Raw genomic sequence first — 57,319 nt, 5'->3', positions numbered from 1 at the left:
AGCTGTCCCCAGGGTGTGCGCGACGACGTCAGGACCGGTTGGACACCCACCCGGAGGCGGGACGCAACCACGCGCCCCACGGAGGGCGAGAAATATCACCCGCCCGGCCGTGGTGCCCGGTGGTCACCTCGCCGACGGGTCCACCGCCGAGACCGCCGGCAGGACGTGCGTCGTGCAGAGCGTGCGATACCAGTGCGCGGAGTCCTTCCAGGTGCGCTCCTGCGTCGTGTAGTCCACACGGATGATCCCGAAGCGGCGGTCATATCCGAACGACCACTCGAAGTTGTCCAGGAGCGACCACGCGAAGTAGCCCCGGACGTCGGCTCCCGCATCGAGGGCACGCCCCACGGCCTCGACGTGGTCGTGCAGGTAGGCCACCCGCCGCGGGTCGTGGACACGCCCGTCCGCGGAGACCTCGTCCTCGAAGGCCGCACCGTTCTCCGTGACCATCATCGGCTGGTCCGGGTAGGTGGCCGCGACCGACTCGAGGAGCTCGGTCAGCCCGCCGGGCTCGATGTTCCAGCCCATCGCCGTCGTCGGCCCGGGCTGCTCCACGAACTCGACGTCGTCGACACCGATCCACGGGCTCGCCTCGGCCGCGCCGTGGCCGTCGTTCTCGGAACGTTCCCCGTCACCCCGGTACCGGCGGACCTTGACGGTCGAGTAGTAGTTGACTCCCAGGACGTCGAGGGGCTGGTTGATCAGGGCCAGGTCGCCGTCGGCGACGAAGCTCCAGTCCGTGACGTGCGCCGTGTCGGCGAAGAGGTCGGCCGGGTAGACGCCGTCCAGCATCGGGGCGAGGAACGCGCGGTTCGCCAGCGCGTCGATCCGGCGCACCGCGTCCTGATCCTCCGCGGAGGAGGGGTCTTCGGGGCGGATGACGTGCAGGTTCAGCGTCACCGAGAGCCGGGCCTGCTGCCCCAGCACGTCGCGGATCTCCCGGCACGCGAGTCCATGAGCCAGGTTGAGGTGGTGGACCGCCTCGAGAGCCGCGACCGGCTCCGTGCGTCCCGGGGCGTGCACACCCGAGCCGTAGCCGAGGTACGCGGCGCACCAGGGCTCGTTGAGCGTCGTCCAAACGTCGACACGGTCACCGAGCTCCTCGGCCATGCGGCGCGCGTACGCGGCGAAGGCGAAGGCCGTCTCGCGGTTCGCCCAACCCCCGCGGTCCTCGAGCTCCTGCGGCAGGTCCCAGTGGTAGAGCGTCGCGACCGGCTTGACCCCCGCCTCGACGAGCGCGTCGATCAGCGTCGAGTAGAAGGCGATGCCCTCGGGGTTGAAGTCACCGGTCCCGCCGGGCTGGACGCGGGGCCACGCGATCGAGAGACGGTACGCGTCGAGCCCGAGGTCGACGACGTGCTGCACGTCCTCGGCCCAGCGGTGATAGTGGTCGTCCGCGACGTCACCGGTGTCCCCGTTCAGGGTCTTGCCGGGCGTGTGCGAGAAGGTGTCCCAGATGGACGGCCCACGGCCGCCCTCGTCGGCCGCCCCCTCGATCTGGTACGACGCCGTGGCCGACCCCCAGACGAAGGAGTCGGGGAACGTGCGGGTCGTTTCACTCATGGCTGGTCCTCGTCGTCGAAGGTCGGAACGCCCTACACCGGGGGTGTGGGAGCGTTTCCACGAATCGATTCGATCCTACCGGCGGGCGGACACACGGTCGACCCCGGCCCGCCTCCACCGAGGCCTGGACACGCGATCGACCGGTGCGCACGAGGCGGGCGCCCCGGGATCAGGCGGTCGGCACGTCCAGCACGTCGACACCGCTGCGCAGAACCCGCACCGGGTGCAGATCGGCGTCGGTCACGACGACGTCCGCGCGCCGTCCGACCTCGAGCGCGCCGATGTCTGCTCGCCCGATCACACCTGCCGGGGTGGTCGAGGCCGATCGCACCGCGTCGACGAGAGGAACCCCGGCGCCCACGACCGTCTCTCGCACGACGTCGAGCAGGTGGTAGGTGCCACCGGCGATCGAGCCGCCGTCGGCCAGTCGCGCGACGCCGTCGGCGACCGTCACCGCCATCGGCCCGAGCTCGTACGTCCCGTCCGCCATGCCGGCAGCAGCCATCGCGTCGGTGACCAGGACGATGTTGTCCGACCCCACCATGTCGAACACGCTGCGCGCGGTACCGTGCGCGACGTGCGTCCCGTCGCTGATCAGCTCCACGACCAGCTCCCCGCGAGCGGCGGCGGCGAGACAGGCGGCGATCGGGCCCGGCGCCCGGTGGTGGAGCGGACGCATGCCGTTGAAGAGGTGTGTCGCCGTCGGGCGGCACCCTGCCTCGGCGAGGGGGGACCGTGCGATCGCGGCGAGTGCCGTCCGGATCGCCTCCTCCGTCTGCTCCGTGGTCGCGTCGGTGTGCCCGACCGACGGCAGCACACCACTGTCCACCAGCGCCTCGATCGCGCCGCCGGGGCCGTCGACGCCGGGCACCTCCGGCGCGACGGTCATCGTCCGGACGTACCCGCGACCGGCCGCGGCGATCGCCCGCACGAGCTCGGCGTCACCGTCGAGCATGTCGTGCGGGTTCTGCGCGCCACAGCGCACCTCGGACAGGAACGGCCCCTCGAGGTGGATCCCGACGACGTCCCCCGCGTCGGCGAGGTCCGCGAGGTTCGCGACCCGCTGGAGAAGGGTGTCGCGGTCCGCGGTCACGAGCGAGGCGACGAGGCTCGTGGTCCCGTGTCGCAGGTGCTCGGTGCTGGCGACGCGCGCCTGGTCGACCGACGTCGCGTCCGGGAAGCTCGCGCCTCCGCCGCCGTGGTCGTGCAGGTCCACGAGACCCGGAAGAACGGTCGCACCCTCGGCCGGAGCCTCGGGCATCACGGCGGAGTACCCGGACGAGACCGCCTCACCGTGGCTCCCGACGAAGACGAGGAGACCGTCGGCGCTCACGACGACGCCGTCGTCGATCACCGCGTCCGGGGTGACGACCCGTCCACGGACGGCGTGCAGGTCGACGGGTGAGTCAGCGGGCGCGGTGTGCGAGGTCATACCCCCATTGTGCCCACTTCGCACGCACTCCGCACTAACCCGTCCCGCGGTGTGATCACATCACGTGGCCCGGACTGGACACTCAGAAGAGGCGCGAGTCCACGTCGTCGACCCCGCGCATCGCGTCATAGTCCAGGACCAGGCAGGAGATTCCGCGATCGGTGGCCAGGACGCGTGCCTGGGGCTTGATCTCCTGGGCGGCAAAGACACCGCGCACGGGAGCAAGCAGCGGGTCGCGGTTCATCAGCTCGAGGTAGCGGGTCAGCTGCTCGACCCCGTCGATGTCGCCTCGTCGCTTGATCTCCACCGCGACCGATCCACCGTCACCGTCCTTGGCCAGGATGTCGACCGGTCCGATCGCCGTCATGTACTCGCGACGGACGAGCGTGTGCCCGTCGCCGAGAAGTTCGATCTGCGCGGCGAGCATCTCCTGCAGATGAGCCTCCACGCCGTCCTTGATCAGGCCGGGGTCGACGCCGAGGTCGTGCGCGGAGTCGTGATGGGTGGCGTGCAGCTCGATCTCGAGCCGGTCGTCGCTCTTGCGGTGCTGGACCGTCCAGACCTCGACGACACCGCGCGATCGCGCCTCGTCGTCGGGCTCGCCCACGGACATGGTGCAGGGCGGACTCATCCAGTTCAGCGGCTTGTAGGACCCGCCGTCCGAGTGCAGCAGCACCGAGCCGTCGGCCTTGACGACGAGGAGCCGTGTCGCGAGCGGGAGATGGGCCGTCAGACGGCCGGAATAGCGGGCAGAACACTCAGCGACGACGAGACGCACGGACGCTCCTGACGATTCGTCCCGACCGCTGCAGCGCCGGGACCTAGACGACGACACCCCGGAGGCTGGGCGGGGCCGCCTCCATCCAGGAGGCGAACCCGGTGTACGCGTCCGGGGCCATGAAAAGTTCGAGCTCCTCGCCGCGGCAGGAGCAGGTGACACGGTAGTCGCTCGCGGGGTCCGACGCATCGACGAGCTCGCGTCCACGGACGACGATCTCGTCGCGCCGCCAGGACCTGCCCGGGCGGAACGAGACCGACCAGCAGCGCCACCAGTCGATGCGACCGGCACCGTAGACGGCCACCCCCGCGCGGGGGCGCCCACCGGTGGCGACGCCCATCTGCACGGCGCAGGAGAACGACCCGACCCGGTGGTTGAGACCACGAAGACGGACCACCGCGAGGACGATCAGCAGGATCACCGCACAGACGATCCCGACACCGATCCACGCGAGGCCCGTCATCAGGTGGACCTCAGCGAACCTTCTCGCCGCGGTGGACCTCGACCTGGTCGGCCACGATCGTCACCTGGTCCGCGTCGACGGAGAGGAATCCGCCGGTCACCGTGCCCGACACCGGCGCGCCCTCGACCGGCGTGATGACGACGCGACCCGCACGCAGGCTGGCCAGGAGCGGTGCGTGACCGACACGGATGCCGACCTCACCCTCGGAAGCGGGCGCGGTGACGCCCCGCGCGACGCCGGACCAGATCTTGCGGTCGGTGGCGACGATGTCGACGTTTAGATGTGCCACAGCGAACTCCTTGTTCCTGGACTCGAGAGGATGGGACTACGGTGCCCACGCGGCATGCGCGTGAGCACCGTCGGGATCAGTTCCCGTACTCCTTCTGGATCTTGGCCCAGTTGCGCTCGAGGTCCTCGAGGCCACCGATGTTGTAGAACGCCTGCTCGGCGATGTGGTCGAACTCGCCGTCCGCGATCTTCGTGAACGCCTCGATGGTCTCCGAGAGCGGAACCGTCGAGCCGACGACACCGGTGAACTTCTCGGCCATGTAGGTGTTCTGCGAGAGGAACTGCTGGATGCGGCGTGCACGCGCCACGACCGTCTTGTCCTCCTCCGACAGCTCGTCGACACCGAGGATCGCGATGATGTCCTGCAGCTCCTTGTTGCGCTGCAGGATCGACTTCACGCGGGTCGCGGTCTCGTAGTGCGCCTGGCCCACGTACCGCGGGTCGAGGATGCGCGAGCTCGACGTGAGCGGGTCGACGGCCGGGTAGAGGCCCTTCGACGCGATCTCACGGGAGAGCTCGGTGGTCGCGTCGAGGTGGGCGAACGTCGTCGCCGGCGCGGGGTCGGTGTAGTCGTCGGCCGGCACGTAGATCGCCTGCAGGGAGGTGATCGAGTGACCACGCGTCGACGTGATGCGCTCCTGGAGGAGACCCATCTCGTCGGCGAGGTTCGGCTGGTAGCCCACCGCGGACGGCATGCGCCCGAGCAGCGTCGACACCTCGGAGCCCGCCTGCGTGAAGCGGAAGATGTTGTCGATGAAGAGCAGGACGTCCTGCTTCTTCACGTCGCGGAAGTACTCCGCCATCGTCAGTGCCGAGAGAGCGACGCGAAGACGCGTGCCCGGCGGCTCGTCCATCTGGCCGAAGACGAGGGCCGTCTTGTCGAAGACACCTGCCTCCTCCATCTCGACGATGAGGTCGTTGCCCTCACGGGTACGCTCCCCGACACCGGCGAACACGGAGACACCGCCGTGGTTCTGGGCGACGCGCTGGATCATCTCCTGGATGAGGACCGTCTTGCCGACGCCCGCACCACCGAAGAGGCCGATCTTTCCACCCTGGACGTAGGGCGTCAGCAGGTCGATGACCTTGATGCCGGTCTCGAACATCTGCGTCTTCGACTCGAGCTGGTCGAATGCCGGCGGCTTGCGGTGGATGGGCCAACGCTCTTCGATCTCGAGCTTCTCGCCCTCCTTGAGGTTCAGCACCTCCCCCGTGACGTCGAAGACGTGGCCGCGCGTGACGTCGCCGACCGGCACGGTGATCTGCTCACCGGTGTCGGTGACGACGGCGCCGCGGACGAGTCCGTCGGTCGGCTTCAGAGCGATCGCACGCACGAGCGAGTCACCCAGGTGCTGGGCGACCTCGAGCTTGAGGGTGAACGGCGCTGCGTCCGCACCCTCGCCCGACAGGTCGATCTCGACGGTCAGTGCGTTGTAGATGTCGGGAATCGCGTCCTCGGGGAACTCGATGTCGACGACAGGGCCGATCACACGTGCGACACGGCCCGTTCCGGGGCCGCTCGTGTGCTCGACCTGGGCTTCCGCGGTGATGGCGGTCATTTCTGGCCTCGCTTCACAGGGCCGGAGATGACTCCGGCACGTTCGATGCTTGTCTGGGTGGTCATGATGCGAGCGCGTCCGCGCCCGAGACGATCTCGGAGATCTCCTGGGTGATCTCACTCTGTCGAGCCTGGTTGGCAAGGCGCGTGTAGTTGCGCACCAGGTCCTCCGCGTTGTCGACGGCCGTGTGCATCGCCCGCTGACGTGCGGCGAGCTCCGACGCGGCGGCCTCAAGGAGGAACGAGAAGATCCTGCTCCGGACGTAGCGCGGCAGGAGCGCGTCGAGGACGGACTCCGCCGACGGTTCGAAGTCGTAGAGCGGCAGCACGTCGTCGTCTCCCGGCTCGACGACGCCCTCGACGACCTCCAGAGGAAGCATCCGGACGACGCGCGGAACCTGCGACACCATGCTGACGAACTGCGTGTACACGACGTGCATCTCGGCGACGCCGCCCTCCTCCGCCGGAGCGAGGAAGGCGTTGAGGAGCGTCGACGAGATCTCCCCGGCCGTCTCGGACGACGGTGAGTCGGAACCCTCGGTCCACGTCCCGGCGAGCTCACGCCCACGGAACCGGAAGTACGACTCCGCACGTCGGCCTGCGACGTACAGAGAGACCTCCTTGCCGGCCTCCTGGAGACGAGCGATCAGACGCTCGGCCTCGCGGATGATCGACGCCGAGTAGGCGCCGGCCATTCCACGGTCCGAGGCCACGACGAGGACGGCGACCCGCTGGGTGTCCGTCCGCTCCGACGTCAGCGGGTGGGAGTCCGACGTGTGCGTCGCCACGGCCGAGACGGCCGTGGTGATCGCGGTCGCGTACGGTTCGGCCGCAGCCGTCCGCTCACGAGCCTTGCCGATCCGAGACGCGGCGATCAGCTCCTGCGCACGGAACATCTTCTTCAGCGACTGCGTCGACTTGATCCGCTGCTTGTAGACGCGTTGTGCCCCGGCCATCGTCAGGCCTTCTTCTGGCGAACGATCTGCTCCTGCTCGACCTGGACCGACTCGTCGTCGGCGTCTCCACCGATCAGAGGTGAGCCGTCAGCCTTCAGGAAGCCCTGGCGGAACTCGTCGATCGAGGCGACGAGCGCCTCCGTGGTCGAGTCCTCGAGCTTTCCGGTGCTCGCGATGTCCGTGAGGACGCTGGTCGACCGGCGCAGGTGGTCGAGGTATTCCGACTCGAACCGGCGCACGTCCTCGACAGGCACGTCGTCCAGGTGGCCGTTGGTGCCGGCCCAGATCGAGACGACCTGGTCCTCGACGGGGTACGGCGTGTACTGCCCCTGCTTGAGGAGCTCCATCAGCACGGCACCACGTGCCAGCTGACCACGCGAGGACGCGTCCAGGTCCGAGGCGAACATCGCGAACGCCTCGAGCGACCGGAACTGCGCGAGCTCGAGCTTGAGCGTTCCCGAGACCTTCTTCATGGCCTTGACCTGTGCGGCACCACCGACACGCGAGACCGAGATACCCACGTCGACCGCGGGACGCTGGTCGGCGTTGAAGAGGTCGGACTGCAAGAAGATCTGACCGTCGGTGATCGAGATGACGTTGGTCGGGATGAACGCCGAGACGTCGTTGGCCTTCGTCTCGATGATCGGCAGACCGGTCATCGAACCGCCGCCCAGCGCGTCCGACAGCTTTGCACAACGCTCGAGCAGACGGGAGTGCAGGTAGAAGACGTCACCGGGGTACGCCTCGCGGCCCGGCGGGCGACGCAGGAGCAGCGACACGGCGCGGTACGCGTCGGCCTGCTTCGACAGGTCGTCGAAGATGACCAGGACGTGCTTGCCGGCGTACATCCAGTGCTGCCCGATGGCCGAACCGGTGTACGGGGCGAGGTACTTGAAGCCCGCCGGGTCGGAGGCCGGAGCAGCGACGATCGTCGTGTACTCCAGCGCGCCGGCCTCTTCGAGCGCCCCACGCACCGAGGCGATGGTCGAGCCCTTCTGGCCCACGGCGACGTAGATGCAGCGAACCTGCTTGTCGGGGTCGCCCGAGTCCCAGTTGGCCTTCTGGTTGATGATCGTGTCGATCGCGATCGCCGTCTTGCCGGTCTGGCGGTCACCGATGATGAGCTGACGCTGGCCACGGCCGACGGGGATCATCGAGTCGATCGCCTTGATGCCGGTCTGCAGCGGCTCGTCGACCGACTTGCGGTCCATGACGCCGGGCGCCTGGAGCTCGAGGGCGCGACGGCCCTCCGCCTCGATCTCGCCGAGCCCGTCGATCGGGTCGCCGAGCGGGTCGACCACACGGCCGAGGTAGTTGTCACCGACGGGGACCGAGAGGACCTCGCCCGTCCGGCGAACCTCCTGCCCCTCCTCGATCCCGGTGAACTCACCGAGGATGACGACACCGATCTGGCGTACGTCGAGGTTCAGTGCGAGGCCGAGAGTCCCGTCCTCGAACTTGAGCAGTTCGTTCGCCATAGCGCCCGGAAGGCCCTCAACCTGGGCGATGCCGTCGGCGGCCATGGCGACACGGCCCACCTCTTCTGCAACGGCACCTTCCGGCTCGTAAGACTTTACGAAGCTGTCCAGCGCGGACCGGATCTCCTCCGGCCGGATCGTCAGCTCAGCCATTCTCTATCTCCTGTCGTGGCCGCTTCTCGCGGTCGAAGTTCATGGTCGTGCACCGGCCGGAGCCAATGCCCTGGTCAGCCGGCGAGCCGACGGCGTGCGTCGGCAAGGCGGGCGACGATCGTCGAATCGATGACATCGGCACCGACCTGAACCCGGAGGCCGCCGAGGACCTCCGGATCGATGGACACATTGATCTGGACGGCGCGCCCGTACGCGCTCTCCAGTGCGGCCGAAATTCGTTCCTGCTGCTCCGTCGTCAACGGGACCGCCGCGGTCACGCTGGCGACGAGCCGGCCACGACGTTCGGCCGCGACCTCTCCGAGCCAGCGCAGCACCTGCGGGTAGCGGCGACCACGCAGGGCACGCGTGCCCTGCTCTGCGAGGAATGCCGTCACCTCGTCCGCGGTGCCGTGCAGCACCTCGGCGACGAGGGCGACACGACGCTCCGGCGCGACACTGTCGTCAGACAAGGCCTGCCGTGCCTCGCGGGAACCGTCCAGACCGCGTCCGAGCGTGAACAACTCGTCCTCGACGGTCTCGAGCGCACCGCGCGACTCGGCCGAGGCGAGAACCGCGTCCACCGCCAGCCGCTCCAGAGCGTCCGCCAGGTCGACCGCCTCGGACCAGCGCGAACGCGCCAGACCGGAGACGAGGTCGACGACGCGTCCGTCGAAGCCGCCGAGGACGCCGGCGACGAGCGCCGCCTTGTCCTCGCCGGAACGCGAAGGGTCAGTGAGGGACCGACGGAGCGTCGCGGAACCGTCGAGCGCGCCGACGACCGTGTAGAGCTGCCGTCCGAGCTCGAGCGCCTCGGCGCCCGCGTCCCGCAGGATCGGCTCGAAGAGCTCCCGTGCCTGCTCCAGCGATGCTCCGCTCGTCCCGCGCATCAGCCCTCCTGACCGTTGCTGCCGACGCCTGCCGTGTTCTCCGACTCGAGGTCGGCGAGGAAACGGTCGACGACACGCGACTGACGCGCGTGGTCCTCCAGAGACTCCCCGACGATCTTGGACGCGAGCTCCGTGGCGAGCGATCCGACGTCCGCGCGGAGCGAGATCGACGCCTGCTGGCGCTCGGCCTCGACCTGTCGGTGAGCCGTCTCGAGGATGCGCGTGGCGTCGTCCTGAGCCTTGGTGCGCAGCTCCGCGACGATGGCCGAGCCCTCGGCCCGTGCCTCCTCGCGGATCTTCGCGGCCTCGGTCCGAGCCTCCTGCAGCTGCTGGTGGTACTCCTCCAGCGCCGCAGCGGCCTCGGCCTGGGCCGTCTCTGCCTGGGCGAGCCCGCCCTCGATCTTCTCGGTCCGCTCGTCGAGTACCGCCTGGAACTTCGGCAGGATGTACTTGTAGAAGACGATCGCGATGATGACCAGCACGACGGACGACCAGATGATGTCGTACCACGCTGGGATCAGCAGATCGATACCTTCGACTGCGGAGTCCTCCGCCGCGAGAACGGCGCTGTGCACCGTCGGCATCAGACGAAGAGGAAGCCGGCGACGATGCCGAGCAGCGCGAGGAGCTCGACGAACGCGACGCCGAGGAACATCGTCGCGCGAAGCTGACCGGCAGCCTCGGGCTGACGAGCCATACCCTCGATCGTCTTGCCGATGAGGATGCCGAGGCCGATGCCCGGGCCGATTGCTGCGAGGCCGTAGCCCACAGTCCCGATGTTGCCGGTGACCTCAGCGAGAGTGGTGACGTCCACGATCGTTCCTTCCGTTGGGCGACAGACCGGGCGGTCCGTCGTCTCGTGTTTTCAGCGGGGGTGCGAGGGCCTCGTCGAGGCCCCTGTGTCAGTGTTCTTCGTCGAGCGACAGGTTGATGTACACCGAGGCCAGGAGGCCGAAGATGTACGCCTGCAGTGCGGCGACGAGGAGCTCGAAGAGTGTGAAGGCGAAGCCGCCGGCGAACGTGAGGACGCCGAAGGCCTTCAGTGCCGGAGCGGCCTCGAACAAGAAGTAGCTGGTGGCCGAGAAGCAGAGCACGAGCATGATGTGCCCGGCGACCATGTTCGCCATGAGTCGGATCGCGAGCGACGCGGGCCGGATGATGAGGATCTGCAGGAGCTCGATCGGCGCCACGATGACGTAGATCGGCTTCGGCACACCCGGGGGGAACAGGTTGGCCTTGAGGTACCCGCCGAAACCGTGCTTCCGGATTCCCGCGACCCAGTAGGTCACGAAGACCCAGAGCGCCAGCATGACCGGGAGCCCGATCAGCGCCGTTCCCGCGAGGTTCATGAACGGGATCACACCCGAGATGTTGAACGTGAGCACGGTCAGGAAGATCACCGTGATCATCGGGACGTAGCGACGCCCGCGCTCCTCACCCATGATCTCGCCGACGATGTTGATCCGGACGAAGTCCAGGATCATCTCGATCGCGTTCTGGAACCGTCCGGGGACTAGCTTGGCGCGCCGTGCCGCGATGACGAAGATCGCGAGCAGCAGGATCGTCATGATGACCCGGATCAGCATGACCCGGTTGAACTCGAAGATCGTGCCCTCGAAGAAGATCGCGGGCGGGAAGAAGTCGGTAATCGACGGGGCGTGGAAGCCGCCGCCTTCGCCCTCAGCGGACGCGACGACGGTCAGGGGGGCCGCAAGCGTAAACAGGGGGGACTCCCAGGGGTCTGGGTCTGGCGTACCACTCTTGAGGGGGCACACCGATGGACCTTGCCGTCATGGATTCGGGGTAAGCCTAACGCATCGTTCTTGTGAAAATGAACGCGCACCCGGAATCTGCGTCCCATGGCCCCGGGGCCACGGGTGCGGGGCGCCGGCCGGCATCAGCTCGCGCCCGTCGGTCCGGTTGTCCCGTCGCCCTCCGAGGGCTCCACGTAGGGCACACGGCCGCGCTCGACGGCGCGGTAGTCGACGTACGCCGAGGCGACCGCCCCGACCAGCAGCACGACCGCGAACACGTACTTGTCGTAGAACTCCGCCTGTCGCAGTGCGACGAGCGCGACGACGACCAGCACCATCTTGACGAGCCACCCGCCCATCACGACCGCCGCCATCGTGGTCGGCGTCGAGTCCGCCGTCCGATACATCGTCCAGACGGTCGTCACCGAGAAGATCACCGCGACACCGACGCCGAGCAGCGCACCCCAGACCCCGGGGAGCCCCGCGACGAGGGCTCCCACCGCGACTCCGAGCACGGTAAGGCCGGCGAGCATGACGAGGACGTCGCGGAGTGCTGCCCGGAAGACGCGGCGGGCAGAGCTCGGGGCGGAGGCCCCGGACGAGGGCGCTGGGGTCGTGTTCATCGGTGATCTCCGGCTGTGCTGGGCGAGGGTGCAGGGACTTCAGGGGCGTCGTCGAGGAATCGGCCACGGGTGCGGAGCGGGCCGAGCGTGACCACGAGCGCCCCGACGGCGGCGACGGCGGTGCCGAGCAGCACCCACCGCCAGGGCCACACCACGAGCGCCGCGGTCCCGAAGGCGAACACGGCCGTCCACACGTAGAGGATCAGCACCGCCCGCCGGTGCGAGTGCCCGAGGGCGAGCATGCGGTGGTGCAGGTGGAGACGGTCAGGGTGGAACGGGCTGTGCCCCTGGGCGAGACGACGCAGGACCGCCATCGTCATGTCCAGCAGGGGCAGCAGGAGCACCGCGACCGGCAGGAGGAGCGGGATGAAGGCCGGGAACGCCGCGGCGCTCGGGACGGCCGGGTCGATGTTGCCGGTCACGACGATGCCCGCGGCGGCGATGATGAGCCCGAGCACCATCGACCCGGAGTCGCCCATGAAGATCCGCGCGCGGTGGAAGTTGTGGGGCAGGAACCCGACGCAGATCCCGACGAGCGCCGCCATGATCAGCGTCGCGAGGTCGGAGTAGTCCGAGGCGCTCGACTGCACGGTCAAGAGGTAGGTGTAGAGGAAGAACGCGGAGCCGCCGATCGCGATCATCCCGGCCGCGAGGCCGTCGAGGCCGTCCACGAAGTTCACCGCGTTCATCGCGATCACGACGACGAGGACCGTGACGAAGAGCGAGACGGCGGGCGACGTCATCGTCAGTCCGCCGATCGGCAGGGTGATGAGCTGGACCCCCCCGAGGGCCATGAAGCAGGCGGCGAGCGCCTGCCCGGCGAGCTTGGCCATCCAGTCGAGGTCCCAGATGTCGTCCGCGATCCCGAGCGCGCACACCAGCAGCGCGCCACCGACCACCGCCCAGGCCTGCCGCTCCGCGAAGACGCCGTCGAGAAAGGGCATCGTGCTCGCGAAGATCACGGCGATCGCGAACCCGAGCGTCATGCCCAGGCCGCCGAGTCGTGGCGTGGGGACCGTGTGGACGTCGCGCTCACGCACTGCCGTCATCGCGCCGCTGCGCAGCGCGACCCACCGGGAGAACGGGGTCAGCAGGAAAGTGGCGGTGGCCGCCACCAGCATGATGAGGAGGTAGACCCTCACGGGCCGGCCTCCACCGGTGGTTCGATCTCCGTGACGGCCTCGAGCTGCTCCCGGCCGATGGCCCCCTGCCGGACGATCCGCAGGGTGGGTGCCGTCGCGTCCACGATGGTGGAGGCCACGCCGCCGGGGGCCTGCCCGCCGTCGAGGTAGACCGCGACCGCGTCGCCGAGCTGTTCGGCCGCGTCCGCGGCGGTCGAGGTGGCCGGGCTGCCCGTCCGGTTGGCGCTCGAGACGGCCAGCGGCCCGGTGCGGCGCAGCAGTGCGAGCGCGGCCGGGTGGTCGGGCATCCGCAGTGCGACCGTTCCCTGCGTCTCCCCGAGGTCCCACGCGAGCGAGGGCTGGGCGCGGCAGATGATCGTCAGTCCGCCGGGCCAGAACGCCTCGACCAGGTCACGGACACCGGGCGGGACGTCGACGGCCAGGCCGTCGAGCGTCCGGGCGTCCGGCACGAGGACGGGCGGCGGCATCTGCCGTCCTCGGCCCTTGGCGGCAAGGAGGGCGGCGACGGCGTCCGCGTCGAAGGCGTCGGCGCCGATCCCGTAGACCGTGTCCGTGGGCAGGACGACGAGGCCACCACGTCCGAGCGCGTTGACCGCCTCGTCGATCGCAGGGCCCCAGGAGTTCTCCGAGCGTGCATCGTGCAGTTTCACCACGCGCGTCAGTCTTTCACGTCCGGCTGTCGTGCTACGACAGCGCGCGGGCGGCCCGTGAGGTCGGCGAGCGTCCGGACGTCGACGAGTCCGGCGTCGGCAGCCGTCCGCCGCGCGAGGTCGGCCTGCACCTCGGCGTGCTCCATCACGAACACTCCCCCGGGCCGCAGCAGCCTGGCTGCCACGGCGGTGATCCCCCGCGGGACCTCGAAGCCGTCCGTACCGAGCCCGTACAACGCGACACCTGGGTCGTGCCGGGCCACCTCGGGATCCTTGGGGACGGCGTCGGACGGGACGTACGGCGGGTTGGAGACGACGACGTCGACGCTGCCGTCCAGGTCGGCGAACGCGGTCCGTGCGTCACCGCGGACGAGCCGGACGGAGTCGCCCTGCGCGGCGACGTTGCGTCGCGCGAACCCGTACGCCCCCTGGTCGAGCTCGACCGCGTGAACGGTGGCGGAGGGAACCTCGTCGGCCACAGCGAGGGCGATGGCACCCGAGCCCGTGCAGAGGTCGACGACGACGATCTCTGCGCGGCCGGTCACCCGCAGGGCGGCGTCGATCGCCTCGCCGGCGACGACCTCCGTCTCCGGTCGGGGCACGAAGACGCCGGCACCCACCTCGAGATCGACGTGCCGGAAGGCCGCCCGTCCCGTCAGGTGCTGCAGCGGGACACGCGCGGCACGGCGCACGACGAGCGCGTCCCACCGGCCCCGGAGCTCCTCGGGCACCTCGCTGCCGAGCAGCACGCGGCGCACCACCTCGGACCGCGGCACGTCGAGGAGGAAGGCGAGCAGCAGCTCGGCGTCCGCACGCGGCGACGCGATCCCGGCACGGTCGAAGCGGTCGACGGCGTCGCGGACGAGTACGTCCGCGCCCGTCATGAGCCCGCGCCTGCGAGCCGAGCGGCCTCGTCCGCCTCGATCGCCGACCGGACGACCGGCTCGAGATCTCCGTCGAGCACGTGGTCCAGGTTGTACGCCTTGTAGCCCGTCCGGTGGTCGGCGATCCGGTTCTCGGGGTAGTTGTAGGTGCGGATCCGCTCGGAGCGGTCGACCGTCCGGACCTGCGACCGGCGGATGTCGGCAGCCTCGGAGGCCGCGGCCTCCTGCTGCGCCGCGAGGAGCCGGGCGCGGAGGACGCGCATCGCCTGCTCCCTGTTCTGCAACTGCGACTTCTCGTTCTGCATCGAGACGACGATCCCCGTCGGGACGTGGGTGATGCGTACCGCGGAGTCGGTGGTGTTCACCGACTGCCCGCCGGGCCCCGAGGAGCGGTACACGTCGATCCGCAGGTCGTTCTGGTCGATCTCGACCTCGGTGACGTCCTCGACCTCCGGGAACACGAGCACTCCGACGGCCGAGGTGTGGATCCGTCCCTGTGACTCCGTGACCGGCACCCGCTGGACACGGTGCACCCCGCCCTCGTACTTGAGGTTCGCCCACGCACCGTCCTCGGGCGCCACGTTCCCGCGGGACTTCACCGCGACCTGGACGTCCTTGACGCCTCCGAGCTCGGCATCCGTCGACTCGATGATCTCCGTCGACCAGCCCCGCCGTTCCGCGTATCTCAGGTACATCCGCAGGAGGTCCCCCGCGAAGAGCGCCGACTCGGCGCCGCCCTCGCCGGCCTTGATCTCGAGGATGATGTCTCGCCCGTCGTCCGGGTCACGCGGCACGAGGACACGACGCAGGCGCTCGGACGCGGCGGCGGCGGCCTCCTGCAGCCCGGGCAGCTCGGCGGCGAAGGCCTCGTCCTCTGCGGCGAGCTCCTCGGCCGCCTCGGCGTCGTCGGAGGCCTCGCGCCATGCGCGGTAGGCACCGACGACCTGGTTGAGCTCGGCGTACCGGCGGCCCAGGGACCGGGCCCGCCCGGCGTCGGCGTGCACCGACGGGTCGGCGAGCTGCTGCTCGATCTCGGCGTGCTCGGCCAGCATCGGGTGGACGGCGGCAAACTGCTCGGTCACGGGGCGTGCCCTTCGAGAGCTATCGGTGGGTGGTCAGACAAAGACGACGCCGACGGCGCGGCCTGCAGACTGCCCCTAGAGAGGTTGTCGCGGCCGACGCCGCCGGCGTCGTCGGGAGAACTACTTGTTGCGCTTGCCGTAGCGCGCCTCGAACCGTGCCACACGGCCACCGGTGTCGAGGATCTTCTGCTTGCCCGTGTAGAACGGGTGGCACTCGCTGCAGACGTCGGCGTTGATCTTGCCGGACGTCTCGGTGCTGCGCGTGACAAAGGTGTTGCCACAGGTGCAGGACACCTCGGTCACCACGTACTCGGGGTGGATGTCAGCCTTCACGAATCTCTCCTTGTGTGGATGCTCCGGGTCGCCTGCGAATGCCGCAGCCGTGAACCGGAAGCCGGTTACATTGTGCCAGAACCGCGCGGGGGCCGGGAATCATCCCGTCCCCCGCGCGGACCGGTCAGACCGTGCGACCCGGCTGGTCGCCGTCGGCGAAGTTCGCCGGGGTGGTCTTCTGGACCTGCAGCAGGAACTCGACGTTCGAGCTGGTGTCCTTGAGCTTGCCCAGGAGCAGCTCGATGGCCTGCTGCTGGTCGAGCGCGCCCATGACGCGACGCAGCTTGTAGACGATGCCGAGCTCGTCGCGGCTGAGGAGGACCTCTTCACGCCGCGTGCCGGAGGCGTTGACGTCCACGGCGGGGAAGATCCGCTTGTCCGCGAGGTTGCGGGAGAGCCGCAGCTCCATGTTCCCGGTCCCCTTGAACTCCTCGAAGATGACCTCGTCCATCTTCGACCCCGTCTCGACCAGCGCCGAGGCCAGGATCGTCAGGGACCCGCCGTTCTCGATGTTCCGGGCCGCGCCGAAGAACCGCTTGGGCGGGTAGAGCGCCGAGGCGTCGACACCACCCGAGAGGATCCGGCCCGACGCCGGTGCCGCCAGGTTGTAGGCGCGCGACAGACGCGTCAACGAGTCGAGCAGCACGACGACGTCCTGGCCCAGCTCGACCAGGCGCTTCGCCCGCTCGATCGCCAGCTCGGCGACGATCGTGTGGTCCGACGCCGGACGGTCGAAGGTCGAGGCGATGACCTCGCCCTTGACGGTCCGCTCCATGTCGGTGACCTCTTCAGGCCGCTCGTCGACCAGGACGACCATGAGATGGACCTCAGGGTTGTTCGTCGTGATCGCGTTGGCGATCTGCTGCATGATGATCGTCTTGCCCGCCTTCGGCGGAGCCACGATGAGACCGCGCTGCCCCTTGCCGATCGGCGCGACGATGTCGATGATGCGCGGGGTCAGACGCGTGGCCTCGGTGTTCTCGAGGCGCAGACGCTCCTGCGGGTACAGCGGCGTGAGCTTGCCGAAGTCGGCGCGCTGGCGCGCCTGCTCCGGGGGCATGCCGTTGATCGTGTCGAGGCGTACCAGCGCGTTGAACTTGTTGATCCGCGAGTTGCCCTGGCTCGGGGTCTCACCGTCACGGGGCTGGCGGACCGCACCGGTCACCGCGTCACCGCGCCGCAGGCCCGACTTCTTCACCTGGCCGAGCGAGACGTAGACGTCGCTGTTGCCCGGCAGGTAGCCCGAGGTCCGGACGAACGCGTAGTTGTCCATGATGTCGAGGATTCCCGCGACCGGCAGCAGGACGTCGTCCTCCTGCAGCTCGACCTCGTCGAGACTGGCGATGTCCGCGCCCGGGCCCCGGGGACGGCTCCGCTTGCGGTCGCGACCACGGTCACGACCGCGGCGCCGACGGCTCCCCCGGCCCTCGTCCTGGTTGCGTCCGTCGCCCTGACGGTCTCCCTGGCGGTCGTTCTGGCGCTCTCCCTGACGGGAGCTCTGGCCGCCGCCCTGCTGACCGCCGTCGGACTTCTGGTCCTGCCCGCGGCCCGCGTCGCCACCGTGCTGCCTGTCGGTGCGCGCAGCGTCGTTCTTCGACTTCTCCGACTTCTGCGCGTCACCCTTGGCACGCGAGCCGTCCCGGTCGTCCTTCGCCGTCTTGCGACGCGATCCCTCGTCGCCGACCCCCTCGACCGAACGGGCCGCCTGAGCGGCACGCTGGGCGCGGTCGTCGGACTTCGAGACGCGCTCGTCCACGGCGCCGGCACGGGCACCGGTCGTCTCGGAGAGCGCTGCCGCCACGGCGCTCGCGGCGTCGCCGCGCGGCGCACGGGAGCGCTTCTGCGGTGCGTCCGCGGCCGGCGCGCCGCCCGTCTCGTCACCCACGGCAGGAGCCGCCGTGGGTGCCGACTTCGGTGCGCGCTTCGGAGCGCTCGGCGAGGAGCCGCCGTGCGAGGAGATGGCGGCGACCAGGTCGCTCTTGCGCATCTTGGAGGTCCCCTTCACGCCCATCTGCGACGCGATGGCCTGCAGCTCGGGGATGCGGAGGGACCCCAGCGCGCGGGAGTTCTGGCTGCCGCCGGTCGGCGCGGCCGTTTCGGTGGTGTCTGTCACGAAGGACCCTTCCCCCTCGGGTACGCCCGACCGATGACACGGCGGGGCGGTGGGTGGTCGCCCGGCGCTGGACGGCCGGGGTGGTGTGTCGAGCCACGCATCACGAGCCATGATCAGGCAAGGCGGTGCGGGCGGAAGCTGTCGGCCCGCGGAAGACGCTCCACGCCGAGCGCAGATGTCCCGAGATTCGGGCTCGGTAGACCACGAGATGGTCGACAACTTCGCTCATGCTATCACTGCGAGACGGCGGAACCCCGTCGTGTGACGCGCGTCGCGTGCACTCCCCCGTGGTCGATCCCGGGGGTCAGCACCCGCCAGGTCTGATCGTCGACGAGTTCTCGCAGGTCATGGGCGATCCTGGCGCCGTCCGACGCGGTCGCGAGGATCAGCACCGTCGGCCCGGCGCCCGAGATGGTCGCCGCGTGCCCGGCGTCGCGCAGGCCCCGGACCAGCTCGTACGACGCAGACATGACCTCGGCCCGATACTGCTGGTGGAGCCGGTCCTCCGTCGCCTCGAGCAGGAGGTCGGGCCGCACGGAGAGCGCTGCGGTGAGCAGCGCGGCACGCCCCGCGTTCAGCGCGGCGTCCGCGTGCGGGACCTGAGCCGGCAGGACCCCCCGTGCGCGCGAGGTGGCGAGACGGTGCGTCGGCACCACGACGGTCGGGACGACGTCGGCATGCACCGCGAGCGGGATCGCCCGGGGCCCTCGCGCGGCGCGCCACGCGACCGTGGCCCCACCCAGGACGGCGGGGGCAGCGTTGTCGGGGTGCCCCTCGAACTCCGTGGCCAGCTCGAGCGTCACCTCGTCCGAGAGGACGTCCGGGTCCTCGACGAGCGCTCGTGCCGCGGTGATCCCCGCGACGACGGCGGCCGCCGACGACCCCAGTCCGCGGCCGTGCGGGATGCGGTTGACGCAGCGCACGTGCAGGCCCGTCAGGGGCGCACCGGCGACCTCGACCGCGGCCTGGAGCGCACGGACGACGAGGTGCGTCTCGTCGGTCGGAACCTCTCCGGCCCCCTCGCCCTCGACCTCGACGACGACCTCAGGCCGGGCGATCGCCCGCACCTCGAGGTCGTCGTAGATCCCGAGGGCGAGCCCGAGCGCGTCGAACCCCGGGCCGAGGTTCGCGCTCGTCGCCGGGACCCTGACGCGTACGTGGTCGGAACCGAGACGCATGCTGTCCTCCGTCAGAGCCCGAGCGCGTCGGCGATGGACACGACGTCGGCCCCGACGCGGGTCGGCTCGACGTCCGCGCCGTCCGGGGTGCGCAGGGCCCACTGCGGGTCCTTCAGCCCGTGGCCGGTGACGGTCACGGTGACCGTCGCCCCGGCGGGCACGAGCCCACGCTCGGCACGCGAGAGGAGACCGGCGACGCTCGCGGCCGATCCCGGCTCCACGAACACGCCCGCCTCGGCGGACAGGACACGGTGCGCCGCGAGGATCTGCTCGTCCGTCACCGACTCGATGACACCGCCGGACTCGTCGCGCGCGGCCTCCGCCTGCGCCCAGGACGCCGGGTTGCCGATCCGGATGGCCGTCGCGACGGTCTCGGGCTCCGTCACCGGGTGCCCGAGCACGATCGGTGCCGCACCGGCGGCCTGGAAGCCCCACATCGCGGGTGTCCGCTTCGCGACCGCCGGCAGGTCCGCACCGGGAGCGCCCGGGTCACCCTGCCCCGCGTACTCACGGAAGCCCTTCCAGTACGCCGTGATGTTGCCGGCGTTGCCGACCGGCAGGACGTGGATGTCGGGGGCGTCGCCCAGCGCGTCGACGATCTCGAACGCAGCGGTCTTCTGCCCCTCGATCCGGTCCGGGTTCACCGAGTTCACGAGCTCGACGGCGTAGCTGTCGGCCAGCTTGCGCGCGGCGACCAGACAGTCGTCGAAGTTCCCGTCGACCTGGAGCAGCCTGGCCCCGTGCGCGATCGCCTGACTGAGCTTGCCCATGGCGATCTTGCCGTCGGGCACGAGCACCGCACAGACCATCCCGGCGCGCGTCGCGTACGCCGCCGCCGACGCGGAGGTGTTGCCGGTGGAGGCACAGACGACCGCCTCCGCGCCGCGCGCGGCCGCCGCCGACATCGCGGCCGTCATGCCACGGTCCTTGAACGACGCGGTGGGGTTCATCCCCTCGACCTTGAGGAACACGCGAGCACCGGTCCGCCCGGAGAGCACCGGCGCCTCGACGAGCGGTGTCCCGCCCTCGCCGAGCGTGACGGTGCGCTCGAGCAGGTGCGCGGGCAGACGATCGGCGTACTCGGCGATGACGCCGCGCCACTGGTGGGCCATCAGGCTCCCTCGACTCTCAGGACGGACGTGATCTCCCGGACGGGATCCAGCGCGGCGACAGCCTCGACCGTCCCCGCGAGGGCAGCCTCCGTCGCCGTGTGGGTGGTGATGATCAGGTGGGCGAGCCCGCTCGGCTCGTCGACGCCGGCCGGACGGTCCGACGGCGCCTGCCGCACGGCCTCGATGGAGACGCCCTGGTCGGCGAGCAGGTGCGCGACCTGTGCCAGGACCCCGGGACGGTCGACCACGAGCAGGCGGACCTGGTAGCGCGTGATCGCCGACGACGCCGGGACGACGGGAAGGGCGGCATAGGTCGACTCCTCGGGGCCCTTGCCCCCGAGGACACGGTGCCGCGCGGCGGAGACGACGTCGCCGAGGACCGCCGACGCCGTCGGCGCGCCCCCCGCCCCCTGGCCGTAGAACATGAGGTCGCCGGCGGCCTCGGCCTCGACGAACACCGCGTTGAACGCGCCCCGCACACCGGCCAGCGGGTGGTCGGCGGGCACGAGCGCCGGGTGCACGCGGGCCGAGACCCCGTCGGGGGTCCGTTCGGCGATCGCCAGGAGCTTGACGACGTGGCCCGTCTTCGCCGCCCAGGCCACGTCGTCGGCCGTGATCGACGTGATTCCCTCGCACGCGACGTCGTCGAGCGTCACCCGGGTGTGGAAGGCGAGGCTGGCAAGGATGGCGGCCTTCGCCGCGGCGTCGTGCCCGCCGACGTCAGCGGTCGGGTCGGCCTCCGCGTACCCCAGCTGCTGGGCCTGCGCGACAGCCTCGTCGAGGCCCAGGCCCGTCGTCGACATCTGGTCGAGGACGTAGTTCGTGGTCCCGTTGACGATCCCGAGCACCTTGCGCACGTGGTCCCCCGCGAGAGACTCCCGCACGGGCCGCACGATCGGAATCGCACCGGCGACGGCGGCCTCGAAGTAGATGTCGACACCGGCCTCGTCGGCGGCGGCGTAGAGCGCCGGACCGTCCGACGCGAGGAGCGCCTTGTTCGCCGTGACGACGGCAGCGCCGCCGGCGATCGCGCGGAGCATCAGCCCGCGCGCGGGCTCGTCCCCGCCCATCACCTCGACGACGATGTCGGCGGCGTCGACGAGCGGCCCCGCGTCCGTCGTGAGCAGCGCCGGGTCGACGCCCTCGCGCGGGACGGTCACGTCACGGACTGCCACGCCGACGAGCTCGAGCGGCGCGCCGGCGCGAGCCGCCAGGTCCGCGGCATGCTCGGTCAGCATCCGCGCTACCTGCGACCCCACGACCCCGCAGCCGAGCAGGGCCACGCGCAGTGGACGACGGTCGGTGGACGAGGGGGAAGACACGAAGTACCAGCTCTCGATCAGGGTTGGCGTCGGGCGGCGGTCACCGCGCACCCAGGATAGTGCTCGCCCCCACCGCGTCCAGATTCTGCCCGAACCGTGGTCACCCGCGCGAGGTCTGGCGTCAGCCGAGGTCGAGCGCGAGCAGGTCGTCCTCCGTCTCGCGGCGCACGAGCACACGCATCTCTCCGTCCTTCACGCCGATCACGGGCGGCCGGAGGACATGGTTGTAGTTGCTCGCCATCGACCGCCCGTAGGCGCCCGTCGCCGGGACCGCGATCAGGTCGCCCGGGGTCACGTCGGCCGGCAGCTCGACGTCGGGGAGCACGATGTCGCCGCTCTCGCAGTGCTTGCCGACGACGCGCGCACGCAGCGAGGCGTCGTCGCCCGGGCGGTTGGCGAGACGACCGAGGTAGCGCGCGCCGTAGAGGGCCGGCCGGATGTTGTCGCTCATGCCCCCGTCCACCGAGACGTACGTCCGGACGGCGGTCTCGTCGTCGGACGCGCCACCGACCGTGACCGCCTTGACGACACCCACGGAGTAGAGCGTGACGCCGGCAGGACCGACGATCGAACGACCGGGTTCGATGGAGATGCGCGGGACGCTCGTCCCGAGCTCGGCGCACGCGTCGCGCACCGTGGCGGCGAGCGCACGGGCCACCCCGTCGACGTCGATCGGCACGTCCTCAGGCGTGTACGCGATGCCGTAGCCGCCGCCGAGGTCGAGCTCGGGCACCAGGACCCCGCTCGACCGTGCGAGGTCGGCGCGCAGTCCGAGCATCGCCCGTGCGGCGGCCTCGAACGCAGCCGCGTCCTGGATCTGCGAGCCGATGTGGCTGTGGGCGCCCAGCAGCTCGAGCGCCGGGTGCGCGAGCACCGCCTCGAGCGTCGCGAGCGCCGCACCACCCGCGAGCGGGACGCCGAACTTCTGGTCCTCGTGGGCCGTCGAGATGAACTCGTGGCCGCCGGCGTGGATGCCGGTCGTCACGCGCACCATGACGGGGACCGGGTCGGTCTCGTCGCGCCCGGCGATCGCGGCGAGACGCGCCACCCGCTCGATCTCGGCCGGCGAGTCGAGGACGATGCGGCCGACCCGCGCCTCGATCGCCCGGGCGATCTCGTCGTCGGACTTGTTGTTGCCGTGCAGACCGATCTCCGCGCCGGGGACGTCGGCACGCAGCGCGACGGCGAGCTCGCCGCCCGTGCACGTGTCGACGCGAAGCCCTTCCTCGCGCGCCCACCGGGCGACGGCGACGGACAGGAACGACTTTCCGGCGTAGTAGACGTCGACACTGCTGCCGATCGCGCCGAACGCCTGCTCGAACGCACCGACGAACATACGCGCTCGCTGTCTGAACGTGAGCTCGTCGAGCACGAAGCAGGGGGTGCCGTGCACCTGGGCGATCTCGCGGACGTCGGCGCCCCCGAGCACGAGCGCGCCGTCGTCGGTCAGGCTCGTCCCGACCGGCCACACGTGGCCGGGCGCGGTCTCCCGCAGGACCGGGGTCCCGCCGAGCGCGCTCACATGCGCTCCGGGGCGCTGACGCCGAGCAGGCCGAGGCCGTTCGCGAGCACCTGGCGCGTCGCGTCGTTGAGCCACAGCCGGGTCCGGTGCGTGTCGGTGACGGGTTCCTCGCCGAGCGGGGTCACGCGGCACTCGCCGTACCACTTGTGGTAGTCGCCTGCGAGGGCCTCCAGGTAGCGGGCGACGCGGTGCGGCTCGCGCAGCTCCGCCGCCTGCGCGACGATCCGGGGGAACTCGGTCAGGCGCCCGAGCAGGGCGGCCTCGGTCGGCTGGTCCAGCAGCGACGGGTCGAACGCCTCGGCGCCGTCCTCCGTGAGGCGGGCCACCCCGTGCGACGCGGCGTTGCGCGCCACGTTGACGGTCCGGGCGTGGGCGTACTGGACGTAGTACACGGGGTTCTCGTTGGTGGACCGCGCCAGCAGGTCGAGGTCGAGGTCGATGCTCGAGTCCACCGAGGAGCGGGCCAGCGAGTACCGCGCGGCGTCGACCCCGACGGCCTCGACCAGGTCCTCGAGCGTCACGACCGTGCCGGCGCGCTTGGACATCCGCACGGCGTCCCCGTCCTTGACGAGGTTCACCATCTGCCCGATGAGGATCTGCAGGTTCTTCTCGGGGGTGTCGCCGAAGGCCGCGCAGACGGCCATCATGCGGGCGACGTACCCGTGGTGGTCGGCCCCCAGCATGATGATGACGTCGTCCGCGCCACGCTCGCGCTTGTCGAGGTAGTACGCGATGTCGCCCGCGATGTACGCGGCGTCACCGTCGGACTTGATGATCACCCGGTCCTTGTCGTCCCCGAACTCGGTGGTGCGCAGCCAGGTCGCGCCGTCGGCCTCGTAGACGTGGCCGGCCTCACGCAGCCGCGCGACCGCGCGGTCGACCGCCCCCGTCTCGTGCAGGTGGTCCTCGTGGAAGTAGACGTCGAAGTCGACACCGAAGTCGTGCAGCGACGCCTTGATCTCGCCGAACATCCGGTCGACCCCGCGCGACCGGAAGACCTCCTGCGCCGCGGCGTCGTCGAGCGTCCGCGGGTCGGGGTCGCCCGCCGCGACGCAGTCGGCGATCACGGCATCGGCGATGTCGGAGATGTACTGGCCGCCGTACCCGTCCTCGGGAGCCTCCTCCCCCTTGGCGCGGGCCAGGAGCGAGCGGGCGAAGCGGTCGATCTGCGCACCGTGGTCGTTGAAGTAGTACTCCCGCGTCACGTCGGCGCCCGACGCCTCGAGCACCCGCGCCAACGAGTCCCCGACGGCGGCCCAACGGACGCCTCCGATGTGGATGGGGCCCGTCGGGTTCGCGGAGACGAACTCGAGGTTCACCCGCTTGCCCGCCTCGGCGTCGCCGCGCCCGTAGGACGCCCCGGCGGCGACGACCGTCCGGGCGAGCTCGCCGGCGGCCGCTGCGTCCAGGGTGATGTTCAAGAAGCCGGGGCCCGCGACGTCGGCCGACCTGACCCCCTCGGTCTCGACCAGTCGCCGGGCCAGGTCCTCGGCGAGGGCACGTGGCGTCGTCCCCGCCTTCTTGCCGAGCTGGAGGGCGACGTTCGTCGCCCAGTCGCCGTGCTCACGCTGACGAGGTCGCTCGACGTGCACCGTGTCGGGCACCGCGTCGGCGGGGAGGTCGAGGGAACCGTCGGCGACGGCAGCATGCAGGGCGGCGCCGAGGGCGCGGGAGAGCTCGTCAGGTGTCACCTGCAAATCGTATCCGTCCCGAGCCCGTGGTCATGGGCGACCTCCAAGAACTGGTATCGTCATCCATCGCGTCCCCCGGGACGCAGGCCCTCGTAGCTCAGTGGATAGAGCGTCCGCCTCCGGAGCGGAAGGTCGTAGGTTCGAATCCTATCGAGGGCACCCGCAGCACAGCATCGTGCAGAGCACCGCACACCGAGCCGGCACCGGCCGGGCCGGCTCCCGAGCGCGAGGAGCCAGCGTGACGGACACCGGGTACGGCGACTTCGAGTTCGAGCGCAGATTCCTCCTCCGGCACGTACCCCGCGACCTCGTCGCCGACGTCACCCCCTCCCTCGTCGTCCAGAGCTACTTCCTCGCCGACGAGGGATACGCGCTCCGCGTCCGCGTCCAGGCGACCTCGACGGGAGCCGTCCTCGACAGCACGTCGGACCCGCTCGAGGTCCTGGCCGAGCACGCGGAGGCCATCGACTTCTGCACCCTCACCGCCAAGGGGCCGACCGCCGGCGGCACCCGGTACGAGGCGGAGCGCGAGCTCGACGTCCTCGTCGGCCTCGAGATGGTGCGCCGCAGGGGCCGCCGGATCGTCAAGAACCGCTACGCCGTCTGGCTCGGCGAGGACGGGTGGGTCGTCGACGAGTTCGGCGGCGCGAACCACCCGCTGGTGATCGCCGAGTGCGAGCGGTCGGGTCCCGTGACCGACCTCGAGATCCCGCAGTTCTGCACCACCGAGATCACCGACGACGTCCGGTTCGGCAACGAGTCGCTCGCCTGTCGCCCCTACGCGTCCTGGGCCGCCGACCATCTGCGGCAGCTCGACGCCGACGGACCTCAGTACCGCCAGGACTTCGGCGAGAACTCCACGCTCCGCGACGGGAGTAGCTAGCCGCCCATCTCCGCGACGCCGGCGGCGAACTCGAAGTGCCACGGCTCGTACGCCCCCGACCCGCCGGCCTGGGCCCAGTCCGGGTTCTCCCAGCCGTAGGTCTCCGAGTTCTCCCTGATCCAGCCGTAGATCTCGCTGTTCGAGGTCTCCTCGCCGCAGAGGTCGATCGCGAGCCCCCAGCCGTGCATCGACGTCCCCGGACGCGCGGCGAAGCCGGCGCGCGTGTAGGCGAGCGTGTACTGCTCGCTCAACGTCCGGTAGCTCGCGACGAGACAGATGTTCCGCCCGAACTTTGCCGTGAACGCCTCGTTCATCGCGGCGAGCGCCACGGCCGCGTCCGACCGGAGCCGGTCACCGTCGTCCCAGAGGTCGCAGAGGCCGTGATCGCTGAGGTTCCCGTTGGTCCCCGCCGGCCGGACGTCGGCGTCGCACCCGGGGAGGATCTCGCGCTCGACCGAACGGCTCGCGCTGGTCGACGCCGAACGGGGCGCGGCAGCCACGAACTGCGAGGTCCCGGCGGACGACGACCCCGCCTTGACGACGTCGAGCGTGCTCGGTCCTCGATCGCCGCTGAACGGTGCGGCGCTCGCGGAGCCCTCACCGCTCCCGCTCGTGAGCGGCATGGCAATGGTGGCGGCGGCGAGCGTCGAGAGCACGACGGCCCGTGACGCCCACCGGTGGTTCTGCGAGAGCGGGGCGCGCTGCGCGGTCCGGGACCGGGAAGGCTCCGTCGAGCGACGTGCCGGTGCTGCGGGGGCGGCCTGCGAGGCCGGCGCCCTCCGAGAACGGGTCGCTCCCTGCGCCTCACGCAGCTCGCGTCGGGTGGGAAGTGCGGTCCGTGAGTCCACGTTGGCGGTCACGCCTCACCTCCCCTCGCGACGGTGTCGCTCTCGACCTCGTTGGCGACCCTGCGGGCCCATCTGGCGGGAACACTAACCAATAGCCACGGGGAAGCCAAGTCTCGTCCACAGGCCGCCGACGAACCGCGCCAGAGACCTGCGTCACACCTTGTTCAACGGTGCGTCAGGCGCCCGCGACGTCTCGAAATGCGGTCACCACCGGGTCACTGCCGAGATCCGGACGACCCGTGACGACCCCGCTGCATCGCGTCGCGAACCTCGCCGACGAGCTCCTCGAGGATGTCCTCCAGGAACACCACGCCCTGGACCCCGCCGACCGCGTCGACCCGGGCCAGGTGGGCACCGGAGCGCTGCATCGCACGGAGCGTGTCCTCGACCTCGGCGTCCGGCGTCGAGGTGGCCAGCGCGCGGACGCGCCATCCCGGGATCGGGGCCAGCCGTGCGTCGTCGACCGCGTACAGGACGTCCTTGACGTGCAGATATCCGACGATCTCGCCGCGCGCGTCCTCGACCGGGAATCGCGAGTAGCCCGTCCTGGCGACCATGCGCTCGACATCCGCGGGGGTGCACCCCTCCGCGACCCGGACGAGCTCGTCCACGGGGACCATGACGTCGGCCGCGGTCCGCTCGGAGAACTCGATCGCCCCCGCGAGAAGACCCTGCTGGTCCTGGAGGACGCCCTCGTCCCGCGAGTGCTGCACGATCGACTGGACCTCCTCCGCGGTGAACGTGGAGGCGACCTCGTCCTTCGGCTCGACGCCGGCCAGCCGGACCACGTGGTTCGCGACCCAGTTCAGCGCGACGATGATCGGCGCGACGACGCGGCCGATCATCACGAGCGGCGGGCCGAACCAGAGCACGGCCTTCTCGGGCGAGGCGACGGCGAGGTTCTTCGGGACCATCTCGCCGAGCACCACGTGCAGGTAGACGACGATGCCCAGCGCGAGGACGAACGCGATCGGGTGCACCCAGGCCTCACCGACCCCGATCGCCGCGAGCGGCTTCTCGATCACATGTGCGAGAGCGGGCTCCGCCACGATGCCGAGACCGGTCGAGCAGACCGTGACGCCGAGCTGTGCGCAGGCCAGCATCAACGACACGTGCTCCATGGCCCACAGAACGGTCTTCGCCCGGCGGCTGCCGGCGGCGGCCAAGGGCTCGATCGAGGCACGGCGTGCGGAGAGGACCGCGAACTCGGCACCGACGAAGAAGGCGTTGCCCGCCAGCAGGAGGACCCCGATCGTGATCGCGACACCGGTGCTCATGATCCGTCCTCCTCAGGCACCGGTGCGGGGGTGACGCGCAGTCTCTCGACCCGTCGCCCGTCCATCGCCTCGACCCGCAGGAGCACTCCGGCCTCGTCGACCTCGTCGCCGACCCGCGGCACGCGTCCGAGCCTCTCCATGACGAGACCGCCCAGCGTCTCGTAGGCGTTCTCGTCGGGTACCACGACTCGGGTCGTCTCCTTCAGCTCGTCGGGGCGCAGGACCCCGGGGACGATCCAGGTCCCGTCGGTCGCACGGACGACGCCGGAGCGCCGTGCGTCGTGCTCGTCGGCGACGTCGCCGACAAGCTCTTCGACGACGTCCTCGAGAGTGACCACACCCGACGTTCCCCCGTACTCGTCGACCACCACGGCCATCTGCAGACCGAAGCCTCGGAGCTCGACGAGGAGCGGGCCGACGCCGACGGTGTCCGGGACCCGCGGCGCGTCGACCATCAGCGCGGCCGCCGGGACGTCGTCGCGACGCTCGTAGGGCACGGCGACGGCACGACGCAGGTGCACGAGCCCGACGACGTCGTCGCGGTCCTCGCCGATCACCGGGAAGCGCGAGTGGCCCGTCCGTCGGGCGGCGGCCACGACGTCGGCGGCCGTGTCGTCGCGGGTCATCACGACCATCCGCATGCGGTCGGTCATCACGTCCACGGCGGTCAGCTCGTCGAGGTCGATCGTGTTGGTCAGGAGCGTGGCGACCGACACGTCGAGCGTCCCCTCCTCCGCCGACCGGCGCACGAGCGCCGCCAGCTCGGTCGCGGACCGGGCGCCCGAGAGCTCCTCCCGCGGCTCGACGCCCACGCGTCGCAGGAGTGCGTTCGCCGAGCCGTTGAGCACCCCGATCAACGGCCGGAAGACCTTGGTGAACTGGCGCTGCGCCGGTACCGCGACCCGAGCCGTGGCGTAGGGCGTCGAGAGCGCGAAGTTCTTCGGGATCAGCTCGCCGAAGAGCATCGAGAAGGCGTTGACCAGGATGAGGGCGATCACGCCCGCGAGGACGCTGCCGACACCGACGCTCAGTGCCGTGCTCTCCAGCGGCCCGGAGACGAGGGCGGTGAGCGCCGGCTGGGCCGTGTAGCCGAGCAGGATCGTCGTGATCGTGATGCCGACCTGCGCGGAGGACAGCTCCGTGGACAGGTGCTTGAGCCCTGCGCGGACGGATCGGTCGCGGCGGTCGGGGCCGCCACCGTTGGCACCGTCGGCGTCGACGACGGCGGGGTCGAGGGTGACGAGGGAGAACTCGCTCGCGACGAACACGGCGGTCCCGGCGGTCAAGAGCACCCCGAGCGCGACCATCAGCCATTCGGTCAGCACGAGGTGCTCCGGAGATCTCGGTACTTTCGTTTCATGATGGGAGAGATCGTATCGGTCGACGCACGCGTCGTCCTCCACGCGCTCCCCGCACTGTTGTGCCACTCTAGTTTCCATGTCAGACACCACTGGGAGCCAGGCCAGCAAGCCGGCCACACTGCTCGTCGTCGAGGACGAACCGACGATCGCCTCAGCCATCGCGCAACGCCTGACCGCCGAGGGCTGGCGGGTCGAGGTCGCGAACGACGGACTCTCCGGTGTCGAGGCCGCGCTGCGGCTGCATCCTGACGCGATGATCCTGGACGTCATGCTCCCCGGGATCGACGGTCTCGAGGTCACGCGGCGCGTGCACGCGCAGCACCCGGTGCCGATCCTCATGCTCACCGCGCGCGACGACGAGACCGACATGCTGATCGGCCTCGGCGTCGGGGCGGACGACTACATGACGAAGCCGTTCTCGATGCGCGAGCTCGTGGCGAGGATCAAGGCGCTCCTGCGCCGCGTCGAACGCACGTCGCAGGCGGCCTCGGACCCGACCGACGAGCCGCCCCTGGTGATCGGCGACGTCACGATCGACCGCGCCCAGCGCCGCGTGTTCCGCGCCGGGGACGAGGTGCACCTGACGCCGACGGAGTTCGAGCTGCTGGTGATGCTGGCCAGCTCGCCCAAGACGGTGCTCACGCGCGAACGCCTGCTGGCCGAGGTCTGGGACTGGGCCGACGCGTCCGGCACGCGGACCGTCGACTCGCACATCAAGGCCCTGCGCCGCAAGCTCGGTGCAGACCTGATCCGTACGGTCCACGGCGTCGGCTACGCGTTCGAGCCTCCGGCCTGACGTGCCCGCCAACGGGACGCCCGGCGCCCGCCGTCACACCCTGCCCGACGTCCGACCGCTCGACCGGTTCGGGTCGATCAAGGTCAAGCTCGGCGTCGTCGTGGCGGCATCGGTGCTGCTCGGGGTCTTCATCACCTGGATCGGCCTGCGCAACGACCTGGGCCCCTCCCGGACGCTCCCCCTGGCCATCGGCGTCTCGCTGCTCCTGACCGGACTGCTCTCGCGCGGAATGACGTCGCCCCTGCGCGAGATGACGACCGCCGCCCAGGCGATGGCCGCCGGGGACTACTCGCGCGAGGTTCACGCGACCAGCCACGACGAGGTCGGCCAGCTCGCCGTCGCCTTCAACATGATGGCCGACGACCTCGCGTCCTCCGACCGGGTACGACGGGAGCTGATCGCGAACGTCTCGCACGAGCTGCGCACCCCGGTCGCGGCACTCCAGGCCCAGCTCGAGAACCTCGTCGACGGCGTCACGGAACCGACGCCGGCCACGCTCCAGGGCGCGCTCGACCAGACCGAGCGGCTCACGCGGCTCGTCTCGTACCTGCTCGACCTCTCTCGGATCGAGGCGGGCGCGGCCGAGCTCAACATCTCCCCGGTCCTGGTCGGCGACTTCCTCGAGGACAGCGCCAGCTCGCTCTCGATGACCGAGGCCGGCAAGGACCTTCGATACGTGGTCGACGTCTCGCCCGAGGACCTCGTCGTGGACGCGGACCGCGAGCGACTGCGCCAGGTCGTCACGAACCTCGTCCACAACGCGATCCGCCACTCCCCCCAGGACGGCGAGATCCGCCTCGAGGGCTATGCGGACCAGACCGCGGAGGGCGACGTCGTCGTCATCGAGGTCATCGACCAGGGCCCGGGCATCGCGGAGGCGGACCGCGAGCGGATCTTCGACCGGTTCGTCAGCGGGACCAACCAGATGCCCCGCCCCGGTCGCGCGAGCGGCGGGACCGGGATCGGCCTCGCGATCGTGCGGTGGGCGGTCGACCTGCACGGTGGGCAGGTCGAGGTCGCGGACAGCAGCGACGGTGCGACCATGCGGGTCACGCTGCCGGCGCACCGCCCCGCGGCAGGTCTCCCTGCCCACCTCGACGGGGGCGACACGAGAGAACCGCAATTGTGACCTTCGTCACAGTCCTTTACGTCATGGCGGCCGCCATACCCGGCCATGGCACCGGAGTGACCGATCGGGGATCACTCTCTATCGAGTCGCCACACCTCCGTTACCCGCTCTTGGCATGCGCCCGCGACGCCCGGATCGGAGCCACCGCGCGGATGGCCAGGGCCTGACGAGGGCCTAGGCTGGGAGGGTCCCGGCTCTGAGCCGGGCACCGTCAGGTTTAACCCGTTCGACCCGTGGTGAAGGTGGGCGATTTTCGCGTGTCCCCGAAGGCTGAGTCAGAGTCGATCAGCAGCGTCGGCTCCGTGTTCGGAGCGAACGAATGGCTGGTCGACGAGCTCTATGAGCAGTACCTCAAGGATAAGAACGCGGTCGACCCCGCGTGGTGGGACTTCTTCGCGGACTATCGGCCCACGGAGCGCCCCGAAGGCAAGGGAGCAGCGGTGAACGGGACCTCGGTCCAGTCGTCACAGGACGACGCGGCAACCAGCGAGTCGGACGCCGAGCAGGCACCGCAGGCCGTCCGGGACGGGTCGGCCGCCGCCGAGGCCGCGCAGAAGCCGGCAGCACCGGCCGTACCAGCGGACCCCGAGGTCAACGCCGCCGTGCACGCCGTGACGGAGTCACGCCCGGTCGCCACCGCACAGCCCGCGACCGCGCCGTACGCGCAGTCCGCGCGTTCGCGCTCGACGACGCCGGACGAGGACCTCAGCGACGACGTCACCAAGCTGCGCGGCCCCGCCGCCCGCGTCGTGACGAACATGGAGCAGAGCCTCGAGGTCCCGACCGCCACGTCGGTGCGCGCGATCCCGGCCAAGCTCATGGTCGACAACCGCATCGTCATCAACAACCACCTCGCCCGCGGTCGTGGCGGGAAGATCTCGTTCACCCACCTGATCGGGTACGCGCTCGTCGAGGCGCTGGCCGAGATGCCGGTCATGAACGCGTCCTACACCCAGCTCGACGGCAAGCCCGCGGTCAACCAGCCGGCCCACGTCGGGTTCGGGCTCGCGATCGACCTGGCCAAGCCGGACGGCTCGCGCCAGCTGCTCGTCCCGAGCATCAAGAAGGCCGAGACTCTCGACTTCGCGCAGTTCTGGACGGCGTACGAGGATCTCGTGCGCAAGGCTCGCGGGTCGAAGCTGACCGTCGCGGACTTCCAGGGCACGACGATCTCGCTCACCAACCCCGGCGGGATCGGCACGGTGCACTCGGTGCCGCGCCTGATGCCCGGGCAGGGCACCATCATCGGTGTCGGCGCGATGGACTACCCCGCCGAGTTCGCGGGCGCCTCGATCGAGCGCCTCTCCCGGCTCGCGATCTCGAAGGTCCTGACGATCACGTCGACCTACGACCACCGCATCATCCAGGGCGCCCAGTCCGGCGAGTTCCTGAAGATCATCGGCAACAAGCTCGTCGGGCTCGACGGCTTCTACGACCGGGTCTTCACCGCGCTGCGCATCCCCTACGAGCCGGTGCGCTGGGTCCGGGACAACACCGTCGACGCCGAGGTCGAGGCCGCCAAGCCCGCCCGCATCGCCGAGCTGATCCACTCCTACCGCTCGCGCGGCCACCTGATGGCCGACACGGACCCGCTGACCTACCGTCAGCGCAAGCACCCCGACCTGGACATCCAGAACCACGGGCTGACCCTCTGGGACCTCGAGCGCCGGTTCCCGACGGCAGGGTTCGGCGGGAAGTCCACGGACTCCCTGCGCGACATCCTCGGGCTGCTGCGCGACTCCTACTGCCGCTCGATCGGCACGGAGTACATGCACCTCGCCGACCGCGAGCAGCGCCGGTGGCTGCAGGAGCGGCTCGAGTCCGGCTACGCGCGGACACCGCGCGAGGACCAGCTCCGCGTCCTGCGCAAGCTCAACTCCGCCGAGGCGTTCGAGACGTTCCTGCAGACGAAGTTCGTCGGGCAGAAGCGCTTCTCGCTCGAGGGCGGCGAGTCCGTCATCCCGCTCCTCGACGCGGTGCTGTCAAAGGCCGCCGAGAGCGGGTTGGACGAGGCGTGCATCGGCATGGCGCACCGTGGACGACTCAACGTCCTGGCCAACATCGCCGGGAAGAGCTACGCCCAGATCTTCGCGGAGTTCGAGGGCAACCTCGACCCGAAGAGCGTCCAGGGCTCGGGCGACGTCAAGTACCACCTCGGTACCGAGGGCACCTTCACCGCCGAGTCCGGCGCGCAGACCCAGGTCTACCTCGCCGCGAACCCGTCGCACCTCGAGGCCGTCGACCCCGTGCTCGAGGGAATCGTGCGGGCGAAGCAGGACAAGATCGACCTCGGCGGCGACGGGTTCTCCGTCCTGCCGATCCTGATCCACGGTGACGCGGCGTTCGCCGGCCAGGGCGTGGTGCCCGAGGTCCTGAACCTCGCGCAGCTGCGCGGCTACCGCACCGGCGGGACGATCCACGTCATCATTAACAACCAGGTCGGGTTCACCACGGGCCCGTCCTCGGCGCGGTCGACGACGTACTCGACGGACGTGGCCAAGGGCTACCAGGTGCCGATCTTCCACGTGAACGGGGACGACCCCGAGGCGTGCGTCCGCGTTGCCGAGCTGGCCTTCGCGTTCCGCGAGCAGTTCGACACCGACGTGATCATCGACATGATCTGCTACCGCCGCCGTGGCCACAACGAGGGCGACGACCCGTCGATGACCCAGCCGCTGATGTACAACCTCATCGAGGCCAAGCGCTCGGTCCGCAAGATCTACACCGAGAACCTCGTCGCCCGCGGCGACATCACCGTCGAGGAGGCCGAGGCGGTCCTCAAGGACTACCAGGCACAGCTCGAGCGCGTCTTCTCGGAGACGAAGGAGGGTGGATACACCCCGCCCGCCAAGTCCGAGCCGATCGCCGGCCTCGAACGCCCCGAGTCGCAGCGCGAGGACGCCGGCACGATGGTCGGCTGGCAGACCGCCGTGCACCCGAGCGTGCTCGAGCGCGTCGGCGCGGTGCACGCGGCGCCCCCCGAGGGCTTCACGGTGCACCCGAAGCTGGCACAGCTGCTCGAGAAGCGGCACAAGATGTCGTCGGACGGCAACATCGACTGGGGCTTCGGCGAGCTCGTCGCGTTCGGCTCGCTCCTCATGGAGGGCACGCCGGTCCGGCTCGCCGGCCAGGACTCGCGCCGCGGGACCTTCGTCCAGCGCCACTCGGTGCTGCACGACCGCGAGACCGGCGCCGAGTGGACCCCGCTCCTGTACCTGTCCGGCGACCAGGCCAAGTTCTGGGTCTACGACTCGTCGCTGAGCGAGTACGCCGCCCTCGGCTTCGAGTACGGCTACTCGGTCGAGCGACCCGACGCCCTCGTCCTGTGGGAGGCGCAGTTCGGTGACTTCGTCAACGGGGCGCAGACCGTCATCGACGAGTTCATCTCCTCCGCCGAGCAGAAGTGGCGTCAGAACTCCTCGGTCGTCATGCTCCTGCCGCACGGCTACGAGGGCCAGGGCCCGGACCACTCGTCGGCCCGGATCGAGCGCTTCCTCCAGCTGGCGGCGCAGGACAACATGATCGTCGCGCAGCCGTCGACCCCGGCGTCGTACTTCCACCTGCTCCGCCGGCAGGCGTACGACCGGCCGCGTCGCCCGCTCGTGGTCTTCACGCCGAAGCAGCTCCTGCGTCTCAAGGCCGCCGCCTCCCAGGTCGACGACTTCACGTCGGGAACCTTCCGGCCGGTCATCACGGACGACGGCGTCACGCCCGCGAACGTGGACAGGGTCCTCCTCTGCTCGGGCCGTGTCTACTACGACCTGCTCGCGGAGCGCACCAAGCGCAAGGACGACAGGACCGCGATCGTCCGTCTCGAGCAGCTCTACCCGCTCGACGTCGACGCCATCCGCGCCGAGATCGAGAAGTTCGGTACGGACAACGTGGTCTGGGTGCAGGACGAGCCCCAGAACCAGGGGCCGTGGTCCTTCATCCACATCAGCCTCCCGGACGACCTCCCGCAGGTGCAGGTCGTCTCACGTCCCGCCTCCGCGTCGACGGCCGCGGGGACGGCGAAGAAGCACCAGGCCCAGCAGGCCGTGCTGATCGAGCAGGCCTTCGCCCGCTGACGCGCGTCACCACCTGAACGGGGCCCGGCCGAGAGTTCTCGGCCGGGCCCCGTCGGCGTTCGTGGGAACGTCGCCCGCCTCGGCGTCCGGGGCGGGCGCCGACGACGTGGCGCAGACTACGCCGCGGACTGCGCGAGTCTCGCCTCCTTGCGCCCGACGAACGACGAGACCGGCAGACCGACCACGATCTGGAACAGCAGGATCGCGGTGATCGCCCCGAGGATCTCCGGGTCGTTGTCGAACGCGATCGCCACCGCGGCGAAGGCAGGCCCGGAGTTGCTGCACGGCTCGATGAGTGCGGTGGACCACCGGGTCTCCCGCGATCCCGACGACAGGAACCAGCCGAGGGCGATCATGACCACGGATGCGACGATCGCCGCGAGAACGACTCCGGTCCCGAAGAGGTCGACGACGGCGTCCCAGCTGCCCAGGAGTGCGCCGGCGAGCACGACGAGGAACGTCTGGCTCGAGACCTTGCCGGTGAAGGCTCCGAACTCCGCAGCCTGGTCCGGGGTCCAGTGGCGGGTGAGCACGCCGATGACGAACGGCAGGAGCTGCAGCAGTGCCACGGTGAGGATGAGCTGTCCCACCGGGAGCGAGACGTCGTCCCCCAGGTCCGCCGCCCCGATGATCAGGTTCGCCGTCGGCGCGAACGTGAGCGAGCCGATCGCCGCCATCATCACCTGGAACACGGCACCGGTCTGGACGTCCGCCTTCGCGGTCATCACCAGCTTCGCGCCGAAGGGCGCGCCCGGACAGCTCCACAGCAGGACCATCGCCACGTAGGCCGGGACCGCCAGGGCGAACACCTCGGCCACACCCCAGCCGACCAGAGGTCGGAGGACGAAGGCCACGAGCAGCACGAAAACCACCAGACTGGTCTTGGACAGCGCTGCGCGCAGCTGCTCGAACGTCGTGTTGAAACCTGCCGTGAGCATCGTGGTGACGATAAAGATCGTCAGAACGATATTGAACAGACCTGCGATGACGTCCATATCTCTCCCTCGTCAACTCTCGCACCTCGGCATTTGTCGTTACAGTAGCGAACGACGGGCGATCGTGAGGGTCGACCGCACGAACGAGGGATTTTCGCCATGGCAAAGCGCCCAAATGTTCTCTATTTCCATGTCGACAACATCAGCACGGGTGACATCAGCTGCTACGGCGGCGGGGTCGGGATCGGCGCCCGGACACCGCGCGTCGACGCGTTCGCCGAGACCGGCCTGCGGCTGACCAACTACAACGTCGAGGCCCAGTGCACGCCCACCCGCTCGGCCCTGATGACCGGACGCCACTCGACGAGGACCGGCTGCACGTCGGCACTGCCCGGCAGCGGGCTCGTGGGGTGGGAGGTCACGGTGGCGAGCCAGCTCAAGACGCTGGGATACCGGAACGCGATCCTCGGAAAATGGCACTGCGGCGCCGAACCGGGCCGCTACGCGACCGACCACGGGTTCGACTACTGGTACGGCATCGAGGGCACCTGGGACGAGTCCATGTGGCCCGACGACAAGTTCTTCCGGGCGACGGACCTCGAGCCGTCCTACGTCATCGAGTCGCAGGCGCCCGGCCAGATGCGCAAGGTCAAGGTGCTGGACCGCGAGGTCCGGCGCGACATCGACCTCGACTTCCTCGAGAAGGGAAAGCAGTGGATGACCGACTCGGTCGACGCCGATGAGCCGTTCTTCCTCTACTTCAACCACTCGAACATGCATTTCCCGACACTTCCCCGGAAAGAGTTCATCGGGAGCTCGGACGGCGGCCAGGTCGCCGATTGCATGCAAATGCTGGACGCGGACTTCGGCACGCTTCTCGACCATCTCGACGAGCTCGGTATCCGCGACGACACGATTATCGTCTTCGCGGGCGACAACGGGCGCGACACGACGTTCCACGCACCGAACAACCGCAGCGCCGAGGGCACCTGGAAGGGCGGCTACTTCTCGACCTACGAGGGCAACAACCGCACAGCCTGCGTGGTGAGCTGGCCCGACCACCTGCGCACGGGTGCGACCGACGAGATGATGCACGTCGTCGACTGGTTCCCCACGCTGCTCTCGCTCATCGAGGCGGAAGACCTCGTCCCCGAGGACCGCGTCCTCGACGGGGTGGACCAGTCGGCGTTCCTCACGGGCCGGCAGGAGGAGTCGAACCGCGAGCACTTCCTGATGTTCTTCGACCAGCTCCAGGTCGGTCTGCGGTGGCGCAACTTCAAGGTGTTGACGCACCGCGTGGTCGACGGCACGGCACCGATCGAGCAGCTCGCGACGCCGCACATCTACAACCTGACCGTGAACCCGGACGAGGACACCCCGTACAACTACAGCGAGGTCCACAGCTGGGTGCTCTACAAGGTCTTCGGCAAGATCGCCAAGGAGTACCAGGAGTCCCTGGAGGGCGACGCGGTGCCGAAGGGTGCCCCGGTCGACTACGTGCCGGAGAGCGCGAGGCGCTGACGCAGCGCTACCACCGGTCGTGGACAGCCGCGCGGATGCGGCGGTCGTAGATGTCCCGGACGCCGCGCGTGAAGCCGGCGCCGAGCACCACGTCCCCACGACCGGCGGTCGCGTTCGCGCGGGCCTGGTCGACGTCCCGCGCCCCCGGGATCACCGTGGAGACACCTGGCTGCTGCCAGAGCCACATGATCGCGGCCTGCGCGGGGCTCAGGCGGTCGCCCACGGTGTCCTGCACCAGCGCGGTGAACTCGACGGCGGCCTCGACGCCCTCGTCGAAGGGCACGCCCGAGAACGTCTCCCCCACGTCGAACGCCTGGCCGTCCCGGTTGAACGTGCGGTGGTCGTTCTCGGCGAAGGTCGTCTCCCGGGTGTACTTGCCGGACAGCAGGCCCGAGGCCAGGGGCACGCGCGCGATGATGCCCACCCCGGCGGCGGAGGCTGCGGGCAGCACCTCCTCGAGCGGCTTGAGCCTGAACGCGTTGACGATGATCTGCACGCTCGCGACCCCGGGCCGCGCGATCGCCGCGAGCGCCTGGTCGACGGTCTCGACGCTGACGCCGTAGGCGGCGATCGCCCCCTCGTCGCGCAGGGTGTCCAGGGCGTCGTAGGTCGCGTCGCTCTCGATCGTGGCGCTCGGGGGGCAGTGCAGCTGCACGAGGTCGAGCCGGTCGACCCCGAGGTTCGTCCGCGAGCGGTCGGTCCAGGCCCGGAAGTTCGCCAGCGTGTAGTTCTCGGGCTCCTGGTCCACCCGGCGGCCCATCTTGGTCGCCACCGTCGCCGTCCCGGGGTGGTCGGCGAGCCATCCACCGATGATCTTCTCGCTGCGTCCGTCGCCGTAGACGTCCGCGGTGTCGAAGAACGTGACACCCTCCTCGGCCGACGCGTCGAGAACGGCGCGGGCGTCCTGCTCGCTCACGTCGCCCCAGTCGGCACCCAGCTGCCAGGTGCCGAGTCCGACGACGGAGACGGCGCGTCCGGTTCGTCCGAGGTTGTGGTGTTCCATCACGCGCTCCTTTGTTTGATGACTGCTCATATGCACGATACGACGTGACGGCGCGCTACCGTACTCAGTCGTGACCGTCTTCCTGCCGTCAGGCCTCCAGCTCCCGATCTCCTTCGGGGACCAGCACGCCGTCGTGACCGAGGTCGGCGCCGCGTTGCGCAGCTACACCTCGGCGGGTGCGGACGTCGTCGTGCCCTTCGCCGAGACCGAGCTGGCGCCGGCCTCGCACGGCGCGGTCCTGCTCCCCTGGCCGAACCGGTTGGGCGACGGCACGTACGAGTTCGACGGCGTGCGGCACCAGGCTCCCGTGAACGAGACCGCCCGGACGACGGCGCTGCACGGGCTCGCGTGCTGGGTCCGGTGGTCCGTGGCCGAGCACACGACGTCGTCGGTCACCCTGGCGCTCGACCTCGCCCCGCAGCCGGGCTACCCCTTCGGGCTGAGCGCGCAGATCTCCTACACGCTGGCCGACGACGGACTGACGGTCGAGCTCCTCGCGACGAACACGGGGACGGGTGACCTGCCGTACGGGTCCGGGTTCCACCCGTGGCTCTCGCCGCAGGGCGCGGACCTCGACGAATGCACGCTGCGGCTCGACGCCGCCACGCACGTCACGGTGGACGAGCGGCTGCTCCCGACCGGGTCCGAGCCGGTCGCGGGAGACTTCGACCTGCGCACACCCCGTGTGCTGGCCGACCTCGACCTCGACGACGCCTGGTTGGACCCGGCGAGGGACTCGACGGGTCGCTCGCGCGCAGTGCTGACGCGGCCCGACGGCTCCGGCGCGACCGTCTGGGCCGCCGCATGGGCTCAGGCGTGGCAGGTCTGCACCGGCGACCACGTCGGCGACACGTGGAGCCGCACGGGCGTCGCCGTCGAACCGATGAGCTGCATCGCCGACGCCTTCCGCACCGGCGACCTCCTCGTCCGGCTCGCGCCCGGCGAGTCCCACGTCTCGACGTGGGGAATCACGCCGCACTGACGGCGGTCCGCGCGCCCTGCGCGCGCGAGTCGACGCGATGGCGGAGAATGTGGCCGGAGCGACGGAGGAGAACACGTGGGTGGACAGGAACTACGGATCTGCGTCGTCGGCGACGAACTGAGCGTCGGCGTCGGCGACCCCAAGGGCCTGGGGTGGACCGGGCGAGTCATGGCACGGACCCGGTTCGAGGGCACCGCCATGTCGTTCCCGCTCGCCGTCCCGGGAGAGACGACCACCGGACTCAGCCAGCGCTGGGAGGTCGAGTGCGCACCCCGGTTCGGCCCCGAGGCCGAGACCGACAACCGTCTCGTCGTCGCCCTGGGTCGGCACGACGCCAGCTCTGTCCTCTCCGTGGCGCGTTCGCGACTCAACCTCGCCAACATCCTCGACGTGGCCGACTCCCGTCGGATCCCGGCCTTCGTCGTCGGGCCGCCCCCGGGTCTGTCCGAGGACGCGGACCGGCTCGCCGAGCTCAGCAGCGCGTACGGTGACGTCGCCGCACGGCGTCGCGTGCCGTACGTCGACACGTTCACCCCCCTGGCCTCGCACGAGCAGTGGCACGCCGACCTCGCGCAGAACGGCAACCTCCACCCGGGCCAGGCGGGCTACGGGCTGATGGCGTGGCTCGTCCTGCACACCGGATGGCACGAGTGGCTCGGCCTCCCCGAGGACACCCCGAGCTGAGCGACCGCGCCCCGTGCCCGACCTGCGTGACACGACCGCGGACAGATGTGGGACCATAGGGTGATCAGATCCCAGACATGCGTGATGGGGTCGCCCTGCCCGCGGTGAATGTCGCCGCGGAACGATCCCTGAAGGAGAACGACATGAGCAAGCGTGGACGCAAGCGTCGCAGCCGTCGCGGGAACGCCGCCAACCACGGCAAGCGCCCCAACGCCTGAGGCATCCGCCGCTGCGCGGCGAACGACGAAGGGTCCGGACCGTCTGGTCCGGACCCTTCGTCGTTCGCGGCTCGGTCAGCCCTCGTCGACCACGTACGTCGTCGTGACCGACAGCTGAGCCCGGATCCTCAGGTGCAGGCTCTCCGGGGCCTGCTCGCTGCACGAGCGGCGGACGAGGCTCTTGACGAGTTCCTCGGCGCTGAGCTCGGCCAGGCACGGGGCGCAGTGCGCCATGTGAGCGCGCATCCTCGCCTCGTCGTCGGCCGTCATCTCCGAGTCGAGGAACTCGTACAGGTGCCCGATCGCGTGCTCGCAGTCCGACTCGCTGCCCGTGGCATGAGGGATCGGCGTGACGACACGGATGTCGTCGCCCCCGACCCGACGCTCGGTCTTGTCCATCACAGCTCTCCTCCGGATTCCTTCGGACTCACCAGTCCGCGCTCGACGGCGTAGTCGGCGAGCAGCTCGCGCAGCTGGCGACGCCCGCGGTGCAGCCGGGACATCACGGTGCCGATCGGCGTGCCCATGATCTCGGCGATCTCCTTGTACGGGAACCCCTCGACGTCGGCGTAGTAGACGACCATCCGTCGGTCCTCGGCGAGCTCCTGGAGCGCGCGCTTGACGTCGGAGTCCGGGAGCCCGTCGAGCGCCTCGGCCTCCGCCGAGCGCAGGCCCTGCGAGGTGTGCGACGCGGCGCGGGCGATCTGCCAGTCCTCGATCTCGTCCGCCTGGGACTTCTGCGGCTCGCGCTGCTTCTTGCGATACGTGTTGATGAACGTGTTCGTCAGGATGCGGTAGAGCCACGCCTTGAGGTTCGTGTGCGGCTTGTACTGGTGGAACGCCGCGAACGCCTTGGTGTAGGTCTCCTGCACCAGGTCCTCCGCGTCGGTCGGGTTGCGGGTCATCCGCATCGCCGCCGAGTAGAGCTGGTCGACGTACTGCATGGCGTCACGCTCGAAGCGCACGGCACGCGCCGCGGCGTCCTCCGCCTCGGGTGCCCGGTTCGGGTCGTCGCCGAGCTCGATCTGCGTAGCGCCCTCAGGGCGGTCGTCGTCCGTCATCAGCAACGAGCCTAGCCCGAGGACGGGCCGGGCGTGCTCCGAGGCGCCCCGGCGTGCGGGCAGCGTCACGACGACCGCCGGATCCGCGTTCGGGTCGACGAGGGCCGGCGGCCGCGCTGGGTTCTTCGTCGTCTGTCTCACGTCGGGTCTAACGGCAGGGCATCCGTGCATATTCCGTGGGCGCGCCAGGATGTGAGTGCCGGACGGCGTCGCTACCGTGGGGGCATGAGCACCCCTGAGAACACCTCGCGGTACGTCACGCTCCTCCGGGAGCAGGTCGGGCACGAGCTCGACGCCCACCAGCAGTACGTGGCGATCGCCGTCTGGTTCGACGCCAACGACCTGCCCCAGCTCGCGGCGCACTACTACCGCCAGGCGCTCGAGGAGCGCAACCACGCGATGATGATCGTGCAGCACATGCTCGACCGGGACATCCCCGCGGTCATCCCCGGCACGTCGGCCGTGCGCAACGACTTCGGCTCGGTGACCGAGCCGATCGCGCTCGCCCTCGCCCAGGAGCGCGAGGTGACCACCCAGATCGAGGCGATCTTCCGCGCGGCGCGCGAGGAGGGCGACGCCCTCGGCGAGCAGTTCATGCTCTGGTTCCTCAAGGAGCAGGTCGAGGAGGTCGCCTCGGCGACCACGCTGCTGGCCGTCGCAGAGCGAGCCGGCGGCAACCTCTTCGACCTCGAGAACTTCGTGGCCCGCGAGACCATCGGTGACGGCGGCGAGTCGGCCGACGCACCCGCAGCAGCCGGAGGTGCACTGTGATCCTGCGCCGCATCGCACGACCGATGCTCGCGAGCTGGTTCGTCTACAACGGCGTCCACGCGGTCACCCGGCCTCAGGAGCACCTGGCCGCCGCCCGCGCAGGCACCGACCTGGTCGGCTCCCGCGTGGCGACCGACACCGAGCTCACGGACAAGCAGCTCACGCTCGTTGTCCGGGCGCACGGCGCCGCGGTGGCGCTCGCCGGGACCACCCTCGCGCTCGGCGTGGTCCCCCGCACCTCCGCCCTCGCGCTCGCGGCGCTGAACCTCCCCCTCGCGGTCGTGAACGAACCGCTGTCGAACGGGCCGCGGCCACGGTCGGAGCGCACCCCGGAGTTCGTCCGTGCGGTCGGCGCCATCGGCGCCGCGCTGATCGCCGGGGCCGACTACGAGGGGCGCCCGGGTGTGCAGTGGCGGATCGCGCAGGCTCGCAAGGACCTCTCGACCTCCGTCGAGCTCGCCGGCAAGGACGCCCAGATGGCCGTGCACGCGGCGACGGACTCCGTCAAGGACTCGGGCCGCCGCGCGGCCCGCCGCGCCAAGAAGGCCGTGCACGCCACGGGCGTCTGACCGTCCGTCCCGACGGGCCCGGCGGAGGGTCTCGTCGACCATCCACTAGATTGGCGGCATGACTTCGCAGCCCGTGCAGACGGACCACCTCGCCGCCGACACTCCGCTGTGGGCGGCCCCGTCCACCGCTCGGGCGGTGGACGCGACCGTCGAGGTGCCCGGCTCCAAGTCGCTGACCAACAGGCTCCTGGTCCTCGCCGCGCTGGCCGACGGGCCCGGCGTCCTGCGCGGTGCCCTGCGGAGCCGCGACGCCGACCTCATGATCGCGGCCCTGCGCGCGCTCGGGATCGAGATCACCGAGGGCGACGAGCCCAGCACGCTGCACGTTCGGCCGGGTCGGCTGCACGGCGACGTGAGCATCGACTGCGGCCTCGCCGGGACCGTCATGCGGTTCGTCCCGCCGATCGCGGCGCTCGCCGACGGCGCCGTGCACCTCGACGGCGACGAGGGCGCCCGGGTTCGACCGATGGGTCCTGTGCTCGACGCGCTCCGCGGGCTGGAGGTCGGCATCGACGACGACGGACGCGGACTGCTGCCGTTCACCGTCGCCGGGACCGGGCACGTCACCGGCGGATCCGTCGACGTCGACGCCTCGGGCTCCAGCCAGTTCGTCTCCGGGCTGCTGCTGGCCGGTGCACGGTTCGACGACGGCCTCACTCTTCGTCACGTGGGCGACACCCTTCCGAGCAGGCCCCACATCGACATGACCGTCGAGACCCTGCGGGCGGCCGGTGTCGCGGTCACCGTCTCCGACGACGAGTGGCGGGTCGAGCCCGGGCCGATCACCGCGCGCGACGTCCGGGTCGAGCCGGACCTCTCCAACGCGGCGCCGTTCCTTGCTGCCGCCCTGGTCGTCGGCGGGACCGTGAGGATCCCGGGCTGGCCGACGTCGAGCACCCAGCCCGGCGCACAGCTCCCCGAGATCCTGACCCGGATGGGAGCGACGACGTCGCTCGAGGGCGGTGTGCTCACGGTCACCGGTACGGGCACCGTCCACGGCATCGACGCGGACCTGCACGCCGTGGGCGAGCTCGCACCCAACATCGCCGCCCTTGCCGCGCTCGCCGACTCCCCGAGCCGCCTCCGTGGGATCTCGCACCTCCGCGGTCACGAGACGGACCGCCTCGCGGCGCTCGAGAACGAGATCAACGGACTTGGGGGACGGTGCACGCAGACCGAGGACGGGCTCGTCGTCGAACCGGCCGCGCTGCACGGCGGGACCTTCCGCACCTATCACGACCACCGGATGGCGACCTCCGCCGCGATCCTGGGTCTGCGCGTTCCCGGCGTCGAGGTCGAGAACGTCGCGACGACGGCGAAGACCCTGCCGGACTTTCCGCAGATGTGGGTCGACATGCTCGGCAGCCGCTGATGGCTTCCCGACTGCGCGACGAGTCGGACTTCCGCGAGCGTCCCAACAAGCGTGGGTCACGCCCGCGCACGAAGATCCGCCCGGAGCACGCCGACGCGCGCACCGGGTTCGTCACCGGGGTCGACCGGGGTCGCTACACAGCCCTCGTCGACGAGGGGACGCCGGACGAGCGTGTGGTCGTCGCGATGCGCGCCAGGGAACTGCGCCGCGACCGCGTCGTCTGCGGCGACCGGGTGGATCTCGTCGGGGACACGAGCGGGGACGACGGATCCCTCGCGAGGATCGTCCGCATCCAGGAGCGCGACACCGTCCTGCGGCGGACCGCCGACGACACCGACCCCTACGAGCGGATCGTCGTCGCCAACGCCCACCAGCTGATGATCGTCACGGCGCTCGCCCGCCCCGAACCGCGGGAGGGGATGATCGACCGCGCCGTCGTCGCAGCGTACGACGCCGGGATGTCGGTGACTCTCTGCCTCACCAAGGCCGACCTCGCCGACCCCGCGCCCCTCCGTCAGAAGTACGAGCCGCTCGGCGTGACCGTCATCGTCACGAGCATGGACGACCACGACAGGTCTATCGGACCGCTCGGACCGGTGCGGGACCAGCTCGACGGGAAGATCTCCGTGCTGGTCGGGCACTCGGGCGTCGGCAAGTCGACGCTCGTCAACGCCCTCGTCCCCGACTCGACGCGTGCCACCGGCCACGTCAACGACGTCACCGGCCGAGGCCGGCACACCTCGACCTCCGCCGTGGCACTGCGACTGCCCGACGGCGCCGGCTGGGTCGTCGACACGCCCGGCATCCGTTCCTTCGGCCTCGCTCACGTGGAGCCCGACCGGGTGCTCGCCGCCTTCGACGACCTCGCGGACGTGTCCGTCGACTGCCCCCGGGGATGCACCCACGCCGTCGAGGCGGTCGACTGCGCGCTCGACGCCTGGGTCGACGCCGCCGCACCGGACGAAAGGGAGAATCGGTCCGTGCGTGTCGCCTCGTTCCGCCGCCTCATGGCGGCTCGCACCGCTACGGTGTGAGGCATGCCCTCGTACGACGACGACCTCCGCCTCGCCCATGTGATCGCCGACCAGGTCGACTCGCACACGTTGGCACGGTTCAAGGCTCTCGATCTCAGCGTCGAGACCAAGCCGGACAACACGCCTGTCACCGACGCGGACCGGGCTGCCGAGGAGATGATCCGCTCGACCCTGTCGCGGGCACGCGGGCGTGACTCGATCCTCGGTGAGGAGTTCGGGTCCGCGGGTCACGGCTCGCGGCGGTGGGTCGTCGACCCCATCGACGGCACCAAGAACTTCGTCCGCGGCGTCCCGGTCTGGGCGACACTCATCGCTCTCGTCGACGAGGGCGAGCCCGTGGTCGGACTCGTCTCGGCACCCGCGCTCGGCCGGCGCTGGTGGGCCGCGCAAGGATCCGGTGCATGGACCGGCCGTTCGCTCCCGAAGGCCACCCGGATCCAGGTCTCGGGGGTCAAGGAGCTCGGCGACGCGTCGCTCTCGTACGCCAGCCTCGGCGGATGGGAGGAGGCGGGCAAGCTCGATGCGCTCGTCGACCTGACGCGCGACTGCTGGCGCACCCGCGCCTACGGGGACTTCTGGTCCTACATGCTCGTCGCCGAGGGTGCGGTCGACATCGCCACCGAGCCCGAGCTCGAGCTCTACGACATGGCGGCACTCGTCCCGATCGTCACCGAGGCGGGAGGACGATTCACGAGCCTCGACGGAACCCCCGGGCCTTTCGGGGGGAACGCCGTGGCGACCAACGGCCTGCTGCACGACGCAGTTCTCGAACGCCTCGGCTGAGGCCGATCCTCAGGGTGTCAGCCGCTGATCGACGGCGATCGGCGCGTCCGCACCTACTCCGACGGGATGTCCGCGAGCTCGCTGCGGTCGTACCAGAGCAGACCGCGTTCACCGAGCCGGTCCAACGCCCGGGCCAGTGCCTCGTCGTCGTCCGTGTCGACCGCCGCGATGACGGCCTCGACGTCGACGGACGCGCCCGGCTCGTCGACGTGGGCGCAGACGATCTCCACCTCGGGGACCGTCTGCACGATCTCGACCGCGCTCGGTGCCGGTGCGTCGTCGGGCGTGTCGTCGGTCGGGACCACTCCGATCACGCGGACAGCCTCGTCCGGCACCTCGACGGTGACGACGACTCGCTGGCGGGGCACGTCCCCCAGCCCCGCGATGAGCGCCAGAGAGTCGTCGGCCGCCTCGAGGGCCGCGACGAACTCCCATCCCTCCAGGTCTTCGTCGGGCTCGGACTCCTGCAGCGGAGCGGTCACGGCGTGCGCCGCGCGGGGCTCGATGGTCCACAGCGGTGCGGAAGCCGCGTCGAGCAGCTCGTCGAGGGTCGTCGGAACGTAGAGGCGCATGACCTCAGTCTGCCAGCATCGGCGACGCGGCGACGTCCGTCCAGTCCGGGGCGGCCACCCCGGCCGTCGCGGCCGCCGCGTGGACCGCGGTGCCGGATCGTGCGATGGCGAGCGAGCGCACGCGAGCTGCGAGCGTAGACATCGCCTTGCGCGCCGGTGCGTTCGGCGCAGCCTCCAGCAGGACCCGACCCTCCAGCATGGCCCGGTCCAGGGCCGGCCGGTCGTCCGGCAGGACGAGAACGTCGTCGGCCCCCGCGAACCGTGCGAGGAGACCCTGCACCGCCGCCTCCGCCCCCTGGCCGCTGACCGAGGAGCGCACCCGGTTCGCGACCACGACTCGTGCAGCCGTCATCCCGAACCCCGACTCCGTCAGGTCGTCGAGCGCGCGGACGAGACGCTGGACCCCGACCGGCTCCCCGGAGCCGGTGACCACGACGACGTCAGCGGCCCGCAGTGCACTGATCGTCGCCGCGTTCCGCTGCGGAGCCCGCGTGTCGTAGGTGAGCTCCTCGTCGTGCTCGATCCCGAAACCGCAGTCGATCACCACGTTGTCGACCAGTCCGCGCGCGACGTCCCAGACCGCGTCGAGCGACGGACCGGGCAGCTCGGGCCACCGTTGCGGACGGGCGATACCCGTCAGGACGTGCATCCGCGGCCGGACCTGGAGGACGATCTCGCCCAGCGCCGTCCGATCGAGTGCGCCACGACCCGCCAGGCGTGCAGCCTTGACGAGGCCTGGAGACTCCTCGAGCAGTCCGAGGTGCTGAGCCACCGACCCGCCGTAGGTGTCCGCGTCGACGACCATCGAGGACGACGAGACCGTGACGACACCACGCCGACGGCGCCGCGACGGCGGCTCGGCGAGCTCGGCAGCCAGGTTGACGGCGACGGTCGTCCGGCCCGGGGCCCCGGTCGGCCCCCACACGGCGATCACGGCGCCACGACGGGCAGGGACCTGCGCGCGCGGCCCCGGCTCGGTACGGCCCGGGGCCTCGTTCAGCGACGCGCGCCGGATCGCGTCGACGACGGACGCCGCCGGAGAAGCGTCGCAGACGACGTCGACGCCGGTCGCCCGGGCCGCGTCGGCGGCTGCCCCGGACTCGGCGGCGGCGACCACACGGACCCCGACGTCGTGGAGCGCCGCGACACTCTCGCGATCGAGTCCACCCGGCCCCGCCGGAACCAGCGCCACCTCACCGGCGCCCGCGACCGCGGCGGCAATCAGCTCGGCACGGTCGGCACACCTCCGGGTGACGGCCGCACCGGAGGACGGTTCGGCGATCGCCTCGACGACGGCAGACTCGGCCCGGCCGCGCAGCATGCACAGGACGGTGATCGGTGCTGTCACCGCGATCCTCCGACCGGTACGACGGAGACCACGCCGTCGGTCGCCAGGGCGGCGAGAGTCTTGTCGAGCACGTCACCGGGAACCAGGACGTGCAGGGTGGTGGCACCACCCACCACGAACGCGCCCCCGCCGTCGTCCACGGCGTCGACGACGGCGCCCTCCACGAGCACCCGCGGCTCTGCACCGCCCTCGTCGCCCTCCGGGACGAACCAGACGTCCACCGGCGCGCCCACGACCACCCGGTCGCTCAACGCATCGGTGACCGTGAGCGCGACCGGTCGCACGTCGACCGCGCCGGCGTCTCCGAGCGCCGAGCTCGGCAGAAGCTCACCCGCCCCGACGGTCCGGATCGCGATGGTGTCGACGACCTCGTCGCCGTCAGCCCGGACGTACAGATCGAGCTGGTCCGCGCCGAGCCGGACGTCCTCCACCCGGAGCTGGTCGACGTCGACCGAGTCGCCTGCGGTGAGCACGCGCGACGCCGCGTAGACCGGAACCGTCTCACCTGCGCTCGACACGGCCCACGACCCCGCGAGGACGGACAGCGCGACCAGCAGGATGCCGACGAGCAGGCGGGGATCCCGCCACCCGGGACGGCGCAGTCGTGGTGCGACGGCTGTGGGGCGTTCCGCGGTGGTCGTCATGATGCTCCATGGGTCGGTGTCTCGGTCGGGACATATCCTGCCGTTTTCGGACAGCTCGCGTCAGACGCCTGTGGACGACGAGCCCGGTCGCTGGATCAGCCGTGCCAAACTCTCAGCCATGACCCGGCGATTCTTGACGCTCACCGACGTGACCGAAGAGCTCAACATCTCGCCGAGTGCTGCGTACCACCTCGTCCGGAGCGGCGAGCTGCCGGCCATCCAGGTCGGCGGTCGCGGCCAGTGGCGCATCGAGGTGAGCGAGCTGGAGTCGTACATCCAGGAGCTCTACCACCGGACCCGGAGCAAGATCGCGACGGGCGACCTGGACGGATAGCACCGACCTCGGGGCGCACCCGTCAGAAGGGGTGCGGGTCCGACTCACGGAGCGCGAGGAGTGCGTCGAGCCTCACGACGCGGGTTCGCGGCCGACCGGTGAACCGGTCCCGCTCCTCGACGACGTCAAGATGGTCTCGCCCGACCCGTGCGAGACGACCGGTGGTGCTCGCGGCCCGCGTCCGTATCGTCAGCAGCACCCTGTCGCGCTGCAACGCACGCAGGACCGACGTCAGCCGGGGCATCCGCTCGTCCGCGCGCGTCCGCACGCCCACCCCCTCGACGACGTCGATCGCGGAGATCGGCACGAGCTCGTCACCGCTGTCGCGACCCGGCTCCGGGCGGACGACCACCCAGTCCGCGCCGACGTGTGCCACGCGACCGGTCACGACGGAGCCGTCGCCCAGCACCACGGACACCGGGTCGAAGGTTGCCCGCAGCCGGTCCGCGAGGACGACCGCGGCCTGCTCCGCCCGCGTGAGCTCGGCCGTCTGACCTGCGAGCTCGGCCCGCGCCTCCGCATCGAACTGTGCCTCGAGGTCGTCGACGAGCCGGTCCCAGCGCATGACACGTCACGCTAGGCGAATGGTTGAAAATGTCCGCAATGTGGTCCACATGTCAGGACGCCTATGGACATACCTACGAGCGAACGCTTGTATCTAGACCGAACAAACGACATCAAGCACCACCGTGCATCAACAAACACAATCCGGCACCAATCGCAGGGGGCGAGAGTGGCTGAGCATCATCAGCTTTACAAACCAGCAAGAAGCACACTGGTTCTTTCCGTGCTCACCCTGGCCGGCGCCGCGTCGGCTGCCCTGCTCGTGCGCCACGGCCTCGCGGTCGTGGAGCGCACTCCTCTCGACATCGAGGACGTCGTCGAGATCGCGGTCTGCACCCTGGGTGCGGCGACGGCGTCCTGGCTCCTGCTCAGCAGCATCCTCGCCTGCCTCTGCCTCGTCGCGCGCGGTGCCGGGACGCAGTGGCGGGCCGGCGAACGGCTCGTCGCACGGATCGCCCCCGCGGTGGTGCGACGACTGACCCGGATCGGGATCACGGCGACCGTCAGTGCCGGACTCGTCCTTCCGGGCGCGGGGGCGCTGGCGACGGACACGGCGGCGGGGAGCGGTGCCGACCCCGCGACGTCGACGAGCGTGAGCGTCACCTCGGTGGCGACACCCCTCGACGTCGGGTGGACCGCCTCGGCTTCACCGACCGACCGTGAGCCACACACCGTCCCCGAGGCTGTCGATCCCACCTGGCACTCCACCCGGTCGGACGCACCCGCCGCCGAACCGGCGCCCGCCCCGCGCGCCACAGTGGTGAGCCACCCTGCTCCCGTCCAGGCCAGGGACGACCGTCGCTCGACCTCGGTCGTCGTCCTCCGGGGCGACTCGCTTTGGTCCATCGCGGCGAAGGATCTGGGCCCGGGTGCCTCGAACGCCGAGATCGCCGCGGCGACGGAGCGCTGGATCACCGCCAACAGCGCGACGATCGGCTCGAACCCGAACCTGATCCTTCCCGGGATGGAGCTCAGGCCGCCCGGCTAGCAGACACACTCCCCCGCACCACTCCGCCTGGCCAGGAGCACGGCGGACGGATCCGCACACCCATTCAGCAGCTTTCGCAGCAAAGGAGCAGCGACGTGAGAAGCCTCGCCACACCCCAGCCGGCAGCCCCCCGCGTGACCGCAGTACCCGGACAGCCCGCCGGTCGACGACGGCGCGCGGCCCCGTTGGGACGACCACCGGTCCTGGACCCGAGCCACGTCCGCCCGTCGCCGCACCGCCCACCTCGCCCGCTCGACGCGGCGCCGACAGGGTCCGACACGCTCGGCGACCCGACCGGCATCTGCGTCGCCATCGTCCGGGCGTCGCTCGAAGTGCTCAATGGCGGACGCCCTCTCGCCCAGCTGATCCGTTGGGTCGAGCCGGAGATCTACGAGGCGCTCGGACGCCGTGCGGCCGTGCTCAGACGGGCGGCCGAGGCGGCGACCCCGTGCGGTCTACCGCTCACCGTCCTTCGCGCCAGGACGGTTCGGATCGGCGCGAACGTCGCCGAAGCCGCCGTGGTGGTCAAAGACGGCGAACGAGTGCGCGCTGCAGCGATCCGTGTCGAGGCACGGCGCGGCGCGTGGCGCGTGACCGCGCTCGAGATCGGTTGACGATCCCGAGCGCGGTGTCCGTCACTGCTCGTTCTGCCCGTGGCAAACCTTGTACTTCTTGCCCGACCCGCAGGGGCACTGGGCGTTGCGCGGGGTCCCGGGGAACGTGCGCCCGTCGCTCTCGGCACTGGCCGCCTCGCCGTACAGCTCGCGACGCGCACGGCGCGAGCTCGAGACGACGGCCTTCCCTGACCCGTCCTCGTCCGGCGCCGAGTACGACAGCGGTATCGGACGTGCCGGTCCGTCGAGCCCCTCAGCGATGAGGGTGTCCCCGCCACCGGACTCGGCCCGCGGTGCGGCGGCCGGCGTGTCGTCGACGACCGGTCCGGGATCCGCGGTGGGCTCCTCGACCGACTCTGCGGACGACGCCTCTGCGACCTCGGAGACCGGAGCCGGCGTGACCTCGACGGCCGGCGACGCCGACGGCGTGATGCCCTGCGCGGCACCCGCACGTGCTGCTGCCGCCGCCGACGCCGCGTCGATCGGCGCACCGCCGGACGGCTGCACCTTCACCTCGAGGTTGAACAGGTACGCGACCGACTCTTCCTTGATGGCCTCGGTCATCGCGTTGAAGAGCTGGAATCCCTCGCGCTGGTACTCGACCAGGGGGTCGCGCTGCGCCATCGCGCGCAGCCCGATGCCCTCCTTGAGGTAGTCCATCTCGTAGAGGTGCTCGCGCCACTTGCGGTCGAGGACGGAGAGCACCACGCGACGCTCCAGCTGGCGCATGTTGGCCTCGCCCAGGGACTGCGTGCGGTCCTCGTAGGCCACCCGGGCGTCCGAGAGCACCTCCTCGAGCAGCATCTCCCGGGTGACGAGCACGCGAGAGCCGGCCTGCTCGAAGAGCTCGTCGACGGTGATCTGGACCGGGTAGACCGCTCGCAGGGCCGTCCAGAGCTCGTCGAAGTCCCACTCGTCGGCACTGCCCGACGCGGTCGCCGCGGTGACGTAGGCCGTGACGACGTCCGTCAGGAAGTGCTGGACCTGCTCCTGCAGGTCTTCGCCGTCCAGGACACGGCGTCGCTCGTCGTAGATGACCGTGCGCTGACGGGAGAGGACGTCGTCGTACTTGAGGACGTTCTTGCGGATCTCGAAGTTGCGCGACTCCACCTGGCCCTGGGCGCTCGCGATGCCGCGCGAGACCATCTTGGACTCGAGCGGGACGTCGTCCGGGAACCCGGCGCGGTGCATCATCGACTCGGCGAGACTCGAGTTGAACAGGCGCATCAGGTCGTCCTCCATCGACAGGTAGAACCGGGACTCCCCCGGGTCACCCTGACGTCCGGACCGGCCGCGCAGCTGGTTGTCGATCCGTCGGGACTCGTGACGCTCCGTCCCCAGGACGTAGAGCCCGCCGAGCTCCTTGACCTCGTCGTGCTCGGCGCGTCCTGCAGCCTCGGCGTCGGCGAGCGCCTGCGGCCAGGCAGCCTCGTACTCCTCCGGCGTCTCCTGCGGGTCGAGGCCCCGCTCAGCGAGGGCTGCGACGGCCATGAACTCGGCGTTTCCACCGAGCATGATGTCCGTACCACGCCCGGCCATGTTCGTGGCCACGGTGACGGAACCCTTGCGTCCGGCCTGCGCGACGATCGGCGCCTCACGCTCGTGCTGCTTCGCGTTGAGGACCTCGTGCGGGACACCCTGACGCTTGAGCTTCGAGCTCAGCAGCTCGGACTTCTCGACGCTGGTCGTGCCGACGAGCACGGGTTGTCCGGCCGCGTGGCGCTCGACGATGTCGGCGACGACGGCGTCGAACTTGCCGTTCTCGTTCTTGTAGACGAGGTCCTTCTGGTCGATGCGCTGCATCGGACGGTTCGTCGGGATCGGGACGACGCCGAGGGAGTAGGTGCCCTGGAACTCCGCGGCCTCGGTGTCGGCCGTACCGGTCATGCCGGAGAGGGTCGAGTACAGGCGGAAGTAGTTCTGCAGCGTGATCGTGGCGAGCGTCTGGTTCTCGGCCTTGATCTCGACGCCTTCCTTGGCCTCGATCGCCTGGTGCATCCCCTCGTTGTACCGGCGGCCGGCCAGGATTCGACCGGTGTGCTCGTCGACGATCATGACCTCGCCCTTCATCACGACATAGTCCTTGTCGCGCTTGAAGAGCTCCTTGGCCTTGATGGCGTTGTTCAGGAAGCCGATGAGCGGGGTGTTGAGGGACTCGTACAGGTTGTCGATCCCGAGGTGATCCTCGATCTTCTCGATGCCGGGCTCGAGGACGCCAACGGTGCGCTTCTTCTCGTCGACCTCGTAGTCCGTGCCGAGCTCGAGCGTCCGGATGACGCGTGCGAACTCGCCGTACCACCGGTTCGTGTCTCCGGACGCCGGGCCGGAGATGATCAGCGGGGTCCTCGCCTCGTCGATGAGGATCGAGTCGACCTCGTCGACGATCGCGAAGTTGTGTCCGCGCTGCACGAGGTCGTCCGTAGACCACGCCATGTTGTCGCGCAGATAGTCGAAGCCGAACTCGTTGTTGGTCCCGTAGGTGATGTCGGCGGCGTACTGCTTGCGCCGAACCGCGGGAGTCTGCCCCGACACGATGCACCCGGTCTCGAGGCCGAGGAAGCGGAAGACGCGTCCCATGATCTCGCTCTGGTACTTCGCCAGGTAGTCGTTGACCGTGACGACGTGGACGCCCTTGCCCGACAGCGCGTTGAGGTAGGCGGGGAGGGTCGCGACGAGGGTCTTGCCCTCACCGGTCTTCATCTCGGCGATGTTCCCGAGGTGCAGGGCGGCGCCGCCCATCACCTGGACGTCGAAGTGTCGCTGCCCGAGCGTGCGCCGGGCTGCCTCGCGAACCGTCGCGAAGGCTTCCGGCAGCAGGGAGTCGAGCGACTCACCGCCCTCGATCCTCTGCTTGAACCGGTCGGTCTCCTCCCGGAGCTCCTCGTCGGTCATCTCCTCGAAGCTCGGCTCGAGCCGGTTGACCTGGTCGGCCAGACCATGGAGCTTCTTCAGGATCCGACCCTCGCCGAAGCGCAGGGCCTTCTCGAAGATGGAAGGCAACTGGTTCTCCCTGTCGATCGCGCCGCGGCCGGCCGGCTGCGCGGCGGGTGGACGACGTCACCGACGTCACACCACCGACCATCGTAGGACCCAACTGCCCCTGGGCACGACGCCGTCCCGTCATCGGGGCACAACTAGTCGCCGTCAGCCCCGCCGGACCGGGGATCTCCGCCGGTCGCGAACGTCTCCTCGAGCGACTTCCCCAGCGGCCCGGCGAGGTCTCCCCGGCCGGAGACCAGCACCTCCGGCAGCCCGAGCCAGCCGGCGAGGACCTGGAGCTCCCTGGCGAGGGCGAGAGCCGTCGTCGTGCGGGTGAACGGCTCGCTGTGCGCCGACTCGACACGCAGAACTCCTGCGCGCCGGTCGGCCTTCAGGTCGACGCGAGCCGTGACGCGGTCGCCCTCGAGGAACGGCAGGACGTAGTAGCCGTGGACCCGCTGTGCGGCCGGCACGTAGATCTCGAGTCGGTAGCGGAGCCCGAAGAGCCGTTCGAGGCGCGTGCGCTCGAAGACGAGCGGGTCGAACGGGCTGAGCAGCGTGGCAGCGCCCGCGGACCGCGGACGTACCGCACTCGCGTGCACGTAGGTCGCCTCGTCCCAACCGTGCACGTCGACCCGCCGCAGGACACCGCCGTCGACAAGATCCTCCATCGCGGTACGCATGACCGTCCCCCGCAGGCGGACGTAGTCCTTGAAGCACCGCAGCGTCCCCACCCCGTGGGCACGAGCACCGAGCTCGAGCAGCCCGCGGACGGCCTCGTCGTCGTCGACGTCACCGCGGGCGCTCGCCGGCAGGACCCGGTCCGCCAGGTCGTAGACCCGCTCGAACGTCGTGGTCCTGCGCGCGGCAGCGACCTCGCCGGTGAAGAAGAGGTACTCGAGCGCCTGCTTGGCGACCGACCAGTTCCAGCCCCAGCTCTCGCCCTGCCGGGCCTCCACGACTCCGTCCGCGAGGAGCAGCTCGTGCACCTCGGCAGCCGTCAGACCCTCGTGGGCGGCGATCACCTCGCGGACGACGCGGACGACCTCGGGATGCGACGTCGCCACGCTCCGGATGGACCCCCAGGCGTCGGTGGCCACCCGTGCCCGACGCCACGCGAGCAGCCGGTACACCTCGGGCGTGACGTACGAGGCCTCGTGGGCCCAGGCCTCCAGGACACGCCGTGGCGCGCGCCCGCTCGCCCGGTCGAGCAGGCCCGTGTCGTACGGTCCGAGGCGCGAGAAGAGCGGCATCAGGTGCGCGCGGGCGAGAACCTGGACCGAGTCGATCTGCAGCAGCCCGACGGTGTCGACGACCCGCTGGAGGTCGCGCATCGTGGGTTGCCCCGCACGGACGCGCCGCGGACGGTGCAGACCTTGCGCCGCGAGCGCCGTCCGGCGCGCCTGGGCGAGACTCATCGTGTCCATGCCCTCCATGGTGCCGCCCTCCCCCGACAGAACGACGTCGGGCCCCGCACGCGACGTGCGGGGCCCGACGGGGAGAGGTGGTGCGAAGGGTCAGACGGTGACGGTCGACTCGCTGCTGGTGCAGGTCGCGTCCAGCGCGATGACGCCGTAACTCCATCCGCGCCGCCGGTAGGCGACCGACGGGCGGGACGTCTCGACGTCGATGAAGAGGAAGAAGTCGTGGCCGACCAGCTCCATCTCGTCCAACGCGTCGTCGACGCTCATCGCCTCGGCCGTGTGCAGCTTCTGCCGGATGACGACGGGCGAGTCACCGAGCGTCGTCTCGACGGACTCGCCGGGCTCGCTCGGTGCGCGGACCGGCTCGACCTCGGGCTTCGGGAGGTCGCGCTCAGGGTCGAACGGCCGCACGTCGACGGGCGGGTCGATGACGTTCTTCCGGTGGTCCTTGCGGCGGTCCCGCGCTCGACGGAGCCGCTCGCTCAGCTTGGCGACGGCGAGGTCCAGGGCTCCGAACCGGTCGTCCGCGGATGCCTCGGCGCGGATCACGGGGCCCTTGCCCCTGACGGTCAGCTCGACCCGCTCGCTGATCTCTGCCATCCGGGGGTTGCTCTCGTGCGTGACCTCGACGTCGATGCGCTGGGCCGTCGGGGCGAGGGCGTCCAGCTTGGACAGCTTCTCCTCGACGTGACTGCGGAAGCGCTCGGGGACCTCTGTGTGGCGTCCGACGACGGTGATTTCCATGTGAACCTCCGGTACTCCGCGGGAGCACTCCTGGCGTCCCGCAGTGATGTCGGGCCGTAGCCCGGTTGGTCAACGTACGGCATCCGATGCCGCGTTCATCACCTCCCACGATCCGCACGACGGCGGTCCGATCGGAACGTCGGCCAGGTCGACCCGGTGGTCTCCCTGTCCTGTTCTCACCCTAGCCCGCGGGGTCGTGTCTCGACACCTCGACGCTCCGCGGCGACGAGGGGATCGCGTGAAACCCCGGTGCAGGAGTGGCGACGAGGGCGATCGCCGCGTGCGGCCGGAGCCCGTGCTCGCGCAGCGCGTCGACGCACGTCGCGAGCGTGGCTCCGGTCGTGACGACGTCGTCGACGAGAAGACACTCCTGCCCGGTCGGCAGCCGGCGCGCCGCGTGGGCACGCACCCGCGTCGACGTCGCCCGGTTGGTCGCGCGGGCGCGAAGACCGAGGCCGACCTGATCGGTCGACCGCCCTGCGACGTGCAAGAGGTCCGACGTCGCCGCCGGCACCCCGGCCCGACGGAGCCCGACGGCCACGGCGTCGGCGAGGTCCCCGACGGGAGACCATCCACGCGCGCGCGTCGACGCCCGTGAGGACGGCACCGGCACGACGACGAGCGGCCGGTCGGGCGGTGCGAGGTCGCCCGCCGCGAGCGCCACCGCCCGGCGCAGCGACCGGGTCAGCGGATCGCTCAGGTCTGCGCGTGCCCGGTCCTTCCACGCGACGACGACGTCGCGGACCGGTCCCGCATAGTCCGCCACCGCCCACACGGGCACCGGGCGACCGTCGAGGCGGTCCATCCGCGCGACGTCGTGACGAGGACTCAGCTCGGCACGCAGCGGCGCCA

Annotated in this window: 55 protein-coding genes and 1 tRNA gene (1 of these 56 cut by a window edge); 17 read left to right on the top strand and 39 right to left on the bottom strand. The window is 70.5% G+C overall.

The annotated features are described in order from the left end of the window. Positions 1–123: 123 nt before the first annotated feature. From Q343_RS0108735 to argS, 24 genes are all read right to left on the bottom strand, one after another. Complete coding sequence (locus tag Q343_RS0108735) at positions 124–1,563, bottom strand: GH1 family beta-glucosidase (RefSeq protein WP_029253201.1); 1,440 nt, start codon at positions 1,561–1,563, stop codon at positions 124–126. A gap of 169 nt (positions 1,564–1,732) precedes the next feature. Further along, positions 1,733–2,995 (bottom strand): N-acetylglucosamine-6-phosphate deacetylase, encoded by a 1,263-nt coding sequence (locus Q343_RS0108730; protein WP_029253200.1) that lies wholly within the window; start codon positions 2,993–2,995, stop codon positions 1,733–1,735. 82 nt (positions 2,996–3,077) lie between these two features. Next, positions 3,078–3,773: an endonuclease NucS gene (gene nucS / locus Q343_RS0108725; protein ID WP_029253199.1), complete on the bottom strand. Its 696-nt coding sequence runs from the start codon at positions 3,771–3,773 to the stop codon at positions 3,078–3,080. Between the two features lie 43 nt (positions 3,774–3,816). Further along, the gene (locus tag Q343_RS0108720; protein ID WP_029253198.1) at positions 3,817–4,236 is read right to left on the bottom strand and encodes a DUF2550 domain-containing protein; all 420 of its coding nucleotides are present in this window, start codon (positions 4,234–4,236) and stop codon (positions 3,817–3,819) included. A 10-nt stretch (positions 4,237–4,246) separates the two neighbouring features. Then, positions 4,247–4,525: a F0F1 ATP synthase subunit epsilon gene (locus tag Q343_RS0108715; protein WP_029253197.1), complete on the bottom strand. Its 279-nt coding sequence runs from the start codon at positions 4,523–4,525 to the stop codon at positions 4,247–4,249. A gap of 76 nt (positions 4,526–4,601) precedes the next feature. Continuing rightward, on the bottom strand, positions 4,602–6,083 hold the full coding sequence (atpD, locus tag Q343_RS0108710; protein WP_029253196.1) for a F0F1 ATP synthase subunit beta: 1,482 nt from the start codon (positions 6,081–6,083) through the stop codon (positions 4,602–4,604). A 61-nt stretch (positions 6,084–6,144) separates the two neighbouring features. Continuing rightward, entirely contained in the window at positions 6,145–7,038 is an 894-nt protein-coding gene (locus tag Q343_RS0108705; RefSeq protein WP_029253195.1) for a F0F1 ATP synthase subunit gamma, read from the bottom strand. A gap of 2 nt (positions 7,039–7,040) precedes the next feature. Further along, positions 7,041–8,669 carry a F0F1 ATP synthase subunit alpha gene (gene atpA, locus Q343_RS0108700; protein WP_029253194.1) on the bottom strand — a complete coding sequence of 543 codons (1,629 nt, stop codon included), beginning with the start codon at positions 8,667–8,669 and terminating at the stop codon, positions 7,041–7,043. A 74-nt stretch (positions 8,670–8,743) separates the two neighbouring features. Beyond that, a complete protein-coding gene (locus Q343_RS0108695; protein WP_029253193.1) occupies positions 8,744–9,556 on the bottom strand; it encodes a F0F1 ATP synthase subunit delta in 813 nt (270 codons plus the stop codon). Continuing rightward, on the bottom strand, positions 9,556–10,140 hold the full coding sequence (locus tag Q343_RS0108690) for a F0F1 ATP synthase subunit B (RefSeq protein WP_043109811.1): 585 nt from the start codon (positions 10,138–10,140) through the stop codon (positions 9,556–9,558). Before Q343_RS0108690 ends, Q343_RS0108695 begins: the two co-directional genes overlap by 1 nt. Further along, a complete protein-coding gene (locus tag Q343_RS0108685) occupies positions 10,140–10,370 on the bottom strand; it encodes an ATP synthase F0 subunit C (protein WP_029253191.1) in 231 nt (76 codons plus the stop codon). The genes Q343_RS0108690 and Q343_RS0108685 overlap by 1 nt, the downstream gene beginning before the upstream one ends. Positions 10,371–10,458: 88 nt before the next feature. Continuing rightward, entirely contained in the window at positions 10,459–11,331 is an 873-nt protein-coding gene (gene atpB, locus Q343_RS0108680; protein WP_248616788.1) for a F0F1 ATP synthase subunit A, read from the bottom strand. 122 nt (positions 11,332–11,453) lie between these two features. Then, positions 11,454–11,933 carry a Cg1360 family ATP-synthase-associated protein gene (locus Q343_RS0108675; RefSeq protein ID WP_043109809.1) on the bottom strand — a complete coding sequence of 160 codons (480 nt, stop codon included), beginning with the start codon at positions 11,931–11,933 and terminating at the stop codon, positions 11,454–11,456. After that, complete coding sequence (locus Q343_RS0108670; protein WP_052367029.1) at positions 11,930–13,075, bottom strand: MraY family glycosyltransferase; 1,146 nt, start codon at positions 13,073–13,075, stop codon at positions 11,930–11,932. The genes Q343_RS0108675 and Q343_RS0108670 overlap by 4 nt, the downstream gene beginning before the upstream one ends. Further along, the gene (locus Q343_RS0108665; protein ID WP_155990686.1) at positions 13,072–13,728 is read right to left on the bottom strand and encodes an L-threonylcarbamoyladenylate synthase; all 657 of its coding nucleotides are present in this window, start codon (positions 13,726–13,728) and stop codon (positions 13,072–13,074) included. Before Q343_RS0108665 ends, Q343_RS0108670 begins: the two co-directional genes overlap by 4 nt. A gap of 5 nt (positions 13,729–13,733) precedes the next feature. Next, complete coding sequence (prmC, locus tag Q343_RS0108660; RefSeq protein ID WP_029253186.1) at positions 13,734–14,609, bottom strand: peptide chain release factor N(5)-glutamine methyltransferase; 876 nt, start codon at positions 14,607–14,609, stop codon at positions 13,734–13,736. Next, positions 14,606–15,691: a peptide chain release factor 1 gene (prfA, locus tag Q343_RS0108655; RefSeq protein ID WP_029253185.1), complete on the bottom strand. Its 1,086-nt coding sequence runs from the start codon at positions 15,689–15,691 to the stop codon at positions 14,606–14,608. Before prfA ends, prmC begins: the two co-directional genes overlap by 4 nt. A 120-nt stretch (positions 15,692–15,811) precedes the next feature. Then, on the bottom strand, positions 15,812–16,024 hold the full coding sequence (gene rpmE, locus Q343_RS0108650; RefSeq protein WP_029253184.1) for a 50S ribosomal protein L31: 213 nt from the start codon (positions 16,022–16,024) through the stop codon (positions 15,812–15,814). 124 nt (positions 16,025–16,148) lie between these two features. Then, complete coding sequence (gene rho, locus Q343_RS0108645; protein WP_029253183.1) at positions 16,149–18,137, bottom strand: transcription termination factor Rho; 1,989 nt, start codon at positions 18,135–18,137, stop codon at positions 16,149–16,151. A 233-nt stretch (positions 18,138–18,370) separates the two neighbouring features. Next, on the bottom strand, positions 18,371–19,315 hold the full coding sequence (gene thrB, locus Q343_RS0108640; RefSeq protein ID WP_043109807.1) for a homoserine kinase: 945 nt from the start codon (positions 19,313–19,315) through the stop codon (positions 18,371–18,373). An 11-nt stretch (positions 19,316–19,326) separates the two neighbouring features. Continuing rightward, positions 19,327–20,427 carry a threonine synthase gene (thrC, locus tag Q343_RS0108635; RefSeq protein WP_029253181.1) on the bottom strand — a complete coding sequence of 367 codons (1,101 nt, stop codon included), beginning with the start codon at positions 20,425–20,427 and terminating at the stop codon, positions 19,327–19,329. After that, positions 20,427–21,749: a homoserine dehydrogenase gene (locus Q343_RS0108630; RefSeq protein WP_029253180.1), complete on the bottom strand. Its 1,323-nt coding sequence runs from the start codon at positions 21,747–21,749 to the stop codon at positions 20,427–20,429. Before Q343_RS0108630 ends, thrC begins: the two co-directional genes overlap by 1 nt. A gap of 121 nt (positions 21,750–21,870) precedes the next feature. Then, positions 21,871–23,271 (bottom strand): diaminopimelate decarboxylase, encoded by a 1,401-nt coding sequence (gene lysA, locus Q343_RS0108625; RefSeq protein WP_428829343.1) that lies wholly within the window; start codon positions 23,269–23,271, stop codon positions 21,871–21,873. Continuing rightward, positions 23,268–24,962 (bottom strand): arginine--tRNA ligase, encoded by a 1,695-nt coding sequence (gene argS, locus Q343_RS0108620; RefSeq protein ID WP_029253178.1) that lies wholly within the window; start codon positions 24,960–24,962, stop codon positions 23,268–23,270. Before argS ends, lysA begins: the two co-directional genes overlap by 4 nt. An 86-nt stretch (positions 24,963–25,048) precedes the next feature. Between argS and Q343_RS0108615 the strand changes: the two genes are divergently transcribed. Both Q343_RS0108615 and Q343_RS0108610 read left to right on the top strand, forming a co-directional pair. After that, positions 25,049–25,121, top strand: a tRNA-Arg gene (locus tag Q343_RS0108615). A gap of 79 nt (positions 25,122–25,200) precedes the next feature. Then, the gene (locus tag Q343_RS0108610) at positions 25,201–25,845 is read left to right on the top strand and encodes a CYTH domain-containing protein (protein WP_029253177.1); all 645 of its coding nucleotides are present in this window, start codon (positions 25,201–25,203) and stop codon (positions 25,843–25,845) included. Here Q343_RS0108610 and Q343_RS0108605 read toward each other — a convergent pair. The 3 genes from Q343_RS0108605 to Q343_RS0108595 all read right to left on the bottom strand — a co-directional run bounded on the left by Q343_RS0108605 (position 25,842) and on the right by Q343_RS0108595 (position 29,295). Continuing rightward, complete coding sequence (locus Q343_RS0108605; RefSeq protein ID WP_052367028.1) at positions 25,842–26,705, bottom strand: M15 family metallopeptidase; 864 nt, start codon at positions 26,703–26,705, stop codon at positions 25,842–25,844. The two genes, Q343_RS0108610 and Q343_RS0108605, sit on opposite strands and share 4 nt — an antisense overlap. Positions 26,706–26,908: 203 nt before the next feature. After that, positions 26,909–27,970 carry a hemolysin family protein gene (locus tag Q343_RS0108600; protein WP_029253175.1) on the bottom strand — a complete coding sequence of 354 codons (1,062 nt, stop codon included), beginning with the start codon at positions 27,968–27,970 and terminating at the stop codon, positions 26,909–26,911. Continuing rightward, a complete protein-coding gene (locus tag Q343_RS0108595) occupies positions 27,967–29,295 on the bottom strand; it encodes a hemolysin family protein (RefSeq protein WP_211248987.1) in 1,329 nt (442 codons plus the stop codon). Before Q343_RS0108595 ends, Q343_RS0108600 begins: the two co-directional genes overlap by 4 nt. Before the next feature lie 112 nt (positions 29,296–29,407). On the opposite strand from Q343_RS0108595, the gene Q343_RS0108590 reads away from it, so the two are divergent. The 3 genes from Q343_RS0108590 to Q343_RS0108580 all read left to right on the top strand — a co-directional run bounded on the left by Q343_RS0108590 (position 29,408) and on the right by Q343_RS0108580 (position 35,323). Beyond that, positions 29,408–30,127 carry a response regulator transcription factor gene (locus tag Q343_RS0108590; RefSeq protein WP_029253173.1) on the top strand — a complete coding sequence of 240 codons (720 nt, stop codon included), beginning with the start codon at positions 29,408–29,410 and terminating at the stop codon, positions 30,125–30,127. A 1-nt stretch (position 30,128) separates the two neighbouring features. Continuing rightward, a complete protein-coding gene (locus Q343_RS0108585) occupies positions 30,129–31,256 on the top strand; it encodes a HAMP domain-containing sensor histidine kinase (protein ID WP_052367027.1) in 1,128 nt (375 codons plus the stop codon). 257 nt (positions 31,257–31,513) lie between these two features. Further along, a complete protein-coding gene (locus tag Q343_RS0108580; protein ID WP_029253171.1) occupies positions 31,514–35,323 on the top strand; it encodes a multifunctional oxoglutarate decarboxylase/oxoglutarate dehydrogenase thiamine pyrophosphate-binding subunit/dihydrolipoyllysine-residue succinyltransferase subunit in 3,810 nt (1,269 codons plus the stop codon). Between the two features lie 116 nt (positions 35,324–35,439). Here the strand turns inward: Q343_RS0108580 and Q343_RS0108575 are convergent, their stop codons facing one another. Further along, positions 35,440–36,318, bottom strand: coding sequence for a bile acid:sodium symporter family protein (locus Q343_RS0108575; protein WP_029253170.1), 879 nt, complete (start codon positions 36,316–36,318; stop codon positions 35,440–35,442). Between the two features lie 99 nt (positions 36,319–36,417). On the opposite strand from Q343_RS0108575, the gene Q343_RS0108570 reads away from it, so the two are divergent. Continuing rightward, positions 36,418–37,779: an arylsulfatase gene (locus tag Q343_RS0108570; protein WP_029253169.1), complete on the top strand. Its 1,362-nt coding sequence runs from the start codon at positions 36,418–36,420 to the stop codon at positions 37,777–37,779. A gap of 7 nt (positions 37,780–37,786) precedes the next feature. On the opposite strand, the gene Q343_RS0108565 is transcribed toward Q343_RS0108570, so the two are convergent. After that, positions 37,787–38,782, bottom strand: a complete 996-nt coding sequence (locus Q343_RS0108565) for an aldo/keto reductase (RefSeq protein ID WP_029253168.1) — start codon at positions 38,780–38,782, stop codon at positions 37,787–37,789. Between the two features lie 70 nt (positions 38,783–38,852). Between Q343_RS0108565 and Q343_RS0108560 the strand changes: the two genes are divergently transcribed. The 3 genes from Q343_RS0108560 (at position 38,853) to Q343_RS15750 (ending at position 40,666) form a co-directional block, all read left to right on the top strand. After that, entirely contained in the window at positions 38,853–39,764 is a 912-nt protein-coding gene (locus Q343_RS0108560; RefSeq protein ID WP_029253167.1) for an aldose 1-epimerase family protein, read from the top strand. Between the two features lie 75 nt (positions 39,765–39,839). Beyond that, entirely contained in the window at positions 39,840–40,448 is a 609-nt protein-coding gene (locus Q343_RS0108555) for a GDSL-type esterase/lipase family protein (protein WP_029253166.1), read from the top strand. A gap of 143 nt (positions 40,449–40,591) precedes the next feature. Further along, positions 40,592–40,666 (top strand): 50S ribosomal protein bL37, encoded by a 75-nt coding sequence (locus Q343_RS15750; RefSeq protein ID WP_407946483.1) that lies wholly within the window; start codon positions 40,592–40,594, stop codon positions 40,664–40,666. A 75-nt stretch (positions 40,667–40,741) separates the two neighbouring features. Here Q343_RS15750 and rsrA read toward each other — a convergent pair whose 3' ends face one another. Continuing rightward, on the bottom strand, positions 40,742–41,065 hold the full coding sequence (gene rsrA / locus Q343_RS0108550; RefSeq protein WP_029253165.1) for a mycothiol system anti-sigma-R factor: 324 nt from the start codon (positions 41,063–41,065) through the stop codon (positions 40,742–40,744). After that, positions 41,065–41,868: a sigma-70 family RNA polymerase sigma factor gene (locus tag Q343_RS0108545; protein ID WP_345940095.1), complete on the bottom strand. Its 804-nt coding sequence runs from the start codon at positions 41,866–41,868 to the stop codon at positions 41,065–41,067. Before Q343_RS0108545 ends, rsrA begins: the two co-directional genes overlap by 1 nt. Before the next feature lie 84 nt (positions 41,869–41,952). Between Q343_RS0108545 and Q343_RS0108540 the strand changes: the two genes are divergently transcribed. The 5 genes from Q343_RS0108540 to hisN are packed head-to-tail and all read left to right on the top strand — an operon-like array spanning position 41,953 to position 46,256. After that, positions 41,953–42,498 carry a ferritin gene (locus Q343_RS0108540; protein WP_029253163.1) on the top strand — a complete coding sequence of 182 codons (546 nt, stop codon included), beginning with the start codon at positions 41,953–41,955 and terminating at the stop codon, positions 42,496–42,498. Further along, positions 42,495–43,067 carry a DoxX family membrane protein gene (locus Q343_RS0108535; protein ID WP_155990685.1) on the top strand — a complete coding sequence of 191 codons (573 nt, stop codon included), beginning with the start codon at positions 42,495–42,497 and terminating at the stop codon, positions 43,065–43,067. Before Q343_RS0108540 ends, Q343_RS0108535 begins: the two co-directional genes overlap by 4 nt. Positions 43,068–43,125: 58 nt before the next feature. Further along, complete coding sequence (gene aroA, locus Q343_RS0108530; RefSeq protein WP_029253161.1) at positions 43,126–44,439, top strand: 3-phosphoshikimate 1-carboxyvinyltransferase; 1,314 nt, start codon at positions 43,126–43,128, stop codon at positions 44,437–44,439. Continuing rightward, positions 44,439–45,473, top strand: a complete 1,035-nt coding sequence (rsgA, locus tag Q343_RS0108525) for a ribosome small subunit-dependent GTPase A (protein ID WP_029253160.1) — start codon at positions 44,439–44,441, stop codon at positions 45,471–45,473. Before aroA ends, rsgA begins: the two co-directional genes overlap by 1 nt. 3 nt (positions 45,474–45,476) lie before the next feature. Then, entirely contained in the window at positions 45,477–46,256 is a 780-nt protein-coding gene (gene hisN / locus Q343_RS0108520; protein ID WP_029253159.1) for a histidinol-phosphatase, read from the top strand. Positions 46,257–46,309: 53 nt separating this feature from the next. Here hisN and Q343_RS0108515 read toward each other — a convergent pair whose 3' ends face one another. Genes Q343_RS0108515 through Q343_RS0108505 form a run of 3 tightly spaced genes read right to left on the bottom strand, consistent with a single transcriptional unit; the run spans position 46,310 to position 48,820 of the window. Next, positions 46,310–46,828 (bottom strand): DUF6912 family protein, encoded by a 519-nt coding sequence (locus tag Q343_RS0108515; protein ID WP_029253158.1) that lies wholly within the window; start codon positions 46,826–46,828, stop codon positions 46,310–46,312. Positions 46,829–46,832: 4 nt separating this feature from the next. Beyond that, a complete protein-coding gene (locus Q343_RS0108510) occupies positions 46,833–48,176 on the bottom strand; it encodes a CpaE/TadZ family protein (protein WP_211248986.1) in 1,344 nt (447 codons plus the stop codon). Then, complete coding sequence (locus Q343_RS0108505; RefSeq protein ID WP_029253156.1) at positions 48,173–48,820, bottom strand: glycoside hydrolase family 127 protein; 648 nt, start codon at positions 48,818–48,820, stop codon at positions 48,173–48,175. The genes Q343_RS0108510 and Q343_RS0108505 overlap by 4 nt, the downstream gene beginning before the upstream one ends. Before the next feature lie 118 nt (positions 48,821–48,938). On the opposite strand from Q343_RS0108505, the gene Q343_RS0108500 reads away from it, so the two are divergent. Then, the gene (locus Q343_RS0108500; RefSeq protein WP_029253155.1) at positions 48,939–49,154 is read left to right on the top strand and encodes a helix-turn-helix domain-containing protein; all 216 of its coding nucleotides are present in this window, start codon (positions 48,939–48,941) and stop codon (positions 49,152–49,154) included. 22 nt (positions 49,155–49,176) lie between these two features. On the opposite strand, the gene Q343_RS0108495 is transcribed toward Q343_RS0108500, so the two are convergent. Continuing rightward, positions 49,177–49,719 (bottom strand): hypothetical protein, encoded by a 543-nt coding sequence (locus Q343_RS0108495; protein WP_043109805.1) that lies wholly within the window; start codon positions 49,717–49,719, stop codon positions 49,177–49,179. A 222-nt stretch (positions 49,720–49,941) separates the two neighbouring features. On the opposite strand from Q343_RS0108495, the gene Q343_RS0108490 reads away from it, so the two are divergent. Together Q343_RS0108490 and Q343_RS0108485 are read left to right on the top strand one after the other, a co-directional pair. Beyond that, entirely contained in the window at positions 49,942–50,706 is a 765-nt protein-coding gene (locus Q343_RS0108490) for a LysM peptidoglycan-binding domain-containing protein (protein ID WP_029253153.1), read from the top strand. 95 nt (positions 50,707–50,801) lie between these two features. Next, the gene (locus tag Q343_RS0108485; RefSeq protein WP_248616787.1) at positions 50,802–51,320 is read left to right on the top strand and encodes an Rv3235 family protein; all 519 of its coding nucleotides are present in this window, start codon (positions 50,802–50,804) and stop codon (positions 51,318–51,320) included. Between the two features lie 21 nt (positions 51,321–51,341). On the opposite strand, the gene secA is transcribed toward Q343_RS0108485, so the two are convergent. The 4 genes from secA to Q343_RS0108465 form a co-directional block, all read right to left on the bottom strand. Continuing rightward, positions 51,342–54,320 carry a preprotein translocase subunit SecA gene (gene secA, locus Q343_RS0108480; protein WP_029253151.1) on the bottom strand — a complete coding sequence of 993 codons (2,979 nt, stop codon included), beginning with the start codon at positions 54,318–54,320 and terminating at the stop codon, positions 51,342–51,344. Positions 54,321–54,454: 134 nt separating this feature from the next. After that, on the bottom strand, positions 54,455–55,726 hold the full coding sequence (locus Q343_RS0108475) for a winged helix-turn-helix domain-containing protein (RefSeq protein WP_052367025.1): 1,272 nt from the start codon (positions 55,724–55,726) through the stop codon (positions 54,455–54,457). A 90-nt stretch (positions 55,727–55,816) separates the two neighbouring features. Further along, positions 55,817–56,467 (bottom strand): ribosome hibernation-promoting factor, HPF/YfiA family, encoded by a 651-nt coding sequence (gene hpf / locus Q343_RS0108470; RefSeq protein WP_029253149.1) that lies wholly within the window; start codon positions 56,465–56,467, stop codon positions 55,817–55,819. A gap of 181 nt (positions 56,468–56,648) precedes the next feature. Continuing rightward, positions 56,649–57,319: the 3' portion of a ComF family protein gene (locus Q343_RS0108465; RefSeq protein ID WP_081829726.1), read on the bottom strand. Its footprint extends 88 nt past the window's final position; only the last 671 of its 759 coding nucleotides appear in the window; its start codon lies beyond the right edge, outside the window; its stop codon occupies positions 56,649–56,651.

This window comes from Paraoerskovia marina DSM 21750, from assembly GCF_000701465.1.
Classification (GTDB): Bacteria; Actinomycetota; Actinomycetes; order Actinomycetales; family Cellulomonadaceae; genus Paraoerskovia; species Paraoerskovia marina.
This window is presented reverse-complemented; position numbering and strand designations above follow the sequence as displayed.

What these genes read in the sequence shown, in the direction of transcription:
- Q343_RS0108735 (WP_029253201.1), bottom strand. Translation starts at nt 1,563, where the DNA reads ATGAGTGAAACGACCCGCACGTTCCCCGACTCCTTCGTCTGGGGGTCG.
- Q343_RS0108730 (WP_029253200.1), bottom strand. Translation starts at nt 2,995, where the DNA reads ATGACCTCGCACACCGCGCCCGCTGACTCACCCGTCGACCTGCACGCC.
- Q343_RS0108720 (WP_029253198.1), bottom strand. Translation starts at nt 4,236, where the DNA reads ATGACGGGCCTCGCGTGGATCGGTGTCGGGATCGTCTGTGCGGTGATC.
- atpD (WP_029253196.1), bottom strand. Translation starts at nt 6,083, where the DNA reads ATGACCGCCATCACCGCGGAAGCCCAGGTCGAGCACACGAGCGGCCCC.
- Q343_RS0108705 (WP_029253195.1), bottom strand. Translation starts at nt 7,038, where the DNA reads ATGGCCGGGGCACAACGCGTCTACAAGCAGCGGATCAAGTCGACGCAG.
- atpA (WP_029253194.1), bottom strand. Translation starts at nt 8,669, where the DNA reads ATGGCTGAGCTGACGATCCGGCCGGAGGAGATCCGGTCCGCGCTGGAC.
- Q343_RS0108695 (WP_029253193.1), bottom strand. Translation starts at nt 9,556, where the DNA reads ATGCGCGGGACGAGCGGAGCATCGCTGGAGCAGGCACGGGAGCTCTTC.
- Q343_RS0108690 (WP_043109811.1), bottom strand. Translation starts at nt 10,140, where the DNA reads ATGCCGACGGTGCACAGCGCCGTTCTCGCGGCGGAGGACTCCGCAGTC.
- Q343_RS0108675 (WP_043109809.1), bottom strand. Translation starts at nt 11,933, where the DNA reads ATGAACACGACCCCAGCGCCCTCGTCCGGGGCCTCCGCCCCGAGCTCT.
- prmC (WP_029253186.1), bottom strand. Translation starts at nt 14,609, where the DNA reads ATGACGGGCGCGGACGTACTCGTCCGCGACGCCGTCGACCGCTTCGAC.
- thrB (WP_043109807.1), bottom strand. Translation starts at nt 19,315, where the DNA reads ATGCGTCTCGGTTCCGACCACGTACGCGTCAGGGTCCCGGCGACGAGC.
- thrC (WP_029253181.1), bottom strand. Translation starts at nt 20,427, where the DNA reads ATGGCCCACCAGTGGCGCGGCGTCATCGCCGAGTACGCCGATCGTCTG.
- Q343_RS0108600 (WP_029253175.1), bottom strand. Translation starts at nt 27,970, where the DNA reads ATGAGCACCGGTGTCGCGATCACGATCGGGGTCCTCCTGCTGGCGGGC.
- Q343_RS0108590 (WP_029253173.1), top strand. Translation starts at nt 29,408, where the DNA reads ATGTCAGACACCACTGGGAGCCAGGCCAGCAAGCCGGCCACACTGCTC.
- Q343_RS0108575 (WP_029253170.1), bottom strand. Translation starts at nt 36,318, where the DNA reads ATGGACGTCATCGCAGGTCTGTTCAATATCGTTCTGACGATCTTTATC.
- Q343_RS0108570 (WP_029253169.1), top strand. Translation starts at nt 36,418, where the DNA reads ATGGCAAAGCGCCCAAATGTTCTCTATTTCCATGTCGACAACATCAGC.
- Q343_RS0108565 (WP_029253168.1), bottom strand. Translation starts at nt 38,782, where the DNA reads ATGGAACACCACAACCTCGGACGAACCGGACGCGCCGTCTCCGTCGTC.
- rsrA (WP_029253165.1), bottom strand. Translation starts at nt 41,065, where the DNA reads ATGGACAAGACCGAGCGTCGGGTCGGGGGCGACGACATCCGTGTCGTC.
- Q343_RS0108540 (WP_029253163.1), top strand. Translation starts at nt 41,953, where the DNA reads ATGAGCACCCCTGAGAACACCTCGCGGTACGTCACGCTCCTCCGGGAG.
- aroA (WP_029253161.1), top strand. Translation starts at nt 43,126, where the DNA reads ATGACTTCGCAGCCCGTGCAGACGGACCACCTCGCCGCCGACACTCCG.
- rsgA (WP_029253160.1), top strand. Translation starts at nt 44,439, where the DNA reads ATGGCTTCCCGACTGCGCGACGAGTCGGACTTCCGCGAGCGTCCCAAC.
- hisN (WP_029253159.1), top strand. Translation starts at nt 45,477, where the DNA reads ATGCCCTCGTACGACGACGACCTCCGCCTCGCCCATGTGATCGCCGAC.
- Q343_RS0108515 (WP_029253158.1), bottom strand. Translation starts at nt 46,828, where the DNA reads ATGCGCCTCTACGTTCCGACGACCCTCGACGAGCTGCTCGACGCGGCT.
- Q343_RS0108505 (WP_029253156.1), bottom strand. Translation starts at nt 48,820, where the DNA reads ATGACGACCACCGCGGAACGCCCCACAGCCGTCGCACCACGACTGCGC.
- Q343_RS0108500 (WP_029253155.1), top strand. Translation starts at nt 48,939, where the DNA reads ATGACCCGGCGATTCTTGACGCTCACCGACGTGACCGAAGAGCTCAAC.
- Q343_RS0108495 (WP_043109805.1), bottom strand. Translation starts at nt 49,719, where the DNA reads ATGCGCTGGGACCGGCTCGTCGACGACCTCGAGGCACAGTTCGATGCG.
- Q343_RS0108475 (WP_052367025.1), bottom strand. Translation starts at nt 55,726, where the DNA reads ATGGACACGATGAGTCTCGCCCAGGCGCGCCGGACGGCGCTCGCGGCG.
- hpf (WP_029253149.1), bottom strand. Translation starts at nt 56,467, where the DNA reads ATGGAAATCACCGTCGTCGGACGCCACACAGAGGTCCCCGAGCGCTTC.